The 56089-nt window shown below is 33.4% G+C and carries 53 protein-coding genes; 14 read left to right on the plus strand and 39 right to left on the minus strand.

Features of this window, described 5'->3' with window-relative positions:
- The 8 genes from ABX784_RS01860 to ABX784_RS01895 form a co-directional block, all read right to left on the minus strand.
- The coding region (locus tag ABX784_RS01860; RefSeq protein WP_372651898.1) for a secretin N-terminal domain-containing protein at positions 1–1386 on the minus strand (1386 nt) is incomplete at its 3' end.
- Positions 1387–1475: 89 nt separating this feature from the next.
- Entirely contained in the window at positions 1476–1952 is a 477-nt protein-coding gene (locus tag ABX784_RS01865) for a hypothetical protein (RefSeq protein ID WP_372651900.1), read from the minus strand.
- A gap of 5 nt (positions 1953–1957) precedes the next feature.
- Positions 1958–2614 (minus strand): type 4a pilus biogenesis protein PilO, encoded by a 657-nt coding sequence (locus ABX784_RS01870; RefSeq protein ID WP_372651902.1) that lies wholly within the window; start codon positions 2612–2614, stop codon positions 1958–1960.
- A 9-nt stretch (positions 2615–2623) separates the two neighbouring features.
- A complete protein-coding gene (locus ABX784_RS01875) occupies positions 2624–3235 on the minus strand; it encodes a PilN domain-containing protein (RefSeq protein ID WP_372651904.1) in 612 nt (203 codons plus the stop codon).
- A gap of 2 nt (positions 3236–3237) precedes the next feature.
- On the minus strand, positions 3238–4341 hold the full coding sequence (gene pilM / locus ABX784_RS01880) for a type IV pilus assembly protein PilM (protein WP_372651906.1): 1104 nt from the start codon (positions 4339–4341) through the stop codon (positions 3238–3240).
- A gap of 84 nt (positions 4342–4425) precedes the next feature.
- Positions 4426–5157 (minus strand): A24 family peptidase, encoded by a 732-nt coding sequence (locus tag ABX784_RS01885; RefSeq protein ID WP_372651908.1) that lies wholly within the window; start codon positions 5155–5157, stop codon positions 4426–4428.
- A 35-nt stretch (positions 5158–5192) separates the two neighbouring features.
- Positions 5193–5957 carry an ABC transporter permease gene (locus ABX784_RS01890; protein ID WP_372651910.1) on the minus strand — a complete coding sequence of 255 codons (765 nt, stop codon included), beginning with the start codon at positions 5955–5957 and terminating at the stop codon, positions 5193–5195.
- Entirely contained in the window at positions 5954–6856 is a 903-nt protein-coding gene (locus ABX784_RS01895; protein ID WP_372651912.1) for an ABC transporter ATP-binding protein, read from the minus strand. The genes ABX784_RS01890 and ABX784_RS01895 overlap by 4 nt, the downstream gene beginning before the upstream one ends.
- Positions 6857–6882: 26 nt before the next feature.
- Here ABX784_RS01895 and ABX784_RS01900 point away from each other — a divergent pair, with 26 nt between their 5' ends.
- Positions 6883–7704 carry a hypothetical protein gene (locus ABX784_RS01900; RefSeq protein WP_372651914.1) on the plus strand — a complete coding sequence of 274 codons (822 nt, stop codon included), beginning with the start codon at positions 6883–6885 and terminating at the stop codon, positions 7702–7704.
- Here ABX784_RS01900 and ABX784_RS01905 read toward each other — a convergent pair.
- The 16 genes from ABX784_RS01905 to ABX784_RS01980 all read right to left on the minus strand — a co-directional run bounded on the left by ABX784_RS01905 (position 7701) and on the right by ABX784_RS01980 (position 28760).
- On the minus strand, positions 7701–8282 hold the full coding sequence (locus ABX784_RS01905; protein WP_372651916.1) for a type IV pilin protein: 582 nt from the start codon (positions 8280–8282) through the stop codon (positions 7701–7703). The genes ABX784_RS01900 and ABX784_RS01905 overlap by 4 nt on opposite strands.
- A 243-nt stretch (positions 8283–8525) precedes the next feature.
- Positions 8526–9746 carry a type II secretion system F family protein gene (locus ABX784_RS01910; RefSeq protein ID WP_372651918.1) on the minus strand — a complete coding sequence of 407 codons (1221 nt, stop codon included), beginning with the start codon at positions 9744–9746 and terminating at the stop codon, positions 8526–8528.
- Positions 9746–10879 carry a type IV pilus twitching motility protein PilT gene (locus ABX784_RS01915; protein ID WP_372651920.1) on the minus strand — a complete coding sequence of 378 codons (1134 nt, stop codon included), beginning with the start codon at positions 10877–10879 and terminating at the stop codon, positions 9746–9748. Before ABX784_RS01915 ends, ABX784_RS01910 begins: the two co-directional genes overlap by 1 nt.
- 11 nt (positions 10880–10890) lie before the next feature.
- A complete protein-coding gene (pilB, locus tag ABX784_RS01920) occupies positions 10891–12567 on the minus strand; it encodes a type IV-A pilus assembly ATPase PilB (protein WP_372651922.1) in 1677 nt (558 codons plus the stop codon).
- Between the two features lie 94 nt (positions 12568–12661).
- A complete protein-coding gene (locus tag ABX784_RS01925) occupies positions 12662–13330 on the minus strand; it encodes a hypothetical protein (protein ID WP_372651924.1) in 669 nt (222 codons plus the stop codon).
- Positions 13324–14247 carry a bifunctional riboflavin kinase/FAD synthetase gene (locus ABX784_RS01930; RefSeq protein WP_372651926.1) on the minus strand — a complete coding sequence of 308 codons (924 nt, stop codon included), beginning with the start codon at positions 14245–14247 and terminating at the stop codon, positions 13324–13326. The genes ABX784_RS01925 and ABX784_RS01930 overlap by 7 nt, the downstream gene beginning before the upstream one ends.
- The gene (locus ABX784_RS01935; protein ID WP_372651928.1) at positions 14247–15896 is read right to left on the minus strand and encodes a BatD family protein; all 1650 of its coding nucleotides are present in this window, start codon (positions 15894–15896) and stop codon (positions 14247–14249) included. The genes ABX784_RS01930 and ABX784_RS01935 overlap by 1 nt, the downstream gene beginning before the upstream one ends.
- On the minus strand, positions 15896–17704 hold the full coding sequence (locus ABX784_RS01940; protein ID WP_372651930.1) for a VWA domain-containing protein: 1809 nt from the start codon (positions 17702–17704) through the stop codon (positions 15896–15898). Before ABX784_RS01940 ends, ABX784_RS01935 begins: the two co-directional genes overlap by 1 nt.
- A complete protein-coding gene (locus tag ABX784_RS01945; RefSeq protein WP_372651934.1) occupies positions 17701–18549 on the minus strand; it encodes a VWA domain-containing protein in 849 nt (282 codons plus the stop codon). The genes ABX784_RS01940 and ABX784_RS01945 overlap by 4 nt, the downstream gene beginning before the upstream one ends.
- A gap of 127 nt (positions 18550–18676) precedes the next feature.
- Positions 18677–19456, minus strand: a complete 780-nt coding sequence (locus tag ABX784_RS01950; RefSeq protein WP_372651936.1) for a hypothetical protein — start codon at positions 19454–19456, stop codon at positions 18677–18679.
- On the minus strand, positions 19453–20292 hold the full coding sequence (locus ABX784_RS01955; RefSeq protein WP_372651938.1) for a DUF58 domain-containing protein: 840 nt from the start codon (positions 20290–20292) through the stop codon (positions 19453–19455). Before ABX784_RS01955 ends, ABX784_RS01950 begins: the two co-directional genes overlap by 4 nt.
- Positions 20292–21239, minus strand: a complete 948-nt coding sequence (locus ABX784_RS01960) for an AAA family ATPase (protein ID WP_372651940.1) — start codon at positions 21237–21239, stop codon at positions 20292–20294. Before ABX784_RS01960 ends, ABX784_RS01955 begins: the two co-directional genes overlap by 1 nt.
- A gap of 8 nt (positions 21240–21247) precedes the next feature.
- Positions 21248–22420 carry a class I SAM-dependent rRNA methyltransferase gene (locus ABX784_RS01965; RefSeq protein WP_372651944.1) on the minus strand — a complete coding sequence of 391 codons (1173 nt, stop codon included), beginning with the start codon at positions 22418–22420 and terminating at the stop codon, positions 21248–21250.
- 8 nt (positions 22421–22428) lie between these two features.
- Positions 22429–26544 (minus strand): hypothetical protein, encoded by a 4116-nt coding sequence (locus ABX784_RS01970; protein ID WP_372651946.1) that lies wholly within the window; start codon positions 26542–26544, stop codon positions 22429–22431.
- Positions 26545–27351, minus strand: coding sequence for a hypothetical protein (locus ABX784_RS01975; protein ID WP_372651948.1), 807 nt, complete (start codon positions 27349–27351; stop codon positions 26545–26547).
- A gap of 56 nt (positions 27352–27407) precedes the next feature.
- Positions 27408–28760, minus strand: coding sequence for an NFACT RNA binding domain-containing protein (locus ABX784_RS01980; protein ID WP_372651950.1), 1353 nt, complete (start codon positions 28758–28760; stop codon positions 27408–27410).
- Between ABX784_RS01980 and ABX784_RS01985 the strand changes: the two genes are divergently transcribed.
- Positions 28759–31125, plus strand: a complete 2367-nt coding sequence (locus ABX784_RS01985; RefSeq protein WP_372651952.1) for a Smr/MutS family protein — start codon at positions 28759–28761, stop codon at positions 31123–31125. The genes ABX784_RS01980 and ABX784_RS01985 overlap by 2 nt on opposite strands.
- On the opposite strand, the gene lepB is transcribed toward ABX784_RS01985, so the two are convergent.
- From lepB to ABX784_RS02020, 7 genes are all read right to left on the minus strand, one after another.
- Entirely contained in the window at positions 31114–31875 is a 762-nt protein-coding gene (gene lepB, locus ABX784_RS01990; protein WP_372651954.1) for a signal peptidase I, read from the minus strand. The two genes, ABX784_RS01985 and lepB, sit on opposite strands and share 12 nt — an antisense overlap.
- The gene (locus ABX784_RS01995; protein WP_372651956.1) at positions 31875–33068 is read right to left on the minus strand and encodes a penicillin-binding transpeptidase domain-containing protein; all 1194 of its coding nucleotides are present in this window, start codon (positions 33066–33068) and stop codon (positions 31875–31877) included. The genes lepB and ABX784_RS01995 overlap by 1 nt, the downstream gene beginning before the upstream one ends.
- 102 nt (positions 33069–33170) lie before the next feature.
- On the minus strand, positions 33171–33764 hold the full coding sequence (locus tag ABX784_RS02000) for an SAM-dependent methyltransferase (protein ID WP_372651958.1): 594 nt from the start codon (positions 33762–33764) through the stop codon (positions 33171–33173).
- Between the two features lie 20 nt (positions 33765–33784).
- Positions 33785–34693, minus strand: coding sequence for a sigma 54-interacting transcriptional regulator (locus tag ABX784_RS02005; protein ID WP_372651960.1), 909 nt, complete (start codon positions 34691–34693; stop codon positions 33785–33787).
- Positions 34694–34764: 71 nt separating this feature from the next.
- Positions 34765–35514, minus strand: coding sequence for an inositol monophosphatase (locus ABX784_RS02010; RefSeq protein WP_372651962.1), 750 nt, complete (start codon positions 35512–35514; stop codon positions 34765–34767).
- A gap of 480 nt (positions 35515–35994) precedes the next feature.
- Entirely contained in the window at positions 35995–36213 is a 219-nt protein-coding gene (locus ABX784_RS02015) for a hypothetical protein (protein WP_372651964.1), read from the minus strand.
- Positions 36214–36274: 61 nt separating this feature from the next.
- The gene (locus ABX784_RS02020) at positions 36275–37777 is read right to left on the minus strand and encodes a hypothetical protein (protein WP_372651966.1); all 1503 of its coding nucleotides are present in this window, start codon (positions 37775–37777) and stop codon (positions 36275–36277) included.
- A 292-nt stretch (positions 37778–38069) separates the two neighbouring features.
- On the opposite strand from ABX784_RS02020, the gene fliD reads away from it, so the two are divergent.
- The 12 genes from fliD (at position 38070) to ABX784_RS02080 (ending at position 49856) form a co-directional block, all read left to right on the plus strand.
- Complete coding sequence (gene fliD / locus ABX784_RS02025) at positions 38070–39455, plus strand: flagellar filament capping protein FliD (RefSeq protein WP_372651968.1); 1386 nt, start codon at positions 38070–38072, stop codon at positions 39453–39455.
- Positions 39456–39470: 15 nt separating this feature from the next.
- A complete protein-coding gene (gene fliS, locus ABX784_RS02030; RefSeq protein ID WP_372651970.1) occupies positions 39471–39875 on the plus strand; it encodes a flagellar export chaperone FliS in 405 nt (134 codons plus the stop codon).
- A complete protein-coding gene (locus tag ABX784_RS02035) occupies positions 39875–40282 on the plus strand; it encodes a hypothetical protein (RefSeq protein ID WP_372651972.1) in 408 nt (135 codons plus the stop codon). Before fliS ends, ABX784_RS02035 begins: the two co-directional genes overlap by 1 nt.
- Positions 40283–40457: 175 nt before the next feature.
- The gene (locus ABX784_RS02040; protein WP_372651974.1) at positions 40458–41192 is read left to right on the plus strand and encodes a hypothetical protein; all 735 of its coding nucleotides are present in this window, start codon (positions 40458–40460) and stop codon (positions 41190–41192) included.
- Between the two features lies 1 nt (position 41193).
- Positions 41194–42846 carry a glycosyltransferase family 9 protein gene (locus ABX784_RS02045; RefSeq protein WP_372651976.1) on the plus strand — a complete coding sequence of 551 codons (1653 nt, stop codon included), beginning with the start codon at positions 41194–41196 and terminating at the stop codon, positions 42844–42846.
- Between the two features lie 19 nt (positions 42847–42865).
- On the plus strand, positions 42866–43009 hold the full coding sequence (locus tag ABX784_RS02050; RefSeq protein WP_372651978.1) for a hypothetical protein: 144 nt from the start codon (positions 42866–42868) through the stop codon (positions 43007–43009).
- Positions 42996–44702, plus strand: a complete 1707-nt coding sequence (locus tag ABX784_RS02055; protein WP_372651980.1) for a glycosyltransferase family 9 protein — start codon at positions 42996–42998, stop codon at positions 44700–44702. Before ABX784_RS02050 ends, ABX784_RS02055 begins: the two co-directional genes overlap by 14 nt.
- 8 nt (positions 44703–44710) lie before the next feature.
- A complete protein-coding gene (locus ABX784_RS02060) occupies positions 44711–45328 on the plus strand; it encodes a hypothetical protein (RefSeq protein WP_372651982.1) in 618 nt (205 codons plus the stop codon).
- A 38-nt stretch (positions 45329–45366) separates the two neighbouring features.
- A complete protein-coding gene (locus ABX784_RS02065) occupies positions 45367–46974 on the plus strand; it encodes a sensor histidine kinase (RefSeq protein WP_372651984.1) in 1608 nt (535 codons plus the stop codon).
- A gap of 3 nt (positions 46975–46977) precedes the next feature.
- Complete coding sequence (locus tag ABX784_RS02070; RefSeq protein ID WP_372651986.1) at positions 46978–47340, plus strand: response regulator; 363 nt, start codon at positions 46978–46980, stop codon at positions 47338–47340.
- Complete coding sequence (locus ABX784_RS02075; protein WP_372651990.1) at positions 47341–48249, plus strand: NAD(+)/NADH kinase; 909 nt, start codon at positions 47341–47343, stop codon at positions 48247–48249.
- A complete protein-coding gene (locus tag ABX784_RS02080; protein ID WP_372651992.1) occupies positions 48246–49856 on the plus strand; it encodes a DNA repair protein RecN in 1611 nt (536 codons plus the stop codon). The genes ABX784_RS02075 and ABX784_RS02080 overlap by 4 nt, the downstream gene beginning before the upstream one ends.
- Here ABX784_RS02080 and ABX784_RS02085 read toward each other — a convergent pair.
- From ABX784_RS02085 to ABX784_RS02120, 8 genes are all read right to left on the minus strand, one after another.
- Positions 49851–50612 (minus strand): UDP-2,3-diacylglucosamine diphosphatase, encoded by a 762-nt coding sequence (locus ABX784_RS02085; protein WP_372651994.1) that lies wholly within the window; start codon positions 50610–50612, stop codon positions 49851–49853. The genes ABX784_RS02080 and ABX784_RS02085 overlap by 6 nt on opposite strands.
- Positions 50612–51316: a hypothetical protein gene (locus ABX784_RS02090; protein ID WP_372651996.1), complete on the minus strand. Its 705-nt coding sequence runs from the start codon at positions 51314–51316 to the stop codon at positions 50612–50614. The genes ABX784_RS02085 and ABX784_RS02090 overlap by 1 nt, the downstream gene beginning before the upstream one ends.
- A gap of 122 nt (positions 51317–51438) precedes the next feature.
- Positions 51439–52272: a flagellin gene (locus ABX784_RS02095; protein ID WP_372651998.1), complete on the minus strand. Its 834-nt coding sequence runs from the start codon at positions 52270–52272 to the stop codon at positions 51439–51441.
- A 328-nt stretch (positions 52273–52600) separates the two neighbouring features.
- Complete coding sequence (locus ABX784_RS02100) at positions 52601–53434, minus strand: flagellin (RefSeq protein ID WP_372652002.1); 834 nt, start codon at positions 53432–53434, stop codon at positions 52601–52603.
- Between the two features lie 252 nt (positions 53435–53686).
- Positions 53687–54277, minus strand: a complete 591-nt coding sequence (locus ABX784_RS02105) for a class I SAM-dependent methyltransferase (RefSeq protein WP_372652004.1) — start codon at positions 54275–54277, stop codon at positions 53687–53689.
- A 168-nt stretch (positions 54278–54445) separates the two neighbouring features.
- The gene (gene rfaE2 / locus ABX784_RS02110; RefSeq protein ID WP_372652006.1) at positions 54446–54907 is read right to left on the minus strand and encodes a D-glycero-beta-D-manno-heptose 1-phosphate adenylyltransferase; all 462 of its coding nucleotides are present in this window, start codon (positions 54905–54907) and stop codon (positions 54446–54448) included.
- Positions 54900–55652, minus strand: coding sequence for an RDD family protein (locus tag ABX784_RS02115; protein WP_372652008.1), 753 nt, complete (start codon positions 55650–55652; stop codon positions 54900–54902). The genes rfaE2 and ABX784_RS02115 overlap by 8 nt, the downstream gene beginning before the upstream one ends.
- Positions 55653–55718: 66 nt before the next feature.
- The coding region (locus ABX784_RS02120) for an RsmE family RNA methyltransferase (protein WP_372652010.1) at positions 55719–56089 on the minus strand (371 nt) is incomplete at its 5' end.

Consider the following 56089-nt stretch of genomic DNA (forward strand, 5'->3'; position numbering starts at 1 on the left):
AATAATTGCTTTTTTCTTATTCTGAGTAATTACTTTTGGACTAGCAACAATTTTTCCTTTTGATTCTGTTTCTAAAAGCTGAAGTGTGAATGAAAGGTTTAATAGTCGATTAAACCTTGAAACAGATAGTCCAAATAAAGATCTTGCTCCATCTCCTGTTGATGGTGCAGAACTAAAAGAAAAACCTGGTCCTCCATTTGCTCCAGCACCTAAGTCAGAACCAATGACTGATGGAGCAGCATCACCAACTTGTCCAATTGGATCATAACCAAAGTTAAGACCATTCTGAAGTCCAATCTCTTTACTATAAGTTTCATTCACTTCAACAATCTTTGATTCAATTAGAACTTGAGGTGTTTGTGTATCTAAAACTTCTACAATCTTTTTTATTCTCTCAATCGTATCTGCTGTATCTTTTACTATTAACGAGTTCGTTCTAATATCTTCATTTAAAGTCCCTCTCTCTGTTATATAGTTTGTTAAAACAGTGATTAACTCATTTGTTGTCGCGTAAGATATTGGAAAGACTTTAGTAACTAGAGGTACTTCTTTTTCTGTAAGCTTCTTTTGCTCTATCTCTTTCTTTTGTTCTTCTGCAGCTTTCTCAAATGTAGTAACCATTAAGATTACACCATTCTTTTTTGCTACTAACTTATTTAACCCCAAGATAGTATCAAGTGCCTGGTCCCAAGGTATATTTGTTAAATTTAGAGATAGTGGAGGTAAAGTTTTTACTTCATCTGTTAAAATTATATTAAACCCTGAAGCATCTGCAATCATATTTAATATATCTGTTACCCCAAGATCTTTAATATTGAATGTTATCTTCTTACCAATATACTTTTTTCTACCTGATAACGTTAAGTTTTCGAGAATGTCTTCAACGCTATCCGATTTTGGAATACTTAGTTTTCCAACTTCTTTTGTATCAGTTATGATCTTTTCATCATATGACTTATTTTCTTCCATCGCTCTCTGAGTGAATACTCCAAAGCGACTTTCAACTTCAACTACAATCTTATTAGGTTCTCTCTTAAGAATACTTCTAACATTATCTCTTAACTGAATTGCAATTCTTAGGTCTTTAGGGTTTGAAGCTTTTCTATAAGCTGAAACAAAGACAATACTTCCGCTAAATTCAGATGTATCAAATGCTCTGATCGCTCTATCAGTAGCCTGAACATCTTTAAGGTCAATGATGATCTGCTTATCTTCAGTAACATGAAACTTTTTAGCTTGTGCATCATTGCTATCAAAATTTAGTTCTAATTTAGCAACTTCATCTTTCAATTTAAAATTTATTTGCTCAAGAGTAGTAGCTTGAACGCTACTCATTATGCCAAAAGTAATTAACACAAGTTTAAAAAGAGAACTTCTCAACTTCATTCTAACCTCTTCCTAAGGTAAACGTTTCCATTTTAGAAACTATAAATCACTTAAATTATATCACAGGAAAAATTTGCGTGTTATTTTTTTTAGTCACTTGCGACTGGAATAATCGTTTCCAGGTATTCATCCTGATCATATACATTACGAATTTTCTCAACTAATACTATTCCACCAGGAAGAATGGCCTTTATTTCAGCACTATTCTCTCCAAGCTTCATTCCCTCTTTTAGAATATATGACTGATCTCCTATTTTACCAGACTCATCTATAGTCTTAGCAACGGCTCTTCTTTCTTTTCCAATCAAAATTCCAGTGATTTTAATTCTATCTAGAGGTGTATTATCTATTGTTTGAATATTTGAGAATACAGTTCGACTTCCAGGATAAACCTTTTTACCGGTTCTCTTTCTACGAAGTTCACGCTTGAAGGGGTCTCGAAGCTCGAACGGATTCTTGATCATTGAGTTAGTTTTTAAGATATTCGGAGGCGGAGCTACAACCGATCCAGTCTGAGCTGATATGTTAACAGAAATCATGAATATTAAAGTTGCTACAATTTTCACTTTTCCTACTTTTTCTTTATTCTAGATTTTCTAGTTTTCTTTTTTCTTTTCTTTTTCACACTTAGTTGCTTTTCAATTTCGTCAATTCCTCGATCTTCTTTATAACCAGTATTATATCGATACGTTTCAATAATAATATCTGCGTTAATTATTTGAAAGCGTCCTCTCTGCTTTTCTTGCTGATTTTCGAGAGAAATTCTTTTTACATTTAAAATTGTTTGAGTATTTCCTATTTGCTCCATTAGCATTAAGAACTGTAAATAAGTTCCTGAAGCTTTCATGCTATATCTTTTTACAACATAGAAACCCTTTGTAATCTCTTCCAAAGGAGTTAGGTAAATGCTTTTAATATTTAACTTTTCAGCTAATGTTTTGAGTAGAGATAAATTTTTTGTGTCATCGATTACATCTGGTAACTTCTTTTGAATTTTCTCTACTTCAGAAGCAACTAGTTCAATTCTTTCCTTAGCTGCCTCAACATCTACTAAATATGCTGACAGCTGCTTTTTCTCTTTCTTATTTCTATTAATCTTAGCGGTAAGGGCCGGAACCTGGGCCTTCATACGCTCAATCTTTTCCGTATGTTCTTGGTATTTTGTAAACACTTCAAATGAGAGGTACAAAAATAGAATAATGTGTAAATTTGCTATAAGCTTTTTCAAATCATTTTCCTATTGCGCCCATGGATCAAACTTGTCGATCTTCCCTTTTATAGTAAAAACTTGAATCCTATATTCTCCAGTTCGCCCTTCTTCTACTGTTTTAGACTCTGTTAAACTTAAAGGCTGCTCAAAAAATCCTGCACTATTAGCACTTGAGATAAAGTCTCCAATGCTTTTATATAGAATTCCCCCCCCCTGGATTGTTATAGATTTATCCTCGTCTATTAGAAAAGAATTAAACCAGATATCACTAGGTAGCTTTCTTGCAATTTTCTCCATAATCAAGCTAGGATTTCTTTTTTCTTTTAAGATTAAATCAACCTGAACTGTTCTTTTTTGAAGTTTTTTTACTTGCTTATTAAAAGCAGCAAGCCTTTCTTTCACTCCAGTATTTTTCTTAAGTTCACGCTGAAGCTTTCTATTGTTATTCTGAAGAGCTATTATCTGTGACTGCTGCTCATCAATTTCAGTCTTCCACTCAGGGTATATGAAAAAGTCTGGTAAAAAACTAAGAATACCTACAACAGCTAAACCCTTCCAGCTCAAGTCGGCTAAGTCTATCCCCAAGACAACTGGCATTTTAAATGGTTTCTTCTGCTCAAGAAGATTAATCTTAATCATACTTAAAGAGACCTCATTGCAAGACCGAGAACACTCGCGCCTCGATAAGCAATTTCATTTAATTGCTCTTCTTTTATATTTTTTGGATCATACTTAATGACTTCAAATGGGTTCATTATACTAACATTGATTCCAAGAAGAGCTTCTAGCCCTTCTGTTAAACCAGGTATTAAGCTACTTCCGCCTGTTAAAACACATTCTATAAATGATTCATCAGATGTAGAGCTAATATAAAAATCGACAGTCTTCTTAATTTCAGCAAAGAAGCTTTCCACAACACTATCAATGATTTCTAGTATTTCTTCAGGAAGGTTACCATTCTCATCACCGTGATTCTTTAAATCCTCAGCTTCATAGTAATTAACACCCATTTGCCTTTGGATCTCTTCAGTAATTATTACTCCACCAATCATTATTTCTTTAGTGAACATAATCTTATTATTTTTATAAATTATAAATTCTGTTTTTTCTGAACCTAGATCCATTAGAATCCAAGACTCATTTGGATCTTCCAACTTTTCCTTGTACACAAGCTCAAATACATTCACTACAGAAATTAGACCTAAATCAAAAATCTTTGGCTTTAAACCCGCTTGCTCTAAAAGATCTTTGTACGACTCTACAACTTCACCCTTTGCAGCAGCTACGATAACATCTATACCACCACCTTCATTCTCACCTACAATATGAAAGGATACTTTCGACGTCTCTAAACTAAACGGGATGTACTGCTCAACTTCCCAGCTTACTTGGTCTTCCACTTCTTCATCTGACCCACCTGCAAGCTGAAGCTTTCTTGCCACTGTATTTGGGCCACCGAGTCCAAAGACGCAATTAACAGAAGTTATTCCTGCATTCTTTATAGCGACTTGAATAGCTTCAATAACTTCTTCTTCTTTTTGGATATCATCTTCAATTATTGCACCCTCTGGAAGTGAGCCCGACCCATAGGCTACAAGTTTATAACCAGAGTCTTCATTTCCATCCAACTGCGCAACTTTCACAGAACTAAGTCCTATATCAATACCAATATAGCCAGACGGTCCTATTTTTAAGACCTCTTTAACCTGAGAAATTAAATCATTAATAATTTTTTTTGAATCCAAAAAATTTCCTTGATGCTTCCGATGCATTTAAATTATAACGCATTAAAACTATTGATTTCAAGCAATTACTGCATAGGATAAAAGTTAAATGCTCCATAATGACGAAAACTGTCTAAATAGGGCCGGTAGGAAGATCTGGAACGATGCAACAATTATAATAAAAGGACCAAAAGCCAGTTTAGATTCGCGAGACATTTTTCCAATAGACATCATAATCAAACTAAAGATTGCACCAAAGAAGCAACTTAAAAATATATTATTGATTATACCAACTGGACCAAGAATAATTCCCAATGCCGCAAAAAGTTTTATATCTCCACCGCCAAGACCTTGCTGACCTTTTAGATAATAAAACGCTAGAGTTACGAGATATGGAAATAAGAAGCCTATAGCAGCACCTGAAATGTAATATGTCGGGGAGTATTTCAATATAGAGACACAAAGAAACACCAAGGCCAAATAAATATTTATAGAGTCTGGTAAAATCTGGTGTTTGATATCAATAATAAAATGACAAAGAAGAGCACAAAAAATACTAAAATATAAAAAGAAGTACATCACTCCCATAGAGTCAAAGTTTTCAGGCATCAATAATACAGACACCGCGCCAACAAAAGCTTCAATTATTGGATATTGAACACTGTAAGGAGTTTTACATTTTGAACACTTACCTCTTAGAAAGATATAACTTAAAATAGGGATATTCTCGTACCAGTAAATTAGCTTCTTACAACTTGTACAATGTGACCTTGGGTATGCAATATTTATTTTTCTTGGAACTCTATATATTACAGCATTCAAAAAGCTGCCAATCATTGAACCGAATATAAAAAATATTATTTGTAGTGTTATCAATCTAAGTTCTTCTGGTTAAAAATTGTAGTACAAATTAGCAATAAAAAGAATATATAGCTAACACCATACAATATACCATAGCTCAAACTAGGTATCTGAATAACTTTTTCATACAGAATATATTCTTTTAAATTAAAGCTAGATAGTCCCGGTAAGATATATTCTCCAATTGCAATCATCTTCTTAAAAAATAAATTATTACTTGCAAATGTTGTTTTCCCAACTTCATAGATTGCATAACTTGATACATATAAAACAAGTGTATTAACAACTGCTAATATTGTATTGGTGATTAATGAGAAGAATATGACAATTAAAAGAACAATAATAGCTTCTAAAATAATAAATAAAAAAGCAAATGGGATTAAATAACTCCAACCTCCTCCTAAAAGAAAATATAACGAGATAGAGACTCCACCTAATACTAATGTGTTAATAAAAACAATTCCAATTAAGCCTATAATTTTCCCTAGGAGGAATTCGACTCTACTAATTGGTCTCGAAATAACCATGTATAAAGTTCTATTTTCTACTTCTCTAACAATTAAGTTCGCTCCTAAGAATATAGATATTAAAAGAGTTGATATACTAGATGCACCCAGACCGAAGTCTAGTGCTACTTTATTAGGAACTCCATATGTAAACTCACTTGCGACATACGTCAGAAGTAGTAGTCCTAATGAAAGAAAAAAAACATTATATAAAATCTTACTTTGAACAAATTCAGAAAATGTATATTTAGCAACAGTCAAAGACTTCAATGCCTTCTCCCTGTTTTATAGACAACTTCCTCTAGAGATGGGCTATTTTTTACTAGTTTTAGTATATCTATATTTCTATCGACTGCAATTTTAATAAATTCACTTTTCTTTGACTCATCAACGTAATAGGTTGTTAAATTATTTACGGTATAAAAGGAACTTGAGATCTCATTGAGCTGATCATTCTCACTCTCGACTGTCAGTATTACTTCCTGACTACTATTTCGCTGAATAAGCTCAGAAATATTCCCTTCATATACAATAATTCCTTTATCAAGAACGATCACCTTTTCACAAACTTCTTCAACATCCGACACAATATGACTTGAGAAAAATATAGTCTTTCCCTCTCCAGCTAATTCCAACAACAAGTCTTTAATATCTTTTCGACCTTGTGGATCCAATCCAGAAAGAGGTTCGTCTAAAATTATTAATTCAGGATTATGTATTAAAGTGCAAAGCATACCAAGTCGCTGCAACATTCCTTTTGAGTATCCTTTTATCTTTCGATCTAAAGCAAATTTAATCTTTAGTCTATCTCCATACTTTTCAACACCACTCAATATGTCTTCACTATTCAGGTCACATAATGACCCCATAAATTTAACCATTTCCATACCTGTAAGGTGAGGATAGAAATATGGTCTTTCAGGAAGGTAACCTATTGATCTAGAAACATCTGTAAAAGATTTATCCCCAAAGAAGTGAATTACTCCACTATCATTCTTTGTAAATCCCATCATAATTTTTATGAGGGTTGTCTTCCCTGCACCATTAGCCCCTAAGAAGCCTACAACTTGTCCCTTAGAAATTGAGAATGATACATTAGAGAGTACTTCAACAGGGGTTGACCAAAAATCTGACTTATAGCTTTTTTTTACATCTTTTACTTCAAACATTTGAATACCGAGTCTAGAATAAGTTTATGAAAAAAATTATTTTAATAATTATAATACCTACATTCTTAGTAATATCAAACATTCTAAAAGATAATTTCGAACTTCCAGAGGTCGATATTTCAAAAGAAGAAAGGTCATTAAATTTTAACCAATCAATAATGAACTTTTTTTCATCAGGTCAAAAAAGATTACTCTCAAATATCTTATGGATTCACACAATGCTTGAAAGTGATACAGAGAGAGTCAAAGATAAAAACTCATGGATGTATTATAGGTTTAAATCAATATCAAATCTTGAACCTCTTTTTTATGAAAACTATATTTACGGTGGACTCTACCTCTCTATTATAAAAGATGACGTTGAAGGTGCATCCGATCTTTATAATCAAGGTCTTGATTATTATAAAGATGATTTTTGGCTTAACTACAACAGTGCGTTTAACGACTACTTTGAACTTCAAAACAGAGAGGAGGCCCTAAGGAAATATAAGGTTGCTTTGAAGTCCCCTGAAGCTAAAGCTCACGAAAAATACCTCCCTTCACTAGTTAGCAGAATTCAAGCAGAAACAGGTGGGCTAAAAGAAGCCTACGTCATACTATTCAATCATTATAACAATACCCCTGATGGAAAACTAAAGACAAGACTAAGGGAGAGCCTATACAGCTTAAAGGCTGAAATGGATCTTGATTGTTTAAATAGTGGTAATAGAAAATGTCACACTAGAGATTTTAATGGAGATTTATATTTATCAAAGAATGGAAAATATGAAGCCATAAAAGAATGGAAAGTATTTAGACCAAAAAAAAAGAGGAAGACTAAGTCTTCCTCTTCATTAAAAAATAATTAGTAACCTACAACATCGTGAACAAGGTTCTTGTTTTCATCAATTGCCCAGATATCAGCAACACCGTTCTTTGCATTATCGGAATCGATATATCCAACTGCACCGGCCACAAAACCTAGGCCATCAGCTTCAACAGAGTTTGTTGCCTGAGTTAGACCAGCAGTAGTTTTAACAATAGTAAATCCTAAATCACCTTGAGTAGCTTTTTCACCAGCAACTGTCTTATCCGCGTCACCACCAGTTTCTCCATTTCCACCAATGTCACAAGTACCATTGTTATCTTGAACTGTTTGCTGTCCACCAGTATCATTTGTAGCAAAACCTACTGCATAGTAATTTCCACCCTTAGGCGCCGTATATCCAGCATTTTCTAGACAAGCTGCGTATGCATCAAAGTCTGACTGAAGTGCTGTTTCAGCAGAATAAATAGAAGAAAGTTGTAGCTTTGCTTCTGATGTTTTTGTTTTTGCTTGATACTTCTTAAAGTTAGGAATTGCTACGGCAGAAAGTATACCAATGATGGCAACAACAACCATAAGCTCCACAAGCGTAAAGCCTTCTTCGTTTTTAAAGCTTTTCATAAAGCCTCCTTTTAGTTGTACTGTCGAATTGAGATCGACTTTCGTTTTCCTCACTCCATTAAGAGAAGTGAAATTAAATTATTCTTACCTAAAATGCTTACCTTTAAGGCTAAGTATTTAGAACTTACCCCCGAGTGAACAATCAGCAACAATAACTCTTTATTATTATATCATCGTTATTAAAAAATTTATCTTTAGGAAAATTAAAAATTAAACCTTTAGATATATCCTAAAATCAAACACTTAGTCTGCACCACCAGCACTCATAAACATTGGTAAATACATGGCCACTAATATACATGCGATTATCCCACCAAGAACGACAATAATAATTGGCTCTATCATCTTGGTCATACCTGAAACGAGGTCATTCACTTCCTCTTCAAACACATCGGAAACCTTCTCTAGCATTTGATCAATCTGACCAGTCTGCTCTCCAACCTTTATCATTTGAGATACCATATCTGGAAAATAATCTATTTTCATAAGTGGCTCTGTTAGAGTCTTCCCCTGAACAACCTCTTTCCTAATGACCTTAACATCATTTGCAATAACACCATTATCAATGGTCTCAATACAAATATCTAGAGAATCAATTAAAGAGACTCCTGCACCAAGCATAGTCGCAAGTGTTCTTGAGAAAGTACTTAAATTTCCTTTTATTATAATCAATCCAAAAATTGGCATCTTCATTGTGAATTTATCAAAGATAATTTTTCCAGATGGTGTTTTAATAAAGCTATTAAGCAATACCCCTAAAACAAAAAGACCCCCAATCATTTTCATAGAATGCATTCCAAGAAAATCAGAAACGTCTATTACCATCTGAGTAATCCATGGAGGCTCTTGACCTGTATCCTCTAGCATCCCTACAAATTGAGGAACAACAAATACCATCATCCCCCAAATAACTCCGGCACCAACTAAAGTCACAATAAATGGATACATCATTGCAGATTTTACCTGGGCCTTTGTCCTTTCTTGTTTTTCGAGGTGTACAGATAGCTTGTTAAGAATAGTATCTAATATCCCTCCAGCTTCACCTGCTTTTACAAGACTACAGTAGAGCTTATTAAACCCTTTTTGCTTTTCCATCGCTTCAGCAATAGTTTGTCCTTCACCAACATCTCTTGCAATGTTCTTGACTGACTTCTTAAGAGTAGGCTGCTTTTCTGATTTAAATATAATCTCTAATGCTTGAAGAATTGGAACTCCAGCATTTATCATAATTGATAGCTGCTTCGTAAAATTAGCGAGCTCTTTTGCCCCAAATGGTGCGGCAAAGCCTTTTTCAACCATCCAATCACCCAAGTCAAACTCAAGTATTGAAGGAGGTATAATTTTACGAGCTCGAATCTTTTCGTTACGAAGAATTTTACGCACTTCTTTCTCGGAAGTAGCAGAGACACTTCCAGAAACACGTTTACCATCACTGTTTAAACCTTCATATTTCCAATTGGCCATTACCTACCCTTAACTCCCAATTGTTTTGCTAATTCTTCTGGATTTGTAGAATAACTCATAGCTGTTTCCGTATCGATTAATCCTGCATCTACATGCTTTTTGATTGTCTGATTCATTGTCATCATTCCAGACTTATCCTGTCCAATCTGCATCTGAGAATATATTTGATGTATCTTATCTTCTCTAATTAAGTTACGAATTGCGGGAGTAGGTACTAAAACTTCCATACCTAAACATCGTCCCGGCTCAAATGACTTTGGTAGTAACTGCTGAGAAACAACTCCCTGGAGAACAAAACTTAAAAGTGTTCTTACCTGATCCTGATGATCGGCAGGAAAAACATTTATAATTCTATTAATTGTTTGAACACAACTGTTAGTGTGTAGTGTTCCAAAAACTAAATGCCCAGTTTCTGCAATAGTAAGAGCAGCTTCAATAGTTTCAACATCTCTCATCTCACCGACAAGAACAATATCTGGATCTTGTCTAAGTAGTGATTTCATTGCACTCTTAAAGCTAAGAGAGTCTGTTCCTATTTCTCTTTGATTTACAATACAACTCTTATGAGGATGAACAAATTCGACAGGGTCTTCTAAAGTAATAATATGGCCAGACTCATTTTCATTTAGCCTATCAATTAGAGCAGCTAGTGTTGTTGACTTACCAGAACCTGTGGGACCTGTTACTAAGATCAACCCATTTGTTACATCTGTCATTTCAAGAAGAACATTAGGAAGCCTTAGTGCCTTAAAGTCAGGAATAATACTAGGAATTTGTCTAAATACTGCGGCAACACCACCCTTTGAATAAAAAACATTTGATCTAAATCGAGCAAGGCCTTTAATTCCAAAAGAAAAGTCTAGCTCTAAATTTTTCTCGAGCTCATTCTTTTGTTCTTCAGTTAATATTTGATATATTAATCTCTTAGTATCTACTGCTGTTAAAGCAGGAATTTTAACTCTGACTATCTCTCCATTGACCCTAAGTCCAGGAGGAGTACCAACAGTTAAATGTAAGTCAGATCCACCACTTTCAACCATTAACTTAAATAGCTGTTGGATTTTTACTCCTTCAGCCCCAGCCTTTTTAGTCTTAGTAAAGGTTTTATCTGGTTTTGTTTCATCACTACACATTTATTACTCCATCAAAACTTATCGGCACTAGAGTTATTTATTGCCTCTTCAAGTGTTGTTTCACCCTTAGCGACTTTAGTCAGAGCGCACATTCTTAGTGTTTTCATTCCGTCTTTAATTGCTTGTTTCTTAATTTCATCAGAAGAAGCATGTTTTAAAATTAATTCTTTAACTTTCGGTGATAAATCCATCACCTCATAAATTGCAACTCTACCCTTGTAACCTGTTCCGTTACAAATATCACAACCCTTACCTTTATATATTTTAATTTTTTCAGCTGAGCTTGGAGCAATACCACAAGCTATAACTTCTTCTTTTGTAACTTTAGTATCTACTTCTCGACATGAAGTACAAATTCTACGACATAGCCTTTGAGCAACAATAACATTTACAGCACCAGTAACAAGAAATGGTTCTATCCCCATATTTAGCAGTCGAGTAATTGTCGATGGTGCATCGTTTGTATGAAGTGTAGACAAAACCATGTGACCAGTAAGTGCAGCTTCAACAGCAATTTCTCCTACCTCTAAGTCTCGAATCTCTCCCACCATTATAATATCTGGATCTTGTCTAAGAAAAGCCTTTAGAGCAAAGGGAAACGTTAAGCCCACCTCTTTTCTAACGTTGACCTGGTTTATTCCTTCTAAGTTAAATTCGACAGGATCCTCTGCTGTAGAAATATTATTTCCTACAATATTTAACTCTGCCAGTGCTGAATAAAGAGTGGTTGTCTTCCCAGAACCTGTTGGTCCTGTCACCAAACACATTCCATAAGGCTGATGAATCCCTTCTTTAAAAACTTTTAACTGTTGCTCTTCAAAGCCAAGCTTCGTCATATCAAGCTGAAGATTTGATTGGTCTAGAAGTCGTAAAACTATTTTTTCACCAAATAAAGTTGGTAAGCTAGAAACTCTGTAATCAATTGGTTTTCCGCCAACAGAAAGTTTTATTCTTCCATCCTGCGGCTTTCTTTTTTCAGAGATATCCATCTGTGCCATAATTTTCATTCTAGATGTCATCGGTGCCATTAATGTCTTAGGAGGTTTTGCCACCTCCATAAGAGTACCATCAACTCTAAACCTAACTCTGAAATTATTTTCATATGGCTCAATATGTATATCTGAAGCCTTTCTCACATATGCATCCGCTAGAATTCTATTAACGAATCTAATAACATCTTCACCGATATCTTCTTCATTAATAGACTCTTCTTTTTTTGTATCAGAAGATTTTATTTCTTTAATGGTTTCTAATAATTCGTCAATAGACTCAGTAACACGATCAAAAATCTTCGACCAAGAACTGATATTAGTTAATATAAATTCTACTGGATGTTGGAAAAGCGTTTGTAACTCTGTCTTTAGACTTACAATTGATGGATCAAAAATTGCGAGACTAACGGCCTTAGCTGTTTTTTGAATCGGCAATACTCTATATTTTAATACATCTGTCTTACGAATTAACTTTATAGTCTTATCTGGAATCTTTGCTTTTGATAAATCGATAAATGTTAGGTTGTAGTTTTCTGCAAGTTGCTTTGCGAATTTAATGTCATCAAAGAATGATAGAGTTAGTAACCCAAGTTCAGATACTACTGCAGGATCTTTATCTAACAATAAAGGGCGCAAATCCTTAATCGGAATCATCCCTGTCTTGCCAATTACATCTGCAAACTCTTTCCTGAACATAAAACACCGTATTTAAAAGTACTTATATATATCTTATCGGAAATATAAAAAAACTATTTAAAGAATTTTAATAGGTTAGAATTGCCACGGCTTTTTACTCAAGTATTTCCCAAAATTTCAATGCATATTTAGCCTGAAGACGGAGCATTTCTAGTCCATCAACGTATTCGATATCAAGATTACAAAAGTATTCAATATGTGGATCATATGAATAGTTGTAATCCCAAAAAATAGAGTCTGGATCCAATTTATTTTTGAAAACAAAGGATCGACTACAGGAGTTGATAATTAGCTTATTACTTCCCGACAAGTTTACTTGGTTTAAGTCTCCATGAGTGCTGCGAGAGTACTGGGTAAATGGTAACTTTAATTCAGAAAGTACATTCTTTGTTATTGATGCCATAACACCACTTCCTAAGAGAACGATATCTTTAGAATTATATTTATCAGAAAGGATCTTCTTTACTGCTAAATAATCGGTATTCGTCGCGTAGAAACTCTTATCTTTTTTATAAATACAATTAATGGCACCTAGTCTTTCAATTTCAGGGCTCATTTTCACACTATTTAAGAAGTGTTTCTTATAGGGAGAGGTAATACTTAACCCTTGAACCTCTAAGAAAATATCATTTAAAGGGATAATGTCTTCTTCACATGAATAATCGAGTAACCGATAATCAACTTTTTCACCTAATAGGCCCTCATACATTTCTTGAGATTTACTGTGTGATATATTTTTTCCAACTAGGGCAAGCCTTAGCATGACTTCTCTCTAAAGTAGGCCTTAGCAAAATCTACATCCAACTTAATCTGATCAACTAGCTCATTTACACTGTTAAATTTTCTTTCATCACGAATTCTATGAAGAAAAGACACTTTTAGCTCTTCACCATAGATATCATCATCAAAGTCAAAGATATAAGTCTCAACCGTTTTTTGATTATCTGAAGAGAATGTTGGATTAAAGCCAATATTAGTTATAGAGAAGTAAGTCATCTCTCTAATCTCTACTGTTGTGATATATACTCCTACCTTGGGAGTAATTCTATCCGAACTATATGAAATATTTGCAGTTGGAAAGCCAATCTGTTTACCTCGACCAGCTCCTTTAACAATTGTCCCCATTAAAAAAAAGCTACGACCGAGTAAACTATTTGTTTTATCTATATCTCCAGCATCTACTAGTTTTCTAATAACTGAAGAAGAGATATGCTCATCCTTAGGATTAAACTCTTTCAATTTCTCAACTAGTATTCCCTTACAATAATCTTTAGCAAATAAAAAATTTCCAGATTTGTTAGCGCCGAAAGCAAAATCATGCCCCATATAGATCGAAGAAATATTTTTATTATTCAAAATGTACTTATCTAAAAAGCTGCTTGGATCTAATGTACTCAGGTCCCTGTCAAAAGGAATTTCTAAAAAGTAATCTATTCCTAAAGAAGCAAGAAGCTTTTCTTTTTCTTCATATGTGTTTAATAAAAAGTTCTCTTTTGGACAGAGTATTCTCAAAGGATGAGGCTTAAATGAGACGAGGACAAAATGTAATCCATCCTTCTTACATTTTTTTTGAATATCCTCAATAATAGATCTATGACCAATATGAACACCGTCAAAATTACCAATCGTAATGGCAAACTTACCTGATTTAATTTCTTTAAGACTTTCTATTCTTTTCATTATTTTATTACTTGTTGAAGTTCCCTAAAATGTTTCTTATTCACTTTCATCTTTTGGGATTTTTCAGTTGAAAACGTCCCTCTCTCTAAACTATCCACAAGAGATAAAAAATATTTCTTTGAATTTTCAGACATATTACTTGCTTTAATTTTTTCAGTAATATTCATATTTATATCATCAGATATCAAGTTAAGTACACTATACAAAGAAGAAAACGATTGGTCTCCTTTGTATATTGATTTAATAATTCCTTTTGCAATAACAGATTTCTCTGAAGTCGTTTTTTTCACAGAAAAAGTTTTTAAACTAAGTAGTAAAAAAAGAAGAAAAAGAACAATATTCAATACATTTATAATTAAATTTGAGCTCTTTATTTTACCAAGATTTATTCCCACTATACCCAAACCAATAGATTTCGGCTCTATAGTATCATTTTTAGAAACCGGAGATTTTGGAGTATTTGTATAACTACTACTTTTAACTGCTCCACCTGAGATAGAAACCTTAGGAACTAGAATTTCTTTTGTGATATATTGCTTTTTGTCTGGGTCAAAATATGCAACTTTCTCAATATGTTCCTCTATATCAAAAGCTGATCTTGCTAAGTAAGTATATTCAAAAGTCTTTTTTTGGATTTGTTTGTTGATAGGTTGAATCTCACCTTTAGAGTCAAACTCTTCTAAGTCTTTATGCTTTAATATCTTAGGTGCTTCGAAGGCCTCAAGTGCCCCCACTCCTTTCACTTCTAATTTCGCTTCTATTGCTTCATTAACGACATACTTAGTTCTAGGAATTTTCAAAGAAAACTCGTGTTCACCAACAAGACCACTAAAATAAGGTGGTACATTTTCTACAGGAAGAGGCATTACTTCAACTTCGAGGCGTTCACTTTGAAAACTTCTCGTCCTAACTTGTCCCAATTGGATACCAAAGCCAAAATTGCTTCTCCTAGATCCAGCGGAGTATTGAACCTTCATCTTCAAAGGATCAAGTTTAGCAACACCGGCTTTCTGAGCAAAAAGTCTTGCTGAGTACTTAAGAGACCTTCTATAAAGTTCTCCTTTATATTTAACAGTCTCAATTGTCTCATTAACAAGGTGGAACCTTTTAAGAAAATCACCCAACTTTGGATATTTCTCTAACTCGCTTCCCAGAACATTTACACGTTGATACAGGTAATAATTTACGTCAAAACCTTCCCCCACATAAACTTTACTCTTAGAAGGTATTGCCATAACAAATATATCTTTTGGCTTCTTAGGCTCTCTTAGAACATTAAGTCTAAGGTCTTTTAATTTCTCATTCACCCCTGATCCAAAATCCACTTTTATATTTCTAATATATAAAGAGCCCATTCTTGTGGCCAGCAGGCTATAGACATATGTGACTTCTTTAGTCGTAGTATATTTTCCATTTATAATTGTTGTTTTTAGAGATACACCTCTATTACTTCTTCCTGTAACAGAAGCTCCTCCTGGATCAAATGAAATATATGGCTCCTCATCTCCCGAAAGCTTTATTTTAAAAATTAAATCAAATGGCTCATTCACAACTGGACTATTTGGCTGAATAGTCACCGAAACTTTTTCAGAAGAAAAGCATGTAAACGATATTAACAGTAAAAGAACACTAATTATTTTTTTCATCATTACCAATCTCTTTTTTCACTTCTTTTATCTTTTCCGACTGTTGTCTTTAAAAATCTCTTTTGAAGGCCTCTATCATCATTCATCAGTTGTTTTAGAGTTGCAGGAATCTTAACCATCTTCCTTTTCTTTTTTATCTCATCCTCTTTATCTTTCACTGACTTATTATTTTTCTTATTCTCTTTTTTCTCATCACCTTTATCATTTTTGTCTTTATTCTTATCTTTCTCTTTGTCATCTTCTTCATTACCATCAGAAGGTTTTTTATTTTTTTCTTTATTATCCTTACCCTCTTGACCGTCTTTACTTTTCTTATTTTTTTTCTTATTTTCTTTATCTTCGTTATTTTCATTATCTTCATTCTTATTTTTATCATCTTTCTTATCGTCTTTGCCTTCTTTCTTTTTCTCTTTTTCTTCATTTTTTTTATTTTTCTTATTTTGTTGATTCTTATTCAGAATCGCCTTTAGAGTATTATTTTCTACAATCTTCTTATCCTTCTCTGATAGTCTATTCTCCATTCTCATTTTCTCAAATAATTCTAGAGCCTCTGGAATTTGTCCCGATTTCAAAAGACTTGTTCCCATATTTAATAGTGTTTCATTTGGATAGTCATTTATACTTTTAATAGTCTCTTGATAGATTGTACTTGATTCCTTCGTCTTATTTAGCTTTAACAATTGTTCAGCAATTTTCAATTTGGAAGTCTTATCCATACTTCCATCTTTCATTTTGTTTAAAAGCAATGCTGCTTGAATATCCTGTGGAGATGGCTCAGACTCTTCATCTTGTGCAGCTACCTGACTAGAGTAATTAAAGAACATGAGTAATAAGCCTAAAGCAACATAAGATCTTCTTAGTGAAAACAAGAATGAAATGAAGTAGACAAGGACAGCAGGTATAATTAGATACTTTACAAGAACGGGTCTTACCCTTGTCTGCCCTTTACTTAGCTTAGACTGGAATTTTAACCTGAAAAAATCGAGTATTTCATCTGTCGGAAGACTGTAAGATAATGAGATCCAATACTTAGAGTTCTTTGTTCTATTTACGAAGTCTTTAATATTTTTCTCATTTAATCTAGAGTTGATTTCTTTACCATTAAACTTTTTATATCCTTGAAAGCTACCACCTGTTCGACGAAGAGGGATAGGACCACCATTTAAAGTTCCAACCCCTACGATTGCAAGATTTACATCTTCATTGAGTTCAAAATTTTCAAGAGTATCATGTTCCTCTCCATCCGTGAAAACTAACAAGTTTCCACCGTTGTATTCATCCCCAAGACTAAAGTAGCTTGTAGCCTCAGTCATCGCTAATGAGAGTTGTGATCCTCCAACATTTATATCAAGCCCTAAAAGTCCTCCTAATATAGAGTCAAGTAAGTCTATATCATCTGTAAATGGCACTACTCGCTTATGGGTATCAGAAAAAACAATAATCGAAATCTGATGACCTGCCGCCTTTTTAACAAAGTGTCTGGCCATCATTACTGCTTTTTTAAATCTATTAGGTCTTACATCTTCGACTAGCATGCTGGCTGATTTATCAATCAATATAACTGTTTTCTGATCAGGGATAGACGTCTCTATCTTCTCTTCTGGACCTCTCAAGTCTAATGTTGAAAGGACTAGGAGGACAATAAATATAAAGAATAATAATCGACTTATTTTATTAGAGGTAGTTCTTTTTAGGAACCAGTGGTCTTCTACCCATTGGAAGAACTTTTTATCATTTTTTCTAAATAGAAGGAAATACAAAACTAGTAAAGGAGCTAGAATAACTAAATACTCATGATACTCAAAACTCATACTCCCCCCTCTCTCAATACATACTTTCTAGAAAGTGAAGCAATTAAAATCAAAGAAACCCCTAAAATTAAAAACCTTAGGTAGAGCTCTTTATAAATAACTCTTGCACTTGAATTGATCTCAGACTTCTCTAATTTTTCAATTTCGGTTAAAACATCCTTTAAAGCTTTTTCATCTTGCGCCTCGAAAGTCTTACCGTTCGTTTTATCTGCAATCTGCTGTAATGTTTTGAAGTCAATAGATCCACCTGGGATGTTTTGATAACGTTGTCGACCAAAAATATTTTTACCATATGGAATTTTTGCATCTCCTCGACCACCTATACCAATAGTATAAACTTTAATTCCCTGCTTCTGCGCTTCTTCAGCGGCTTGAATAGGAGTTAAAAAACCGACATTACTCACTCCGTCAGTCATCAAGATAATCACTTTACTCTTGGCTAAAGATTGAGCTCCTCGGGCCACAGCAAGTCCTAGAGCATCACCAATATTAGTACCACTCCCTAACATTCCACCAACATCAATCTCTCCAACCATCTGTTTGATTAAATTTAGATCAGTACTTAATGGTAAGAGTGTAAATGCCCTCTCGGAAAACATTATCAGTCCAATTCTATCTGTAGGGCGCAACGCTACAAATTCTGCAATTTTATCTTTCGCAACTTCTAAACGATTCGGCTTAAAATCATCTGCCAACATTGACCTAGAAACATCTACAACAAAAAATATATCATTCACTTCAATCTTATTCTTTGCTAAGCCTAGAGGAACTCGAGGTTGAGTTAAGGAATAAGATAGTAAAGCCCAACCTACAGCTCCAATGAGCCATACTGCAGTACGTTTCAATCCACTAGATTGCTTTATCATTCCAGAGGGTAATAATAACTCAGGTTTTTTAAAATAATAATAAAAAGAGCAAGTCCAAATTATAAGCCCTAATATACCCCATGAAGAATTATATAATGCTGTAAATTCAAGATCTTTCAAAAATACCTCTTATATCATCGTAGGCCTCAAGAACTTTATGTTCTTCAATATCAGTCCATTCTCTCTTGTATTGGACACTATCAAGCTCCTCAAAGAATCTTATTATAGGAGGTGTTTCTCCCCCTACTAATTTAAGCCATTCATTTCTTTTCTGATATATTGCTTCGACACCTTCTCTATCATTAGTGTTCATAAAAAGGTCTTTCCACCTTTCATAGACTTTTTTTCTTTCTAACTTCTCATTTCTTTTACGTAATATCTTTCGACCACTCCAAAAAGAAAGTAGGATAAGAATAATACCAACAGCATATGATAAGAATTCAATTGGGCCAGCTATCAGCCCATCTTTTTGATTAAGGATGATAAAGTCTTTTTCAAGCTTATTTTCTATTGGATTGATATTTTTTACTTCAAATGGGATTGTTAAGCTTTTATATGTCCATATAAAAACACTTTTTCCTTTATATGCTTTAGTTAGAACGGCCTTCACATGAGCGACAACGACATCAGAGTTATTCTCTGAAAATTTAATATTTTGAACTTCTGCAACATAAAAGTAATCTAAAAACATTTTCCCTTGAAGACTTCTTTTAATCTCTTCTAAACTCTCATCAGTCATTGGCCATATATTAATTCTTGCAAGAAAACTCTCTCCTTCTAATATAGACACATTTGTATCAATATTATTTAAAGTTCCAGAAACTTCATAAGAGTGAATATTTGATATTGAAAATATTGTAATTATTAATATAAGTAATGACTTCACATCATCTCCTTAATAAACTCTTCCAAATATCTATCTTTAACATTTATTTTTTTAACCCTTTTTCCAAGTACATCCTCAAACTCTTCAACCTTAGTACGATGAACCTGACCAAGAACACCAGTTCCCGTATAATCCTTAGTATAAACACTATATGAATGCTTAACAGCTTCATCTAATGGGCCTATTATTCTGAAGCAATGAACATGTTTTTTATAAGCGATTTTCTTTAACTCTTCAGCACTAAGAAAATTAATAAAGTCAGATAAAATAACAACTTCTTTATTTCTACGAAGATACTTTAGAGCTCTCTCTTTATCTACTTGCTCATCAGATAACTCATAAGGGTATTCAGAGTTTATTTTTCCATTCTTCTTTAGTACATTTAACTCTTCTAGCTTTGCAACAAGCATAGCTATTCCCTTTTCTCCAGTTGCCTTTGGAAGAGAAACAACCGACTCACCTAAAATTATAACTTGAACATGATCTTTCGTTTCACTTGCAAGTAAAAAAAGAAGGCAACATATTTCCAAAGATGCTTGTAGCTTAGAGACTCCCTTGTAGCCTAGAAACATCGATGCAGATAAGTCTAATACAACAACAATCTCTACGTTTCTTTCTTCTTCAAAAGTTTTTACGAAAGTACTTTGAGTTTTTGCTGTTAAATTCCAATCAATAAATCGCACATCGTCACCGTGCGAATACACCATATGCTCTTTAAACTGAAGACCACTACCTTTAAAGTGAGACTTCAACATTCCAATAGAGTACCCATTAGAGTTTTTAAAGAGAGACCCTTTTATACCGCCAACAATTTCTCTAACATTCTTTAGATTCATTATATTAACTTTTCAGCAATTCTCTTTGCTATATCAGCACCCTTCAAATTATCAATTGAAGCTTCATACGTTAGTATCAATCTATGTCCAAGTACTCCTGATACAATTTCCATTATATGATTTGGAGTTACAAAATCTTTATTATCCATATATGCTATAAATTTACTGATTTTATATAGCCAGATACATGCTCTAGGGGAACCACCAGCAAGTATAGCGCCATCAAATTCTTTATCAAAGTGAACGTTACCAGGTCTAGTTGCATGAACAATCTTAACAATAAGGTCTTTTATTTTTTCATCAATATAGATTGACTCAACTTCTTCTTTCATTGAAAGAATGTCTTCTGTTGTTAACACAGACTTAATATCATCTAAAAAATTTCCTTTTTGCCCAAGAATATTCTTTTCAGCATCGAAGTCAGGGTAATCAACATCAATTTTCATCATAAACCTATCTAACTGCGCCTCAGGGAGTTGATAAGTCCCCTCTTGGTCAATAGGGTTTTGTGTAGCTAATACGACGAATGGACTTGATAACTTGTGGGTATTATCTCCAATTGTAACTTGCTTTTCGGCCATCGCCTCAAGTAAGGCAGCTTGTACTTTCGCTGGAGATCTATTTATCTCATCTGCTAATAAAAGCTGTGTAAATATTGGCCCAAACTTTGTTGAAAACTCTTCTTTTTGTTGTGAGTAAATCATCGTTCCAACTAAATCCGATGGGAGCAAGTCAGGAGTGAACTGTATTCTCTTATATGCTAAATCACAAAGTTTACTCATGGTCGAAACACTCATTGTCTTACCAAGACCAGGCATCCCTTCAATCAAAAGATGCCCCTCACAAACAAGAGCTGCTAGAATTGCATCTAACATTTTCTCCTGACCGTAAATTACTTTCTTAGCCTCTGATAAAGCTTGAATTGACTTTTCTCTAATCGCGCTCATAATCGTCCTTATTTATAAACCTGATATAATAAATATTTAATATAGAATGCTTTACTTCCTAAACTTTCAAAAGGGTGATCCCATCCCTGTACACCTATGTCTAATAACTGAACCCTTTTCCCTAGCCTCTTAGAGGCCTTTAGAACTGTTAAGTCTAAGTCTTCAATAGATACACCATGTGTACAACTTGCTGCTACATAATATCCTTCATTATTTAGAATACTCATAGACTTAAAGTGTAATTTTTCATATCCACCAAGTGCCTTCTTAATATTTTTTTCACTTTTACTAAATGCAGGAGGATCACTAACAATAATATCAAATTTTTTATTTTTTTGAAGACATTGCTCTAAAAAAGAAAAAACATCTTTGCGAATAAATGATCCTCTTCCATCAAACTTGTTAAGAGATAAGCTTTTTGCAATATTATCTTCCATATTAGCTTGATCTACGAATTCTACGTTCTTTACTCCACCTCGAAGCATATGAAGACCCCAGCTACCTACATAAGAAAATAAATCAACACCACTATTTAGCTCAGGTAATTCTTTCAAAAACCTCTCTAACTTAAGTCTATTCTCTCTATGATCAAAATAGTAACCAATCTTCTGTATCGTTTCACCTTCAATAATATACTTGAAACCACTCTCATTTATTTCAACATTACCAACATTTACATTTTCGAAGGTTGGGAGAACTTCATTCTTTCTATAGTTTTCATTATCGAAGAGAACAACTTCCTTATCTTTAAATATATTTTCAATTTCTTTTTTAATAAACACACGATGAGTGTCTACTCCAGCAGTATTTATTTGGATTAAAACATAGTTCTCGAACACATCAATTATAAGACCAGGAAGAAGATCAGCTTCACCGTAACATAATCTATAATTCTCATATCGCTCAAACCTTACTCTTCTCTTCCAAGCATCTTTTAAAAGATTTGATATAATACTTTCAATACCTTTGGTACCATCAAACTCCTTAATAACTCTAAGAACAGGTCCTGCATTCACGTTTGGATTAATAAAGCCGATATAATTTAAAGATTGAGTTGAAACAGTCACCCACTCACCAGGAACAAATGACTTTACACTTGTTTCTATATCTTTTTCATAAAATGATACACAATACTTTGAAAGCTGCCTTTCAGCAGCTTTAGTTAATTTAACTTCTCTCAAAACAACCTCTATTTAACAATTTTCAAATATGGAAAAAAGTCATTCACTGTATTTAAAATTTCTTCTTTATTTTTTACAAGTAACCAATCAAGTGTGTCTTCAAGATTATCTTTTCTACTTAAGACATAACTTAATCTTCTTAGATCATCATAATTATCATTAGCAACACATGACTCATTCTCAAGAGAGCACAGACTTCTTATTGAAGTATTCTCGACATAATTCCAAAGAGAATCCATACCAACGCTTGATTTATATGAAGTTGCTAGAACTTCTCTTAATTCCTTCGTTCCCTTTTTCTCAACTTGAATTAAATATTTATAAATATTAGATACAATTTTATATACAGATGATGATCTACTCTTCTTTATAATATTCTCCACAAATGAAGTAACACCACCTCTAATAAACATTAACTCTCTAACTGCTGAATACGTGCTATTGAGTATAAACCAATACTTCTTACTCTTCTCTACATTGCTAAGCTTTTCATATAGAAAGCTAACAAAGTTCAAAGTTGGTGATAAAGTATTTTTGAGTTTAAAGTCTTCTGCATCAAAGCTATTCTTTAGTAACTTATACTCATTCATTATTTGATTTAAAATATATATAAATTCAAAAGAAGTACTATTCTTAAAGTTTTCGCTATCACCTGTTCCGTATACCTGCTCTTCACTTCCTAGATACGTTGATATATAAATTGACTTAGCGACAATTTCTTCGATTTTTCTAACTTCAGAATAATCTAATTCATTTATCCACTCTACAATATCTCTTACAGCGTCTTGATCATCAGAGCTGATTGTATTAAGTAATTGCTCAAAAACATCAATAATTTCTCTCTCAGAAACTCTTGAAAGCAGCATATCGTTAACTCTTTTAAACTCAGCAGAATTTACAAAATTTAAAAACTCTTCTCTAGTACGACCTACTCTATCATGAACAACACGACCTAAATTACTGAATCCGGCCATTTCTGATATATAGCCTAGAGCCTTTCCATTGTGCTTTTTCAATAAGTGATCATCCAATGGAAACAACTTAACCTCTTGAGCCTCAAGAGCGGATGATGCAACAAAACTATACATGAAAGCTTGCATCAGTTCTCCATACTTCATTCTAGGCTCTAGATCATTTCCATTATTTACATCAACTAAACCATCGTAGGCCCAGTATGCGTTCTTTCCTTTTCTTCTTTCATCTTTAGTCATAGATTTTCCACATCTAATTCCAGGAGTATTCAAACATACTCCCATCAATCGTTGTTTTTCTTTAACAACATCTGTGTAGTCATCTCCCTTTACAACAGCATTCAAATACTGAACGCCAAGATAATTATCTCTAAAAGAAACATTTCTAATAACATGATCAATTCTTTCTGAAGTTGTCATTGTATAATAAAGCTTATCGCCATCAAGCGAATCCCTATATTTTACTTTTTCTCTATTTACCTTGAGGGACTTGTCTGAAAGATCATAGAGGTAATTAAATGACTCATATAATGTTAACCTTTTATTCTTTGACTCATCATGATCTAGAGGTATCTGTAATCCCCCGTTAGGTAATGCAGCTTTAAGAATATATTCAATTGGTATTCCTTCTGAATCCTCATAGCGAGTCACCATCTGCTTTACAATTGAATTGATATTTTCTTTAGCAAGCTCTTCGGAAGGACAAACACTACCACCAACATGAATATTAATGTAGTTACGACATGAGTACTTGCTATCTTCAACATATTTTTTCTCTACGTAGTTTGCATTCCATTCCTCAAATTCATTTATATACTCTGGTAGTATTTGAAAAATCTCATCGACTCTATCCTTATGATGAACTAACTCAGAAATCGCCCCATTTCTCAAATCCATCTCAGAATCATTTCCCAACCAATTTAAGCTAATTTCTAGAGCAGCCTTAATGATAGAGACACCTCTGTTGCCTTCTTGCCCAATGTCGAATAAGAACTCCTCAACTGTATGGAAAAGAAATTCAATACTTCTCCCACTATTTGATAATTCTTTATCTATAGAAATAGCAGAGCCAATCCCCCACATAGTCATCTCAGGAGAGAGTATTCCTCCCGGTTCAAAAAGATGCTCGAATGTATTACCTGGATACACCTCTTTGAGTTCTACGAGGGTCTTTGAGAGTCCTCCTGATAGATTATCTAGAAAATAAGTATTGTTAAGCTCTTTACAATCCTCTGGGTAACTCATCGACAATTCATAAATTGATTTTTTTTCTGATAAATGCTTTGCACATTCAACTATCGCTGCATTATCTCTTTCAGAAGTAGTTACTAGTTCAATCACTGGAGCTTTGTAATTTATTCTTTCATCTAAGTTTTTTACAGAAAGCTTACTAATTTGATAGTTAGCACTACTTCCGTTTGATGTTAAAACTTTTAATAGTTCTAGAATATGGTCGCCTGAAAAGAACTTTTTATAGTCTGTTAAAATTTCCTCTCCTGAAAAGTTTGAGACTATTTTCTTCAATGATTGAAATGTTCTCTCACGACTTTCCTCATCCTTATTATAATACTCACCTATCCTTACCCAATCAGTAGATAATTCTTTTAAAAACTGAGAATAGAACGCAAACAATCTTACATAATTAGTATTAGAATCTAAATGTACATCAATGAAGTTAAATAAGAAGTTTTGCTCTTCTTCATTCCAAAACAGCCAAGATTTTGCCCAGGATGTCAGGTCTTTAGAGCTAGGTGTAGCAAAAAGGTCATTCAAAATGAATGCGACAGAATAAAATATATCCTCATTTGAGCGCTTTATAATTGAAAGCCCTGTAGCGTAAAAGTCATCACTATTTTCTACAACTGTCCTATTAATCTCATTTGAAACATTAAATAAATCTCCAGCAAGAAGTGAAACAAGATAATCTTGATCGTAATCCACAAGTTCAAGTGTAAATTTAACGATATCTATCGTTGGCATTTTAGCCAATATATCAACTGAATACTTAAGTACATTTGAAAGATCTATCGTATGGTTTACATTTCGCTTCTGTGTATATTCATAATAGCTCACAACACGTTTAGCATCTGTAAGGTCTGGACAAATTGGTCTTGCATATATGACTGATTCAGATGCTAATATTAAAGAATCAAAGAATTTCACAATATCATCTTCTTTTAGATGCTCTATCGTATTCGAAACTAATGACTTCAGATCAATTGATAATTTAAGACTCTCATCTGAACAAGTAACTTCATTAGAATATAAAATATTCAATACTTTAAAATCTCTTACTAATTGAGGCTGTTCTTTTACAGGGATACTAACAAGCTTATTAACATAGCTAGTTGTAACATCCTTTCTTTTTACCCACTGATTTATCCAATTATTATTTGAGACAGGCTCTTTCGCTAGAAAGGCTCCACGCAATAGTCTTAAGTCTCCTGATGAGAGTCCCTTTATATATTTCTCAGCTAATTTTGAAACTATCATTATTCTTAATTTATTAAAAAAGTTAGTACTATTAAACTTAACGATTTCTCTTCTGAGTTTTTCAGAATCACTACCTAGGCTATTGTTAAATTCATCTATAACATTTCCAATTTCTAATAATAGATTCGGACTTCTATCAAACACCAGTAACAGATTCTTAATATCTGATTTATCAATACTACCTAATCGATTATCACAGCTAGCGCTCTCATTGTTCTCTGCGCATTCAAATAAAGCATTAATACCATCATAGAAGTTCGTATCTGTCAGAGCTGTTATAACTCTTCCAAGATCATCTAAAGCTCCATCTTTATCAAGATCTTGATAATATTTTATAAATCGATCACGTCTTTCTCTATCTCCAAAAAAAACTGAGTCAATTGGGGAAACTAAGTCGTTCCAAGATGCCTCAGGAGTATCCACTAAGGCCTTAAACATTTTTACAAATTTCTTATCCCAGCTTGTGCATACAAATAAATCTATCAAGTTATTTCGATACAGAAACCCTTCATAAAAAGTTATACTAGAGCATGCCTTAAGTTGTTCAAAGTCTCGCCTAGTCCTAGTCTGATCTGAAAATACTTCGGGCGCATCTTGCTTGAAACAAGATCCTAATAAAATTAGAAGTATTAGAATGATAGATTTATTAAAAATATTCATTTATTTTTTAATTCCCTTTGTCATAAATCGAACAGCTTTCCCTGTATTTACCTCGTACTTTGCAAACTCTAACGTTGAATGAACTGTTCTCTTATTTGGTTTTCCATCATTGTTTGTTACAATTTCTTGAGACGTAGAAATATCTACTTTTGAAGGGAATCCAAATCCTGAGTATGACTTGTAATCGAATTCATTTTCAATGGTCGTAAGTTGTACACCTTGAATTAGCTTAACTGTCATTTTATCTACAACCCATTTATTATTACTCCAACCCTTAACTCCCAGTTCGAATGTTGATGTATTCACACCTGTTGGACTAAATGTTTTAAATTCTTCAAGCATACCATTTGGCTTAAATTTTAATTGAATTTCAGACACTGGCCTTGAGCCCGTTCTATCTGTTCCCTTTACGCCTTTGCCACTACTTGTTTTGAAATACTTTAACTCATAGCTACGTACTCTAGGAGCAAGCTTTAGAGGGACAACAAAATCTAATCTATTTTTAATCATCTGTTTTAATTGATATTTGACTTCATCAAAGCCTTTTGGAAATCCATTAACTTGTATTTGATATTGGCCAGGAAACATCCAGTAAACTTTAAAGTATAAATCTTCTATTTTTCCAAAACTTTGTCTCTTGTTTAGCGTATCAACAAGATTTGATACTCTTACTTCAAAAACTAAATCTTTTAGACCATAGCTTTCTGGGTGATAATAACGAATATCAAATTCATTAACCTCAGGGATATTTAATGCGGAAACATTAAGCGACATAATTATTAAAACAAATAAACTTATAACTCTCATTACTACCTCAGATTTGAGTCTTAAAAACTTATTCTATTTTACATTTTATTCTAACTTCACGAAATGATTGAAATTCTTTCCTTCCATGTTGGGTCTACATAGACATCAATTCTTTTCTCTTTTTTAAAAATAACCTTCCCTGCTGCACCTTTCACAGATTTCAAGTTTTTTACCTGAGTATATACCATTGGTACTTGCTGTCCCTCAAAATTACTATGGAAAGCTAACACACTACCTATTAATTCCAGCAACTTAGGATCTAATCTTGCTTGTGTATTATTCTTTAAAAAGACGTGTGAACTCTTATCTCCATCAATATGAAACCAAAGGTCTTCCTTTTTGCTCCAGTTTTTCCTAAGCCAATCATTACTTATACTATCAAGACCTACCGCGAGCTCTAGGCCGATTGAAATTTGATATATTTTTCTATTGACACTATTTACCTGACTATTAACGTCTTCTTTTGAGCTTCTCCAGACGGGTTCAACAGTTTTACCAAGTCCCTTAATTACATAAACATCACCACTCACCCACTTCTTAAACTCTTCCTTAGTTCTTGAAAGTCTATCTTCGAGAATAGTCTCTGCTCTTTTAAAGGCCTTTATTTTTTTATAAATGACATCTCTTTTTTTATACTCATTAAAATTCACGTCAATGCGAAAAGGAATTCCCATTAATTCAAAACGATAGTCTGTAGGAACTTTGAAGTCCCCTTGCTCCATCAAATCCCTTAGGTCTCTCCACTTTTTAACTTTCGTAAAATCTTGTTCAATATTTTGAATTTTTCTTTGAAAGAATTTCTTCTTTCTCTTTGGAAACTTATGTACATCTACATTCTTACTCAATTTTTCAAAATACTCTTTATCTGAAAATACTTTATTTACAGGCTTCTCTGCCTTATAACTTCCTGCTCCAACTTCTTTATAAATTTTAGAGATAGTATTTCCCTCCACAACCTCTTGCCACCCTATCCAGCTGCAGAAAATTCTTTCTACAGACTCTGTTTTCTCATGCAAGGAAAAGTATAGATCTCTACCTTTCCAAAAGAGGGTTAAATTGTAGTGGGACTCTCTCTTTGTGAAATATATATTAACGACTCTATCTTCAAGAAGAGTTTCAATTTTGTGTACAATTCCACCTTGAACATACTTACGACAAAACTCTATAAACCGGTCTCTAATTCTATATTCCGAAGGAACGGCATTCTTTCCTATAAATATCCCTTCATACTTTTGCCCACGGCCAACATATAAATATATAGACTTTCCAGGTAAACGAAGAGACATAGAAATATAATGAGGTGTTGAAAAGATTTTTTGTACTACTGGAGTACGAACTCTCTGGTCAATTACACATAAGCTATTGTATTCTTCTATAATATTATTTAAATCTGCAACAGTTTGTATCATGGCACTCAACTTATTAGATAATTCATCGTCTTTCTTAGAATATCTCGACTGGAACGAGATTCTTGATAAAATATGCTCATTTTCTTACTTTGAACATACCAAAGGTATTATTCCAGAGCTCTTAAATTATAAACCTAATCATATTATAAATCGAGACTTAAGCTTTCTTGATAAGTTTATCGATGATGAAGAAGTATACAATACAAGTACTATTGATATTTTTAACTCTATTCCAAGGTCTGACGAGCTTGAAAGACTATTATCTTCTATAGAGAAAAATATTATTCTCAACCTTTCAGAATTAAACACTATTTGTAAGCTTCTTGAGAATTACCCTTCTCTTGAAAGAACCTTTGAATCCTTCAATATAGAGCATAACTACCCTGATCAATCTATAAAAAGTAAGATTAGAAATAAGTTTATTAATAAGTTTAGAGTTTTAGTTTCAAAAGATGGTCAAGAAAGCCTTGAAAATCATCCACAACTATCTCCTTTATATAAAGAGCTAAGGGAAATTGAGCAAGGTCTAAGAAGGAATATCTCTACCTCTGCGAAAAAAGATCTGTATTCTAAGGTCCTTCAGTACAGTGAACACGATATTATAAATGACAGGTATGTACTTGCAATAAGATCTGATTCATATAATTCAAAGCTTGGAGTTATTATTGCTAAATCTAGTACTGGTATGACTCTATTTGTAGAGCCTTACGAGCTACGAGAAAGAAGTAATCAACGAATTCAAATAATGGCCCAAATAGATGCCATTATAAACGAAATCTGTAAAAACTTTTGTAATACTATTTTAGAGTTCGAGAGAGCTCCTCTCAATGCATTACATTTTTTCTACAAAATAGACCTCATAAGAGCAAAAGCTAATTTTTCAAATGAACTTGGTCTTTCAAGACCGACACTCAATGATACAAAAGAAGTCTACATTAAAGACTTCTTTCATCCCTTGATAGATAACTGTGTTCTAAATACCATCAAGCTTAATGATACTTCTAAGGGATTAATCATTTCAGGGCCAAACACTGGTGGAAAGACAGTTACTTTGAAGTCTATTACTCTTTGTTATTTAATGTCATCGATGGGACTTTATGTTCCAGCACGAGAATGTAATATTTTTCTTCCGGAAGGTATCTACTACTTTTCACATGACCAGCAGGATCTCTCTAGTGGCCTAAGCTCCTTTGCCTCTGAAGCAAAAAACTATCTAGAGTTACTTAGTGAAATAAGCGAAAACTCTCTTATCGTTGTCGATGAAATCTTTAACTCAACTTCATCTGAAGAAGCATCTGCTCTAGCAATTTCTTTCTTAGAACAGATTCACAGCAGGTCAGATGCGCGCGTTATAATTTCGACACACCATCAGTTTTTTAAAACTTATATACACTCTTCTAAAGAATATATTTCTTCTCATGTAGGCTTTGATATTGATACGAGTAAACCAACTTATAAGTTGAACTTTGGGTCTCCTGGTAGTTCAATGGCCTTTAAGATATTTGATATCTTGGCATCTAAATTTGGTCTTAGTAATACAATATCAAGTAAGGCAGAACATATTCTTGATAAAAAACAACTCTCATATGAGCAATTACTCCAAGAACTTTCGCAAAAGAAAGCAGAGCTAGATAAAAAGCTTTTAGAAAATAGACAAATAAATATAAATTTAAAAAATCAAAAGAAATCAATGGATGGACTTGTCCTACTTGAAAAAGAACGTATTACTGCTGAATACAAAAAGAAGTTAGATAAGATCATTTCTCAAGCCGAATCTCTTCTTGTTGAAACGAAAAAGGGAAAAATAGATTCAAAGAAACAATTCAATAAGAAAGTTGTTTCTCTAACTGGAAGTATTCCTGATCCAAAGAAACAGAAGTTTAATGATCACTTAAATAGAACGGTCACAGAAGTAAAGCTCTCAATAGAAAATATCAAAGTCGGAGAATATGTTTATTCTCCAACCTTCAATAGAAACCTAAAAGTTATTGCTGTTAATATTCGCAAGAAAGAAATACAAATACTAAATGGAAAAATGACTCTCTGGATGAGTATAAAGAACCTATCCCCTTCTACTCAAAACAAGGTACCTCAACAGTCTGTACAAGTGAACTTTACAAAGTCTGTCTCCGGAAAACTTGAGATTGATGGAAGAGGCATGAGACTAGATGATTTCCAGCGTCTTACTGATGACTCTATTCATGAGTTAATAAATGGAGATATACCATTTTTAAATATTATCCATGGTCACGGTGAAGGTATCTTAAAGAAATGGTTAAGGAATCATCTAAGGACATTTAAAGAGCTAGATTGGCAATCAGAAGATGGCAATGACGGTGCGACAAGACTAACTCTAAAAAATTGATGTCCCAATTCTAGAAGGTCTAAAAATAAAGTCACCATCATCACTCGCTGGAAAACTTAGAGAGAACCATATTAGCTCGGCCCTTCCTTTTACATAGGAAAGTGGAACTGTCCCCCAAAACCTTGAATCATATGAAAAGTCTCTATTGTCGCCCATAACAAAGATTTCATTTTCTGGAACAATTATTTTATCTTTATTTACGAGAAAGTAATTATCGCTATCCTGTTGTATTATATATTTTCTCTCACCATTTTTAACGCTAAAAAACTTTAGCTTATGCTTTTTAAACTTTGAGTCCATGTCTTTTAAAAAAGGTGCTGATTCTACTTTTTCTGAGACTGTTTCTATATTATTTACATAGACAACCTTATCTTTAATTTCAATTGTATCTCCTGGAAGTCCTATAACCCTCTTTATGTAATTTATCGAAGGATCTTTTGGAAATTTAAAAACAACAACATCTCCTCTTTTAGGAAGCTCTTGCTTAAAAATATAATTAGGAGTTAAGTTGATATCCCCAATTGCGATATCAGAAAAAGGTACTTTCATTCCGTATGCAAACTTATTAACAATGATGTAATCACCAATTTTTAACGTTGGAATCATTGACCCAGAAGGTATTCTGTACGGCTCATAAAGTGATGATCTAAAGACTAAAACGACAAAGATAATTGAAATAATTAGAAGTACTTCTTTTTTTAAATTGGCAGGCTTTTTCTCTTTAGGCTCAAATTCGCTTAAGTCATCCATTATGTATCCTTATCAGATTTCGTCTTCTCAGAAGTAGAGACATTATCATTTAAGGGGCTAACTTCTTTATAATAAAATTCAATTACTTTTCTTGCAAGGTAAGACGATTTCACATACCACTTCTCTAGGTTAATATTCATAACCGCAATAGAGATTCCCTTTCCATGGTTTTTATTCGTTGGTATAGCAAAGGAAGTAAACCAGTCTCTTTTTCCAAATGGAACTCCACCTGTTATGGAACCTGTTTTCCCACCTATTTCTAAACCTTTTCTAAGCTTTCTATTTAACCTTCTAAATGATCCTCTTGCCGTCCCTCTTTTTACAGTCGCTTCCATTAACTCTTGAAGCTCTCTCGCTGTTGGAACTTCCAACACTCTCTTCGTTCTGTGCTGAGGACTCCAAATTACCTTTTGAGTCACGTTATCATTTATCTCTGTAACGACCCTTGGATAATTAAGAACACCATCGTTTGCTATAACTGATGCCATTACAGCTGCATGGATTGGAGAGATCATTGTCTTCTTATTAAAACCAGATGCTTTCTCTGCTAACTCATAATCTGTATCTGGCATTTCAAATACTGATTTAGATAAACTTATTTCTTCCATCAGCTTTTCGTTAAAGCCAAAATCAGCGGCCATGTCAAAAAGTCTTTCTCCTGATGAATTCTTAATCGCTGCCTTTCCAAAAATAACGTTATTTGAATAAGCAAAAGCTCTTTCAAATGATTGTCTTCTTTGCCATCTAGATTTCTTATCTTTAAGTTGATACTTGTATAATGTTGTCCCTCGTCCTCTAAATTTAAAAACACTATCTTTAGTGACTTCTGACTTTTCAAGTAAATCTGCAGTTGTAACAATTTTGAATAGACTTGCTGATGGATGCGTCGAGCTAAATGGAAGAGTAATATTAAATTGATTCCCCTGCCTCTCATAACCTACAGCTGATAATATATAACCAGTTTCGTTATCTATAACAATTACAGATGAGTAGTCAGAGCGATACCTTTTTAAAATTTTTTTAATATAATCTGTTAAATCATTATTAAATGAGTATTTAATATTTACTTGTTCTTCTTTTAAATCGACTTTAGTAGGAAATGTTTTTTTACTAAAACTAAACGCTTTATTTAGGTTTTCCTTGATTAGCGTTCTAGTTGTAATTATTTCTTCTCGTCTCTCTTCTTTCTTCATAGTCTTCCACATATTGTGAAAACCCAATGCAGAAAGAAAAACTCCCAAGGTCATAAGAATATATAAATTGGCTTTATTTTTTAAGTATTTCATAAGGAATTATTATGCCTTATATCCACGCCCAATGACAAAAAATTCTTTACTCACAGATCTAGTAGATTTTGGCTTCAGAAAGTCATATTGCTTAAACATACTTTTTTGTTCTTTTAGGAATTTCTGCGCCTGATGGCTATCGAACACTTTAATTACCATATTACCGTTTTCTCTAAGGAACACAGGCATTACCTCGAATACTTTTTCAACAAGGTTTAAACTTCTATCCTGATCTACTGAGCGCATTCCTGTGGTATTTGGGGCCATATCTGACAATACAACATTAAATTTATCGTCAGCTCCAAGTTGAGCCGTCGTATCAACATCAAAAATATCTTTTTCAAATAAAGAAACATTTTTTAATGGTAATAGTTTTTTATTTAAGGGCCTAATATCTATTCCGATAACTTTTCCATCAACTCCAACCTTACGGCTTGTATATTGAACCCAAGAACCAGGATGGTATCCAAAATCAACAACAAAATCATTCTTCTTTATGATCTTATATTTATTATCAATCTCTTCAAGCTTGTAGACACTTCTTGCTAAAAAGTCGTCTTTCTTTGCTTTCTTAAAATAGTGATCTTGAACTTTAAAACCCATCAAATAAACCTTGGCGCAAACTAGGCGACCTTCAAATTAACTCTATCTATAACTTGCTCACTAATACCATATTTACGCAGTTTTGCAATTAAGGTGGTCTTACTAATACCTAATGATTTCGAAGCCTTATTAATACCTACCCCCTTATTTACAACCTCATTATAAAGAATTTTTCTCTCCAAATCAGAAATCTGCCTTTTAAAGCTACTATTTTCCCTAGAACTACAGTGAAAACGGTACGGCAAATCCTTTAACTCTATTTGAGGCCTAGTTGATTTCAACATAACCAATTCAATGGTTGTTTTCATTTCCCTATAGTTTCCTGGCCACGAATATAGGGATAAGGCCTTCATTACATCTGAATGGAAATACTTATTAGAGAGTCCATACTTTTCCCTAGCTTTAATTATAAATTCATTAATGGCCTCACTCTTTTGAGCATCAGTTTTTTCCCTAAGTGGGTCCAAAGAAAATGAAACACCACCTAATCTATAAAAAAGATCTTCTCTAAAAGCTCCTTGTCGAACTAACTTTTCTAAATCCTTATGAGTGGCAAAGATAAAGCGACCAGAGAAATTAGACTTTTCAGTTGAACCAACTCTAAAAAACTCACCTGTATCTAAAACCTGTAATAATTTCTTTTGCTGACTTAAAGTAATGTCACCTATCTCATCAAAAAATAAAGTCCCACTTCCAGCTTTCTCACAAAAACCAATCTTATCTGAACACGCCCCAGTAAATGAGCCTTTAGTATGCCCAAATAACTCACTCTCAAAAAGGTTATCCGCTATACCCGCCAAGTTACACTCTACATATCTGCTGTACTTATAACTTGAAGTCTTATGAATCTTTTTTGCTAGCTCAGTCTTCCCTGTTCCTGTCTCACCTTGTATTAGAATTGGATAATTTGAATTAAATAGTGCACGCATAGTAACCTCCAAGACTGAAAGTCTATCCTTTACGCTATATAAGCTGAACTTTAGTATATTTTTTTTAGATCTTATTTCACTAGTGAACTACTTAATGTTTTGAAGTTTTCCTTCCGACACCAAATTAACTCGCCATCAATTCTTATATCATCTAGCTGCTTAACCTCTTTTCCCATTTGATAGAGCTTAAATCCTCTCTCCCAGCAGAGTAATGTTCCAGCAGCAATATCCCAAATATTTTTTGGAGTCTTTGAGTAAACAAAGTCACAAGCACCACTGGCCAACAGGCCTAACTTAAAAGCTATACTTCCCTTAGCAACAATCTCTAAATGATCAATTTCGTCTATATGATTCAGCAATCCTTTCTTTAAATCTCCTTTAGAGACATAACCAAATAGCTTATCTGTATTAAAAATCACAGGCTCCACCCACTTAGAGTGAGAGCTTATTTCAAAACCTGTGAATGGATTAAATAGCCAAGCAAAGCCAGAACTTGGTGTCGTCATCAAAGCAAGGGATACTACACATTCGCCCAGACCTTGAGCTAATTCGCGAGTTCCATCTATTGGGTCTAATATTATTGAAGGAAATCCAAAACTAACTTGTTCTTCCTCACTAAAGAAGTGATATCCATCTTTAACCATGTGCTTCAGGGACATATGTACCAAGTCAGAAATTTCTTGATCTACCAGAGTAACAATAGAGAAATCTGACTTCTTTGATACTCCCAAAGACTCCTGTAATGATTGAGATTTCACTCGATTATTTACAATTTCTAACACTTGATTTCGTAATTTTGTTAATAATTCTTTTGTTATCACGCTTTTTCTCTCTATTTTTTTACAAACCTAACATTATACCAAACACAACTCTAACCTAATATTTCTACTAAAAAAAATGAAAAACTTAGGATAAATATATTGACAGCACGGTTTTACTCACAAAAACGGAGGAGTTATCCACAATAACATAGCCCCCCTGTCAATTATTTGAAGTGATTAAGTTCGTCTTTAGAACGTCCTGTTTTCAACATCTTAACACGGCGAACCTAACACTCTGAAACATTCTTACATTACGCGACAAAAGGTATTCACAAAATCACGCAAGTTATCCACAAATTACACCTTTTTTATATTTACTTTCTAAAATTATATGTCATCTAGTTATCCACACGAAGTCGTATAATTGTTAATATATACTAACAATTTATTCCTTAAATGAGTGTCAAAAACAGTATCAAAGTGACTCTGACTTTGTGGAAGTATTCACTATATAAATAGTGAACTAATTGAACCTTAGTCTTATTCTCTCGTTGAGAATGTTTCCAATTCACCGTGAGATGCAACAGAGTTTGTAATAATGTCTCCATCAGAGTTAGATGACATACCTGTCACAAGCCTGATTTCTCCATTCTCTGGGTCTACATAAACAAATGGTGAAGAGTGTACCTTTGAATTGGTTAATTCAAATAAGTCTAAGAATTCACAATATATTTGATGGGTGAGCCCCGATCTAAACAAAGAAACTCCTTTTCCAATGTTGAACCGTACTCTTACTTAAATTTTATCACAATTTGAGTATTTAACTATCAAATAGTTTTAAGAAAATTTTTACACGACCTTCAAAGTGAGAATCGAGTAAGCAAATAAGTATATAAATCAGATAGATCATATTACGACTAGATCTCAATCTACTGATATGTAAGAAGATGAGCTCCAGAGGAATAAGACTAAATAACGTTACAATCCAGAGAAGTGAGAACCTACTAACCGCTGAAATATTTACAAATGTTCCAAAAGCTAGAATAACAATTAATCCTAAAATGAGCTCTTCCATTTTCACAGCACCAAATTTTAAGACTTGGAAACTTTTAACGTTTGGAAGTAGCTTACGTGCGCCTAGAATTGCAACACCAAAGAGTGATAAGATATAAAATGCCTTCCTATCAATTAAACCAATTAAGTTATCAAATATAATCAGCCCACCAGGGTTATAAACTTTTGAGAATTCAAAATTTACAACAAAGGTAACAAGAGCTAGAACTAATCCAAATGAAGCGTATTTTAACGTTTGCTTTTTAAACCAAATAGTTTTGTCTTTCAAATAAATATACATCAGCATTACTATTTGAATCATCGATATTAATGCGTATGAATGATTTATAATTGTTCCAAAGAAACCTAAAAGACCTATAAATAGACCTGTTCTATAAGTTGAACTCTTAGTAACCCAAAGCATTCCCCAGATCCACACAAGCGAGTAAGTATCTACAAGAGTTGTTCCCAAATTATTTCCTATAATTTTTGAAACACTCCAAGAGGAAATCAAAGCAAACACCCCAAGTAAAGATAATCTTCTTGATATAAAAAATCTTAGAAGAGCATAAAAGGTGAGGAGGTACATTGAAATATTTACGACGTAGAAGTAAGTAACCCATCCAATTTTAAAAAGGTTAGGGTAGCTTTTGAATGGATAAAAGGTAACTGTTAAGAAGTTCCAAAACAGCTGATTAATATGATGACCAGGATCTAAAAAGAATATTAAAGCATCGCTTTGGGCAAGAGCTGGCATCTCAGGCACAGAGAATAAAATTAGACTTAAAATTAAAAATACGAGAGTCTTCTCAAAACTATCAAGGTATCTGAATTCAGAAAAGTTTGTCGTAACAGACTCTTGTATAATCTTTCCTCTTGTAGGCCAAGAATAAAACAACCCCAAAGAACCCCATATAATCCAAAAGGAGTTATAAACCCACTTCGATGGTAATAAATAAAGTAAGTTGAAAATTATTATAAAAAAGAACATCCCAAGAAAGAGTCTATAAACAACTCTATCAATCGATGAATTCACTCGGAAGTAAATCTTTAATCGATGATCTATCTCCTTCCCAAGAAAGAACCACTGACTCATTATAAATGAGCAATAAAGGATCATAGAGATAAATAAATATATTGGCTTAAGTTCAAGCGACTTTTGTACATAAACAGGGATTAAGAGAAATGAAAAGTATATAACTATGCGATATAAGAAGAACTTAGATTTTAAATAGAGTATTCCTGACTTTTTTTCTAAAGTATTATCCATAATAACCGATCATATTAGTACAACATTTGAAAATCTTAATTGATTTCAAATGCCCATTACTCGCTCGAAACGGCCGGATCCCCAATCCGGCCATTTTTATTTTAGGCCATTAATTAACTTACCGAAAGTCATTTTAAGTGTTTATAAAAATTTCTTTTATTCTATTCTCTACAAGGGCCTAGAAAATACTGCCTCATACCTAGTCTCATTGCGTCGAATACTCCATATGCTATTATTTAAAGGCGTATACCGTCTTCTCTTAGGATGAGAGAAGAAACTTCAGGAGGAAGATTTGGGTATTTCTTTTGGCTCCATAGCAACAGGGCTCCCAAAAGATATTGTTAAGCAGATTATCGCTGCGGAGAGAATTCCTGTTAAAAGCATGGAGACTCGTAAAGAAAAAATCAGTGATAAGAAAGCGCTTGTAGGTGAGCTGATAGGGCTCATGGAAGGTATGCGTGGTAGTGTTTTAAAGAATGCTAGTGCTAGATCGCTAAGAGAATTAAAAGTCCAAACTAATGAAGATATCCTTGGTGTTAACGCAGATAAGAATATTGCTCAGCCTGGTACATACCAAATTGAAGTGTCACAACTAGCTCAAAAGTCATCTGCCATGTCATCAGGCTTTGAAAACCCAGATGAAAGTTATGTTGGTGTTGGGTTTATTCAGTACTTTCTTCCAGATGGAGAAAGCAAAGAAATTTATGTAGATTCAGAAAATTCCAGTCTAAACGCTATCTCAAAATTAATTAATCAAGATTCCGGTAATGGGCTTAGAGCTTCTGTAGTAAATGATGGAAGTGGTAGTGATGAGCCATGGAGAATGATTCTTTCACTTGAAGAGACTGGTGATGAAAAACGTGCAGAATTCCCTTATTTCTACTTTGTAGATGGAGACAATGATCTTTATCTAGAGTTTGAAAGAGAAGCACATGACGCCAAGATAAAGCTAGATGGATTTGAAATAGAACTTCCTGAAAACAAAGCTTCTGAACTTATTCCAGGTGTAACTCTTGACTTAAAGAAGGCTCGCCCAGGGGAAGAATTTACATTAAAAATTGATGAAGATACTCAGGCCGTAACAGGTAAAGTGGAAGGCCTAGTCGATAGTATTAACTCCGTCCTAAGCTTTATAAAGCAACAGAATAATATGGACGAGACAACAGACACATCAAGAACACTCGGTGGAGATATAATGCTTCAGTCTCTTGAGGGGCGACTTAGGGCCACAGTCTTTAAAGATATAAAAACAGAATTTGGATTTAAAAGATTTAGTGACCTTGGCATCAAGTTTCAACGTGATGGTTTACTAAAAGTTGAAACGGAAGTTTTAAACAACACACTCTCATCAAACTACAAACTCGTAACTCAGATTCTTACAGGTCATTTTACAGAAGATGGAAAGACAAAGGGATTTATTGATCATCTTGGTGATACGGCTAAGGCCTCACTTCAGTTCCCAAATGGACTACTACAGACTAGAAAAAATTCACTGCAGTCTAACATTGATCAAATAGATAGAAGAATTACGAATAAAGAAAGAATGATTGAACAGAAAGAAAAAAATCTAAAAGATAAATTTGCAAGATTAGAAGGAACAATTTCGAGAATGAAGAGTCAAGGTTCAGGTATCGCCGCAATGGGCGGAGGATCTAACCCTGTGACTCAACTCGGTTAACCATTGGAGGTGGTTATGAGTTATGGTTTAGGAGCTTATAAAAAAACATCAATTCACACAGCAAGTAAGGAACAAATCTTATTAATGCTTTATCAAGCTGCAATCAAAAGTTGTAAAAAAGCAATTGAAGCTATTGATGAGAAGAACATCCCTGCTAAAGGTGAACACATTGGAAAACTACAAGATATTGTTATTGAACTAAATAACAGCTTAGATTTTGAAGTTGGTGGAGATATCGCTAAAGAGCTTTCATCTTTATATGACTTTATTTTATTTTCCAGTACACAAGCAAACATTAAGATTGAAGCAGAGCCTCTTCAAGGCTGTCTGAATGTCTTAAATACTCTTTATGAAGGATGGGGACAAGCAATCAAAACCCTCAGAAAAGAAAGTGCTCAAAAAGAGCAACAGGGGGCTTAATGATTAATCGAATCTACAATTTACTTATGAGACATACTGCCTTATTAGACAGTGGTCTTAAAATTACACACAATATCTATGTTGCAACCTCAAGAGGAGATATCAACCTCGTTAACTTTGAGGCAGATAACAGAGAAAGAATTGTAAATGTTTTGGAAAAATTTCAAACAGAAGTTGAAGATATGGTCTCTACCCTAAAGGCCGACGAAGTCACTCCAGAAATTGTTGAAATTCTTAAAGCATGGCAAAGCGATCTCCACAATTGGTCATGTGAAGTTCAGGCAATTGACTTAAAGTCATCAGAACTACTTGAGAATCAAAAAATGGAAACAACCAAGGAAATTGCTACGATATTCACATCGAGACAGCAGTTCAAAGGCTACAACCTTAATAGTACCAAAAAATAACCTTAATTTTTCCTGAACTCATAACAAATCAAGCCGTTATGGGTTCAGTGTTAATAGGCTAATTTTTATAATCTCATTGACAAAAATACGCAGACATGAGGAAATATAGAAGCGAGAACTAGGATTCGTTCTCCTTCTAAATTCAGAGTTTAACCTTAAGGAAGAGGTAACAAGCGTGTCTGATCACTCAAACAAAGAAAATTTAAATTCATCAAATATTACTAAGGATAACTCAATGGAAGAACTATCTTTATATAGATATGAAGTAAAAGTATCTAAAACGGAACATAAGGTTCCAGTAGTTAATGATGTACACTTACATTCTATTTACAATCCAATCAAAGAAGCTGCGGCCCTTATTGAAAAGAATAAGTCTCTAATAAAAGTTAAAAATGAGCTTTTAGTTCTTGGCCTAGGTTTTGGTTATCATATTGAAGAAGCTATTCTTCTTCTCGAGAAGGAGTGGGGACAAAATTATAAAATTATAGTTATTGAACCGAATGAAAAGGTTTATAGTGACTATACAAAATACTCTTTAATTAATAATAACAATATACACATCTATGCAGCAGAAGAAATTGTTGAACTCTATAAGAAAAAAGAATTCGTCGACTATCTTCTAAACAAACCTGGAATAATTAGTCACCCAGCAAGCTTTAATCTATATGAAAGCTATTTCAAAAACCTACTCTCATATAAAGCGCCTAGAACTGTAAGTAGCTTTTCTAGCTACATTACTTCTAGTCGTGTTAAAGAGTGTGTGAATAATCTTAACCCTGACCTAGATATAACTTCTGCAATTGATGAAAAGCTTTATACCAACAATACCTCAGTAAAAGATGATGACCATTTCTTAATGGCATTTCAAGAGATGGTTAAAGGATCACTTCAGTTAGAAGGAAGAGAATAGCATGAAGAAAATACTTTTAATAAATTTAAGAAGATTTGGTGATATTTACAGCTCTGCACATCTAATAAACTCGATGGTACAGAGTGGGAATTATGATGTTTCAATATTAGTCTATAAAGAATTTGAAAAGGCAGCACTAAATATTGAGGGCGTATCTAATATATACACTATCGATAGAAAAAGAATTATTACACTTACAAAGAGTGAAATATTTAACAATGGTTATGCACTTGAAGAGTTTAATAAAGATCTTTCAACTGTTACAACTCAAGATTGGGATGAAGTTATAAACTTCTCTAACGAGAGAGTTTCTACACATATAACATCACTTCTGAGTTCAAATAGAAAGATTGGATTAGAATTCACATCAGAAATGAAGAATGCATACAGCTCTGACTGGGAAATGCTTTTAAATGATGTCATTACAGAGTTAGACTTCTCACCTATGCACTTCAATGATATTTATCATCAGATGGTAGGTGTAGATACAAGTAAGAATAGTTTAAAGCTCAAAACAAGTACAAATCATAATGAGAATGCATTTAAGAATATTAATTTCCTAAGACAAGCTGAAAAAGGAAAGAATAAAAAAATTGTAGGAATTCAACTCTTCACATCAGAAGAATCTAAAAATATTCCTGAAAAAACTATTATAGAAGTTATTGAAAATCTTCATTCAAAAGATATCGTAACCATGCTTCTAATCGCTCCTACTGAAGATGAAAAAGAAAGAGCTGCTAAAATCAATGATCACTTTGAGGGAAGGCTTGTTACTGTTGAATCTGACTTTCATGCACTAACAAGCGTAGTTATTAATTTAGATTGCCTAATCACTCCAGATACAGCGATTAAACACCTGAGTGACCTAGTAGAAACTCCTTGCCTAGAAGTTAGCCTTGGAGCATCTCCTTTTCTAAAGCAAGGCTCTATAAATGAACAATCCCTTATTTTATCAAAAACGATAGAAGATAGGGACTTTTCAAACAAAGATACTAATACAGACCTTAGATCAGATGACATAGTGAACTCAACACTTTTACTGATGGGACTAAAGTCTTTTAATAGTACACACATTGGTGAAGGATATACTTTATACAGACCATACAAAGATTCCCTTGGAACATCTTATTTCGCTGTAAAAGGTGAAGTTAACTCTGAGCTAGAAGTACAAAGAATTGCATCTAGAATGTATATCTCTAAAACACTACTTGAATCTAATGATGATTCTTTTAGTGAAATGATTCTCGAATTGAAAGGTGAAAATTTCAAGAGATGGATTTCAAATGAAAAAGAAGCAGTAACTAGAACAACAAAAGATCTACTTGGTGCCATACGCTCACTTATTCAAATCGGGGAAGGTGCCAATCAGTCAAAGAACTTCATCAACTCGTTAGGTCATCTTATGGCCCACTGTGAAGATAGTACTATTACTTCAATTCCAAGTTTATTTCTTCGAGCTAGATTAGAGTCTGCACCTACTATGGCTTTGGAAGACTCAGTTAAGGATGTAGAAAAGAACCTATATAAAATGAAGAATGAACTTCAAAAAGTTTATGAAGTCCTAAAAACAATAGAAGATAACTCTAGAAAGCATGAAGCTGATACCGTAATTGAAAACATGGTATCAAATAGAGTTCACCAAGAAACATTATAATTTATGCCAAGGAAGGTGTATGAGTAATTTTGCAACAGAAGTTGTTAACAAAATCGAAGAGATTAAAAAAAGCACAGCTAGTGGTAGTTCTTTATCTCAAGAAGATTTAGAAGTATTATTCCTGGCCTCATTACTAGAAGAGGAAGGTCATGGAAACAGCTAAGCAAGATAATACTGATATACCTCCTGAAACTGTAAAAAAAACTATTGCGATAGTTCAGATACTAAGACTTGGTGATATTATTCAAACGATTCAGACTGCGAAGTCTTTACGTCAAGAGCATGGTGACAAGTATAAGTTACTTCTTATCGCTAGGAAAAAATTTGCAAATCACCTTCTGGATCAAATAAATGAAGTGTTTGATGAGTGTATTACCATCGATCTAAAAGATCTTGTTCTTAAAAGTGAAACAGTAAACTTAGAAAACTCACTAAATAATATTAGAGAGCTTAAAGCAAAAATCTCATCACATAATATAGATGTGTGTGTAAATCTGTCATATTCTAAGACAGCAAATTATTTAATGAGTCTGATTACAGCATCTCATAAGATCGGACCATATTATAACGAGAATGCTAACCTAAACATTAACGATAAATGGTCTCAATACCTTTATGCAAATGTCTTAGAAACAAGTTTAAACTCTTTTAACCTTGTTGACCTGTACAAGCTTATTATAGGCGTCAGCCCTAAAGAAGATAGCTCAAACATAGTTAAGACAGGTAATAAAAACAAAGTATTTATTCATCCATTTGCCTCTGACAAGAAAAAAGTATGGGGTGACAGTAAGTGGGTTGAAGTAATCTTTAAGTTTTTACGAGACAATGAATCTAAAGAGGTTTTTCTAGTTGGTGCAAAAAATGATCAAGAAGCCTGTAAGAAAATAATCAACAATCCACTTTTACAAACATATAACAATAGAATCAATGACCTCACGGGCAAACATAATATTACAGAACTTAAAGAGCTTCTAGATGACGATTCAATGTTTATTGGACATGACTCAATGGTCAGTCACTTAGCCTCTCTAAAGAAAGTACCTATTATAACGATATCACTAGGTACGGTAAGAACTGCTGAAACAGTTCCATATATTGCTGGAGCATATAACTTATCTCCACAGACAAAATGCTTTCCTTGTAAACCCGATACTGCTTGCGACTTCTATCAGTGTCATGCCGATATACCTTATCAAACAGTAAATGAAGCCTTAACGATTGTATCTAATGGCGAAGAGTTAACTAAAGAATCTTTAAACAAAAAACTTTCTCATTTCCACCTAAACTCAATAAACATCACTAAGTCTGCCTATAACTCTCTCGGGCTACTTAGCCTTGAATCTGTGCTAGAAAATGAAGCAACATATGATGAAACAATTAGAAAGTTTTTTACAATTACTTGGAGCTATTTAGTTAGTGAGATTGAGGGTCATAATGAATTCCCTAAAATTAGTGACAAGACTCATCAGAGACTTCTGACAGATATGAAAGGGCTTCAACAATTGTTTGAATTAAGTGAGTTTGGTAAGAAGTACTCGCGCTACATTTTGGAAGAAATATCTTGTGAGACTCCTAATCTGAATAAGATAAAAGATTATTCGAAAAAAGTAGATGAGATAGAAAGACTATCAGACATTGTATCTGAAACTCATCCACAATTAAGTCCAATTATAAACTACGGTAAAGTAGCAAGGGCCAACCTACATGGTGATAACTTAGTTCAATTAACAGAGAGCTCGTTTTATTCATTCCATGACCAGGCAAATGCTACGAGCATTATGTATGAGCTTTGTGAAAAAACACTTACTCAAAATCAAAAAAATAAAACAGTTAAACCTCAAACAACAATAAGGTAGGAACCAGGATGGTCTCAGTAACAGTTAACAACAAAACGATATCAAAACCAGAGCAAGATGCTAGTGTTAATGATCTCATGAACTTTGTACTTAACGAGGTACTTCATGAGGATGAGGTCATTACATCCATTGACATTAATGGAAGACAGCTCTCATACGAAGAGGAGCAATCCTCTCTTACGCTTCCTGTTGAGAAATATAATGATATTAACTTTTCAACAACAAGTAGTTATGAACTTGCATTTGATGCTCTAAACGATTGCTCATCATATATAGACACAATAATTAACAAGATTGGTCTATTCATTGAGTTTCAAAATGAAAACAAGCAGAAAGATGCAAATATGATGTTTGGTGAAGTAGTTGAAATTATGGATCTATATGTCCAACTAATGGCTAAAATTTATAGAACTGTAAGAAATAGACACCAAGAGCAGTTAAAAAATACAAATACATTCCAAACTCTTGAAATACACTTACTTTCTATAATGAAGGCCTTAATTCCCGCAAAAGAGAAAAACGACATTATTATGTTGAACGACTTGCTAGAGTACGAACTTATAGATAACCTGACTCAGTGGAAAATAAAGGCCATACCAGAACTAAAAAAACTCAGAGATCTCTAAAGTTATACATATCAGATAGTGTAGGAGTCGGTGTATTTATGCCGTCTCCTAATATTGAATTCTCAAAAAACCAAATTCATGCAGATTATTCAATATATAAAAATGATGACCTTTATGACATCCATAAGGGGGGCTCAATACTTGGTGAGCCTGTTCTTAAAATTTCTTGTTCAACTTCAGCTAATGCTATCTACCAACTATTAAATGCTCGTTGTGACTCTAAAAAGCAAAAACAAAGAAAGTACTCTTCGTTAACAACTTCTAATATTTCCAAAAGCTCTTCATCTAATTTAAAGCAATTTATTGATATTCTAGAATTTAAAAATTTTATCATAAATCAGTCACTTAAAATTAAAGATACAAGTGAGCTTCCTGAGTATATTTTACAATCCAAACTTTTTAAAGCTTACCAGTCCTGCCAAATCTTAATCCATGAAAAGGGTAGTCCAATCATAGAAACATTTTTCTATGATTCAAACTTAGGACATAGCAAGAAAGAAATATCTGTTTCGACATTCAGTAAGATTTTTAATTTGGTTAAAAAAAGTAAAAACAAGCTCTTTAACCAGTCCCTTATTCTTGAATCTGACATTGGTGTAGTAGGAACCTTTCTAGCAAAAGACATTGAGCTTTCAAAGCACTCTATACTTGTAATAGTATCTAGAAATGATTTCCTAGCTCCTTCGGATATGGAAATAAATATATTCAACTCATCTATTCATTTTATATCTGATGTAATACAAGGAATACTAATAGCTTCTCTAAATAAGCTAAGAACAGAAGTATATAAATCACTTCTTGAAACATATCCAAATCCTCTATTCTTAGATAATACACCTCTCAATGATGCTGCAAAGTATTCAAATATTCAGGATCTCAACGAGTTAAATTCAGTTAAGAACTTATCAGGAAAAAAATTCTTTGAAGTTGGGATTAACAACGAGTCTAATACATCCGATATATATCACCATCAAAGAATATCACTGCTTGGTGAGCTCTTAAATACATTGAAACATGAATTAAGTAATCCTCTCTTTGGACTAAACATGGCTTCAGATCTTTTACTTTTAGAAGACTTTGATGATGAGATGTCTTCCTTTATTCGAAATATTTCAATCAATAGCAAAAGATGTCAGACAATTATTGATAACTTCTCTAAGCTCTATAGGGAAGAAGACAGTTATGAAAAATTCAATATTAAAGAAGTTATAAATGAAACCATACTTCTTACAAAAAGTGAGAGTAAGCAAATACCAAAAGATTTGAATTTTTATAATTTTCAAGCTGAAGAAGATTATATAATTAACTCAAATTCAACTTGGCTCTCACAAATTCTTTTCAATCTAATAATTAATAGTTCTCAAGCAATAAAAAGTCACCACGTAGATTTTAGAGATGAAAGAATAGAAATTACAATAATTAAAAAGCTAGAAGAAATAGAAATAAACGTCTCAGATACAGGTCCTGGAATATCACCTAAGGTGAAAGACCAAATATTTAAACCATTTATAACTACAAAAGAGAAAGGAACCGGCCTCGGCCTAAGTATTTGCTCTAATTTAATAAAAAAATTAAATGGAAAAATTGAAGTTAAACAAAAGGACGATATTGGTACTAGTGTTTCATTCACTCTGCCATCGGTATAAGCTATGGAAATATTAGTAATAGAAGATGAATTATTAATTCAAAAATCACTTAAGAGGTTACTAGAGAAGAAAGGCGCCTCAGTTGACGCTTGCTCCTCAGGAAAAGAGGCCATTGAAAGAATTCTAACAAAAGACTATGATCGAGTGATTTGTGACTTGATGCTTCAAGATATTACCGGTTTTGATATTATCGAAGAGTCTAAAAAGAAGTACAATATCGAAGAAATTGGTAAGTTATTTGTCATAATCACTGCCTATAGTTCACCCCAGATACTTGAGAAGGCCAACTCATATGGATGCAAAGTTCTTGGAAAGCCATTTGATAATATAGAGGACGCACTTAAAGTGTTTTTAGAAAGAGAGTAAATGTTGACTACAAAGATAATTAAAAATATTGGAATCCTATTAAAGCCAAGAAATGTTTCTGATTTTGCAATTACAATTCCAAACTTAACAGAGTGGTTAATTAGACGTAAGAAGAATGTTTCTTTTTTGAGTAAAGAAGAGGCTAGAATTAATTCTATTTTTAGTAAGATCCCAAAGAATGTAAGTTTCATTGAGGAAGACCAAGTTAATAACTTAGACCTTATCATAACACTCGGAGGAGACGGTACAATTATTGGAGTTACTAGAAAGTGCACTAAAAACTCCCCTCCAATTTTTGGTGTAAATATGGGAAACCTAGGATTTATTACAGAGTTTTCTAAAATCGATTACTTTGACGAGCTCGCAAAAACACTGAAGGGTAGTTTTGAAATTGAAAAACTTCCTCTATACAGAGTGAGTATTACCAAAAGAGGTAAACAAACATTTAAAGGAAACTTTATTAATGATGTCGTTATTAATAAGAATAATATCTCCAGAATGTTCACACTCTCTGTCGAATGTGATTCAGAACTAATCTTTAACGTATCTGGCGACGGACTCATCATTAGTTCACCAATAGGGTCTACGGCCTATTCACTTGCAGCTGGTGGTCCTATCACACATCCCGACGTGAACGCACTACTCTTAACACCTATTTGTCCTCACAGTCTTAATCATAGACCGTTAGTTATACCTGACACAAAAGAAATAGAGGTTAAATTTCCTGTTAAAGAAAGTCATCTAAGCCTTACTCTAGATGGCCAAGAAGCAATAGATATTGAGAAGGGATGTGTAGTGAAAATATCAAAAGTGAAAAATAGCTATGCAAAAATAATCAAAAACAATGACAGAACATACTTTCAGACTTTAAAACAGAAGTTAACACACGGACAAAGAGCAGGAAGATGAAAAAAGAAAAGCTATTATTAAAATCATTAACAATGAATAACTTTGCAACCTTTGTTAACCAAGAAATCTTATTTTCAAACGGTTTCAATGTAATAGTAGGAGAGACAGGTTCTGGAAAAAGTCTAATTCTAGATGCTCTTCAGCTTATATTTGGTACAAGAGCAGATAAAAAAATAATTAGGAAAGATGAAGAGTTTGCTACCGTTGAAGCTGTGTTCAAATGTAATCATCCTGAAATAAAATCATACTTCAATGAACTAGGACATCCATTTTCTGAAGATGAGATTCTTATTAAAAGAATAATCACATCAGAAGGATCTTCTAAGGCCTATCTTAATTTTCAACAATGTTCACTACAAACACTTAGCACCATATCTAAAAGGTACGTAGACCTTGTTGGACAGTTTGATAATCAAAAACTTTTGAGTGAAGACTATCAACTAGCTCTTCTTGATGACTACAGTAATATGTCACTTGAAACTAAAGAATATAATACTCATTTCAAGGAACTATCAAATCTAGAAAAAGAGCTTGAAGATTTAATAGAGATGAACAAAACGAAATCTCAAAGAAAAGACTATGTTGAGTTTCAGATAACAGAGCTTGAAAAGGTAAATCCTAGTTCAGAAGAAGAAGAGAAACTAATTGAACTTAAAAATAGAATTCTCGACAATCAAAAAAAATCTGAGTCCTTCACTGAAGCAAACTATATTCTCAGCGAATCAAACTCAAGTATTTTATCCCTCATCAACAAACTAGATATTCAAACGAGTAGATATGATTTACTTACCGATGCAGAAACAGAACTTCTGTCAGAAGCTAAAGAGTCTCTCTCTGAATTGTCTTTTTCAATCTCAAAAAAATTAGATTTTGAAAGTGATGACGATCAACTTCAAGAAATAATTGAGAAGCTAGACTCGTACCAAAAATTAAAAAGAAAGTTTAATGTTGATACTAATGAACTTGAAAATATCTATCAAAGTTTCCAAGAAGAATACAAACTCTTAGAAAACTCTGATCTAGAAGTTAAAAAAATAATGCAAAAAATAAATTCTACAAAAGAGCTTTGCTGGACGAAGGCAAACAAACTACATACAAATAGAGTCCAGTTTGCATCTAAATTATCTATCGAATTGACAAAAAAGGTAAGAAAGCTTCGTATGAGTGGTGCAACAATCAATGTATCTATAGAAGAAGCAACCAATTTATCTAAAAATGGTATTTCAAAAATATCTTTCAACGCTGAAACAAATCCAGGAGAAGGGTACTTCAAAGTAAAAGAAATTGCTTCAGGTGGTGAACTATCGAGAATATTACTATCTCTAAGACAGATACTTTCTAAAAGTGACACTGTTTCAGTGTTTTTATTTGATGAGATTGATACGGGAATTGGTGGAGAAACAGCAGTCTCTATTGGTAAGGCCCTTGAAGAAGTATCAAAGGCATCACAAGTCATAGCGATTACACATCTTCCTCAGATTGCAAAATTCTCAAAGACGTTAATTGATGTTTCTAAAAAAGAAGAGAAAAATAGAACATATTCTTACACTCATGAAGTTAAAAGAAACGACAAAGAACAATATATCCGAGATATGGCACAGCTATAGATCAACAAACTCTGCTCCATCTTCAGTAATCTTTATAAAAGACTTTGAAGCTGGAGCAAATCCATTATTTATATAATACCTTCCATTATCTAAAGAGTAGTAATCCTTACAGTGACTGTGACCACAAACGAGAGCATCTATAGTATGTCTAGAAAAGTAATCCTCACTTGATCGTCTAAATTTATCTTTGATAAACTCTTGCCCCTCAGCGCTCAACTCATATCGATTAACGTTACTTTCTCTCGACTTATTTGAAGCATTGTGACCGACCCACTCTATCAGCTTGAACGGAACAATATAATCACCAAGAAATTTAACAAATTTATTATTAATTTTCTTTTTATATTGTTGATACCTTTTATTTTCAATCTCAACATCATCACCGTGAGTAAAGCGTACCTTCTTACCAGACAAATCAATATCAAAATGACTCTTAACATGTATAAATTTATCTTCATCTATTTTGAGTTTCTTTACTGATTTACGAATGAGTCTCTGAATGTGAAAGTCATGATTCCCTTCGATATAGACAACAATAGAATCATTCTCTACAGCTTTCTTAATTAGATGAAAAAAAGCATCATACTTTTTAAGATATTGAATCTTTCCTCCGATTAAAATATCGAAAATGTCTCCATTAAGAATAATATATTGAGAATTTTTAACACAATCATGCGAAAAGAATTTTTGAAGTAACTCGAAATTTTTATCTGATGACTCTTTAATATGTACATCAGAAATAGAAGTAATAATCATTATCTATCAATATCACAGACTAGTTTTTTTTGTCCATTTATCAACCTAAGAACTTCTTTTTTTATAAGAGTTGTATTCCCTTCAAATGTTAGAGAAAGCCTAGAACCACCATATGGATTTTTGTCGTCTTGATACGGATTCATCTTTACAAGGCCAGAGACCTTAACTTTTAGTTTGATTGACTTCAAAGGAAATGATATCTCAACGTTTTCTATAATATCGCCAACTGCAAACTTTCTCATTTCGTTCTTTGTTAGTATTACCGAGAAACCGCCAACAGCTATATCATTACATGCTTTTTTGAATGTGATTCCATTATGCTTTATAATAATATCCATTGGGATGAATGGATCAATTCTTTCAGACTTTCTTCTGTCGTAAAACTTATGAAACTTTGGAAATGAAACAACAAGATCATCTTCATAGTTCATATATTCAGTTTCTAATAAGAGTGACATCTGAGGAATTGCTAAATTAATCTTCCCACTTCCGCCAAGTAAGTCTTCTAAATATGGTCGACTAATTGAAGTTGGTGATAGAACAATTCTTTTTTGATTAAATTTGATTGATTTAAATTGAAGGTCGGCCTTTATGATGTGACCACCGAATGAGCCCCAGGCATATACAGCATACTTACTTTTAAAAGCTTCTAGTAATTCATTTTTTATTTTTTCTTCATTATCTACTTTTAGTAAGTTGTTCATTTGATTCCTTTCCTTCCCTAAGACCCACCCTAGCCGAAGCTAGGATGGATTGGGCTTAAGTGGAACTTTCGTTCCTTAGGGCTTAGGAAGTGTGGGTGACTAGCACCCACATTTTTTTTAAATTATCCAATTAGTCTTAATGCTGAGTTTGGTATTTGGTTTGCTTGAGCTAATGCTGCTACACCAGCATTCTTAACAACATTACTTGAAGCTAAGTTTGCAGTTTCAGAAGCTACATCTACATCTTCAATTACCGATCTTGCACTATCTTGATTTATTGTTTGAGTCTCTAAGTTCGCAACCGTTGACTGTAGTCTCGATTGAATAGAACCTAGATTTGCTCTATGTCCTGACACTGCTGTAATGGCACCGTCTATATCAGCAATTGCATCTAAGGCATCTCCCTTGTCAGCAATTGATGTTCCTCCAACTCCGATTTCATCTGCTGTTGCATTTGTTGAATCTGAGTCAAATTGAATTCTATTTTGATCTCCAGCGAATGCACCTACTTGAATATCAAGGGTTCCTCCACCTTCACCATTTAAAAGATTTGTTCCATTAAATGTAGTTGAGTCTGCAATTCTATCAACTTCCGTTGTTAGCTGTTGGTACTCTTTGTCTAGAAAGCCTCTCTCAGTATCTCCAACAGTGTCAGAAGATGCTTGAATAGTTAACTCTCTTAGTCTTACTAAGATATTTGATACTTCATTTAAACCACCTTCAGCAGTCTGTACCATCGAAACACCATCATTCGCGTTTCTTGTCGCTTGCCTTAAACCATTTGTTTGTGCTTTTAGGTTAGTAGCAATCGCTAAACCTGCAGCATCATCAGCAGCTTTGTTAATTCTTTTACCAGAAGATAGTTTCTCTAAACTTCCCTGACTTTTACTTGATACTTCATTTAAATTTTTCTGAACCGACTGTGAAGCCATGTTAGTTGCAATTCTTAAACCCATGATATTCCTCCTAAGAAATATTAATTTTTTATTTTCCCTAAAGCCGCCTGACCTTTTTTGTCAGACAATAACCCTATCGCCCACACTGGGAAATACTTTAGGCTTTTGCTCAATTACTTAAAAAAAACAACACAAAAATCAAAGATATTGGGTACTTACAGACCAACTTTTTTGGTATGGTATTTGCTAACTATTAATTTACCTGAAGTTGGCACAAGAAATATGGCCATTATTTTTGCCATTAAGTAGGAAGTATTTATTTTTGACACAAAAAAGCCCCTCTTAATGAGGGGCCATTCTTAAACTTTTAAATTTTTCTAATTTGTGATTAACCAATTAGCTTTAAAGCTGCGTTCTGAGAGCTATTCGCTTGTGCTAGAACCGAAGTTGAAGCAGAAGTTAGAATGTTAGCCTTAGTTAACTCAGATGAAGTGTGAGCAATATCTGTGTCTCTAATTCTCGAATTTGCTGCACTTAAGTTTTCTGTTTTTACATCTAAGTTTGAAATCGTTGATTGCAATCTATTCTGTAAAGCACCTAAGTTTGCTCTATTACCGTTAATCTTATTGATCGCTGAATCAATATTTTCTAAATTTTCTTGAGCTCCCTCTTTAGAACTTACACTTAAACCAGCAACTCCAATTGAATCTGACGTAGCAGAAGAGTCTTGAGGCTTATATGAAATTCTATCGTTGAAGTCATCATTCATTATCCCAACTTGAAAGTCTGCAGTATCACCTTCACCATTTAAAAGACTACGTCCGTTAAACTCTGTTGAACCTGCAATTCTATCAACCTCTTGTACAAGGTTTTGGAATTCTAAATCTGAAAATTCTCTTTCCGAATCTCCAATCGTATCAGAAGCTGCTTGAACAGAGAGCTCTCTCAGTCTTACAAGAATATTTGATACTTCGTTAAGTCCACCTTCAGCTGTTTGAATCATTGAAATACCGTCACCAGCGTTTCTTTTAGCTTGTTGAGACCCTCTCACGTTCGCCTTTAGTTTTTCACTAATTGCTAAACCTGCAGCATCGTCACTTGCCTTATTAATTCTACTACCTGAGGCCATCTTCTCAAGGTTATCACCTTGCGACTTCTTAACGTTTCCTAAACTTCTTTGTGCTGCTAATGATTGTACGTTTGTGTTAATTCTTAAACCCATCTCTAATCTCCTCGAAACATAATCTACCTCCGTGAAAAGTTGAATCAAACAGCCGTGTCTGATGTATAAAAGGCTCACCCCAAATGAGCCAGTTAATAACCTAAACGGTTACTCGGAAATATACTTGAGTAAAAAGTGGAAAAAATTGCCGTAAAATCAACAACTTATACCCGACAGAGAGAGTCGGGTAATGCTAACGTTATGAAAGTATTCATCTAATCTTTTAGTTCTTAATTAGTGGAGAAATATAATTTAACTAAAAGTTGCTAAGAAAAGATTGTAACTTTTTTGATTCTTATCTATTGAGTAAATTGTCTTTATATCAACACTCATCTTAGACTGATCGGCCCATACCTGGAGATCATCCTTAGAGAATCCAAGATGCTTTACCCCCATTCCTTTATTATCTGGATGAAATGTACCATCTTCTGTCTCTAAGTCGATAATTAGTATCTTTCCTTCTTTTTTGAGCATGCTAGAAAACATCTCTAATACTGCAGATGGCCTATCAAGGTGATGAAAGGTCATTGAACTAATAATAAGATCAAATTTTTTATTAAGTTCTTCTTTTTCTAGGTTTATATTTAATGAACTAACCCCTTTTAGATTCTTTATTTTTTCATCAAAGACCTCTAGCATCCCAGAGGAATTATCAATACCCAATAACGATTTTGAGTAATCTAAAAACTCAAGACCAAGAAGACCAGTACCACAACCAAAGTCTAGAATATCTAATTCTCTATTTTTAGTGAGCTCTTCTTTCATTTTATTTGCTAAAAAATGTGCTCTCTCTACCTTGTCTTTGGTATCCCACTTATTTGCATCAATATTAAAATGTGACATAAAAACTCCTACTCACTTTATTTTCTATTTAAAGAAACCCTCTATTATTTATAATAATATACGCATTGAATATAAGCATTGATTTAGATCAAACTGAAAAATATTAATTTTTAAGATTTAAGTTACTAGATAAAAGATAAGCTAAGCACATCTTAGCAGAGAAGCTTATTACTCTCTTCCTTGAACAGAGGAGATTATTCCCGTTGTAGAGTAGCCTTCTACGAAGATTAAGCTTTTAACTTCTCCACCTTTAGCCGTAACGATATCATGGCCTACTATATCAGTAATTTTCCAATCACCGCCCTTGACTAATACATCGGGCTGAACAGCTTTTATTAGCTCGTAAGGAGTGTCTTCAGTAAAAACTTCAACACAGTCTACACATCTAAGGTTTTCAAGAATATATTTTCTATCTTTTTCTTTATTGATAGGCCTAGATTCACCCTTTAGTCTTTTAATACTGTCATCAGAATTAAGACCCATAAAAAGTAAGTCACCCTGCTTTTTAGCTTCATTCAAATAAGCAACATGCCCAGAATGAAGAATATCAAAGCAACCATTCGTAAAGACAATTTTCTTACCTTGATTTTCTTCTAAGAATTTTTTTGCTTTTGGAGATAAATTAAACATCTTCTTTAACTTTTGTATCTGTTAATTTTCCTTGGAAGTCTATCAGACATGGTAGCCCAAGAGTAACAAATGAAAGTAATGTAATAAAAGATCTTAGAAAGCTATCCTTTAATAGAACTGGCTTACCATCTTCTCTGATAAGCCTAAGCTTTAACAAACTCTTTCCAGGAGTAGCTTGTAAATCTAAAATAGAAAAATAACTTAAGTAGAATATTGAAAATGATACGCTAACAAATATAGCTAGATCGTTTTGACCAATCACTTCATAAAACTGAATAAAAGATAAACCCGATACTGCAACAAATAGGGCCATTAAACTAGCAGTTATACAAGCAACTATTAATATATCTAGAATCCATGCTGAAAACTGCTTAGCTGATGAAGCCGTTACAATTTCTTTAGCCTTAGGTTCAAAATCAGAAACCTCTAACTTAGGAGCTTCTTCGATATTCTGTGACTCTGAGTAAAAAGCTGAAAGAGAGTTCATTGACTCTAAACCATTTCTTGTTATTCCTTCATTACTTACACCAAGATTTGTTGTTCTAGTTGTAGCAGATGTTTCTCTAGAAACTGAAATGTGCTGATTTCTCTTGTTTGCTTGAGGCAGAATACCATTCTTTCTTTCTTCATGATGAAAACCAAGGCCTTCATTTAAAGGCTTAAAGTCAAAATCATCTAAATTAAACTCATTATTAAAAACAACGTCTTTAGCTTCTTTGTTTTCATTTGAATTTAGATTTTCCATTAACTCACCCATGAAATTTATTTAAGTGTCTCTTTATAGGTTCTCATAAAAGACATAAAGCATCAATCAAAAACTCTTTAACATGTAACCACTTGCTACAGCTAAAGCTGTTGGTGCTCTCATAATATTTGTTTCTAAGTTCAACACAGATACATTATCAAAACTATTTATCGCCTCTTCTTCACTTTCAGAAAAACCGGCCTCTGGACCAATTACCATAAGGGCTTCCCCTAATAACTTATCATCAGTAAATTGCGTATTTGAAAATGTTGAAAAGTGAACAATATTTGAAAAATCTCTAAACACTTCATCAAATGATGAGACTTCAGAGAAATTTATCTTAAAGGGATTATTCGACTGCACTATTGCGCTTTCTTCAATTCTTTCTATTCGATCATTTATTTCAATTGATTGCTGAGAGAATTCAGAACGATATA

The organism is Halobacteriovorax sp. (assembly GCF_041587335.1).
GTDB lineage: Bacteria > Bdellovibrionota > Bacteriovoracia > Bacteriovoracales > Bacteriovoracaceae > Halobacteriovorax.

What these genes read in the sequence shown, in the direction of transcription:
- ABX784_RS01875 (WP_372651904.1), bottom strand. Translation starts at nt 3,235, where the DNA reads ATGATTAAGATTAATCTTCTTGAGCAGAAGAAACCATTTAAAATGCCA.
- ABX784_RS01885 (WP_372651908.1), bottom strand. Translation starts at nt 5,157, where the DNA reads ATGATTGGCAGCTTTTTGAATGCTGTAATATATAGAGTTCCAAGAAAA.
- ABX784_RS01895 (WP_372651912.1), bottom strand. Translation starts at nt 6,856, where the DNA reads ATGTTTGAAGTAAAAGATGTAAAAAAAAGCTATAAGTCAGATTTTTGG.
- ABX784_RS01900 (WP_372651914.1), top strand. Translation starts at nt 6,883, where the DNA reads ATGAAAAAAATTATTTTAATAATTATAATACCTACATTCTTAGTAATA.
- ABX784_RS01905 (WP_372651916.1), bottom strand. Translation starts at nt 8,282, where the DNA reads ATGAAAAGCTTTAAAAACGAAGAAGGCTTTACGCTTGTGGAGCTTATG.
- ABX784_RS01910 (WP_372651918.1), bottom strand. Translation starts at nt 9,746, where the DNA reads ATGGCCAATTGGAAATATGAAGGTTTAAACAGTGATGGTAAACGTGTT.
- ABX784_RS01915 (WP_372651920.1), bottom strand. Translation starts at nt 10,879, where the DNA reads ATGTGTAGTGATGAAACAAAACCAGATAAAACCTTTACTAAGACTAAA.
- pilB (WP_372651922.1), bottom strand. Translation starts at nt 12,567, where the DNA reads ATGTTCAGGAAAGAGTTTGCAGATGTAATTGGCAAGACAGGGATGATT.
- ABX784_RS01925 (WP_372651924.1), bottom strand. Translation starts at nt 13,330, where the DNA reads ATGCTAAGGCTTGCCCTAGTTGGAAAAAATATATCACACAGTAAATCT.
- ABX784_RS01930 (WP_372651926.1), bottom strand. Translation starts at nt 14,247, where the DNA reads ATGAAAAGAATAGAAAGTCTTAAAGAAATTAAATCAGGTAAGTTTGCC.
- ABX784_RS01935 (WP_372651928.1), bottom strand. Translation starts at nt 15,896, where the DNA reads ATGATGAAAAAAATAATTAGTGTTCTTTTACTGTTAATATCGTTTACA.
- ABX784_RS01940 (WP_372651930.1), bottom strand. Translation starts at nt 17,704, where the DNA reads ATGAGTTTTGAGTATCATGAGTATTTAGTTATTCTAGCTCCTTTACTA.
- ABX784_RS01955 (WP_372651938.1), bottom strand. Translation starts at nt 20,292, where the DNA reads ATGAATCTAAAGAATGTTAGAGAAATTGTTGGCGGTATAAAAGGGTCT.
- ABX784_RS01960 (WP_372651940.1), bottom strand. Translation starts at nt 21,239, where the DNA reads ATGAGCGCGATTAGAGAAAAGTCAATTCAAGCTTTATCAGAGGCTAAG.
- ABX784_RS01970 (WP_372651946.1), bottom strand. Translation starts at nt 26,544, where the DNA reads ATGAATATTTTTAATAAATCTATCATTCTAATACTTCTAATTTTATTA.
- ABX784_RS01975 (WP_372651948.1), bottom strand. Translation starts at nt 27,351, where the DNA reads ATGAGAGTTATAAGTTTATTTGTTTTAATAATTATGTCGCTTAATGTT.
- ABX784_RS01985 (WP_372651952.1), top strand. Translation starts at nt 28,759, where the DNA reads ATGGCACTCAACTTATTAGATAATTCATCGTCTTTCTTAGAATATCTC.
- ABX784_RS01980 (WP_372651950.1), bottom strand. Translation starts at nt 28,760, where the DNA reads ATGATACAAACTGTTGCAGATTTAAATAATATTATAGAAGAATACAAT.
- lepB (WP_372651954.1), bottom strand. Translation starts at nt 31,875, where the DNA reads ATGGATGACTTAAGCGAATTTGAGCCTAAAGAGAAAAAGCCTGCCAAT.
- ABX784_RS01995 (WP_372651956.1), bottom strand. Translation starts at nt 33,068, where the DNA reads ATGAAGAAAGAAGAGAGACGAGAAGAAATAATTACAACTAGAACGCTA.
- ABX784_RS02000 (WP_372651958.1), bottom strand. Translation starts at nt 33,764, where the DNA reads ATGGGTTTTAAAGTTCAAGATCACTATTTTAAGAAAGCAAAGAAAGAC.
- ABX784_RS02005 (WP_372651960.1), bottom strand. Translation starts at nt 34,693, where the DNA reads ATGCGTGCACTATTTAATTCAAATTATCCAATTCTAATACAAGGTGAG.
- ABX784_RS02020 (WP_372651966.1), bottom strand. Translation starts at nt 37,777, where the DNA reads ATGGATAATACTTTAGAAAAAAAGTCAGGAATACTCTATTTAAAATCT.
- fliS (WP_372651970.1), top strand. Translation starts at nt 39,471, where the DNA reads ATGAGTTATGGTTTAGGAGCTTATAAAAAAACATCAATTCACACAGCA.
- ABX784_RS02035 (WP_372651972.1), top strand. Translation starts at nt 39,875, where the DNA reads ATGATTAATCGAATCTACAATTTACTTATGAGACATACTGCCTTATTA.
- ABX784_RS02045 (WP_372651976.1), top strand. Translation starts at nt 41,194, where the DNA reads ATGAAGAAAATACTTTTAATAAATTTAAGAAGATTTGGTGATATTTAC.
- ABX784_RS02050 (WP_372651978.1), top strand. Translation starts at nt 42,866, where the DNA reads ATGAGTAATTTTGCAACAGAAGTTGTTAACAAAATCGAAGAGATTAAA.
- ABX784_RS02055 (WP_372651980.1), top strand. Translation starts at nt 42,996, where the DNA reads ATGGAAACAGCTAAGCAAGATAATACTGATATACCTCCTGAAACTGTA.
- ABX784_RS02060 (WP_372651982.1), top strand. Translation starts at nt 44,711, where the DNA reads ATGGTCTCAGTAACAGTTAACAACAAAACGATATCAAAACCAGAGCAA.
- ABX784_RS02065 (WP_372651984.1), top strand. Translation starts at nt 45,367, where the DNA reads ATGCCGTCTCCTAATATTGAATTCTCAAAAAACCAAATTCATGCAGAT.
- ABX784_RS02070 (WP_372651986.1), top strand. Translation starts at nt 46,978, where the DNA reads ATGGAAATATTAGTAATAGAAGATGAATTATTAATTCAAAAATCACTT.
- ABX784_RS02075 (WP_372651990.1), top strand. Translation starts at nt 47,341, where the DNA reads ATGTTGACTACAAAGATAATTAAAAATATTGGAATCCTATTAAAGCCA.
- ABX784_RS02080 (WP_372651992.1), top strand. Translation starts at nt 48,246, where the DNA reads ATGAAAAAAGAAAAGCTATTATTAAAATCATTAACAATGAATAACTTT.
- ABX784_RS02085 (WP_372651994.1), bottom strand. Translation starts at nt 50,612, where the DNA reads ATGATTATTACTTCTATTTCTGATGTACATATTAAAGAGTCATCAGAT.
- ABX784_RS02090 (WP_372651996.1), bottom strand. Translation starts at nt 51,316, where the DNA reads ATGAACAACTTACTAAAAGTAGATAATGAAGAAAAAATAAAAAATGAA.
- ABX784_RS02095 (WP_372651998.1), bottom strand. Translation starts at nt 52,272, where the DNA reads ATGGGTTTAAGAATTGCAACTAACATGGCTTCACAGTCGGTTCAGAAA.
- ABX784_RS02100 (WP_372652002.1), bottom strand. Translation starts at nt 53,434, where the DNA reads ATGGGTTTAAGAATTAACACAAACGTACAATCATTAGCAGCACAAAGA.
- ABX784_RS02105 (WP_372652004.1), bottom strand. Translation starts at nt 54,277, where the DNA reads ATGTCACATTTTAATATTGATGCAAATAAGTGGGATACCAAAGACAAG.
- rfaE2 (WP_372652006.1), bottom strand. Translation starts at nt 54,907, where the DNA reads ATGTTTAATTTATCTCCAAAAGCAAAAAAATTCTTAGAAGAAAATCAA.
- ABX784_RS02115 (WP_372652008.1), bottom strand. Translation starts at nt 55,652, where the DNA reads ATGGAAAATCTAAATTCAAATGAAAACAAAGAAGCTAAAGACGTTGTT.